Here is a 57,671-nt window from a genome sequence, read left to right as displayed (position 1 = left end):
TCGCCCAGCGGCTCCCATGTACCCTTGTCCCAGATGATGACCTTGCCGGCGCCGTATTGCTTCTCGGGGATCGTGCCTTCGAAGTCGGCGTACGAGATCGGATGGTCCTCGACATGGACCGCCATCCGCTTGTCCTTGGTGTCGTAGCTCGGCCCCTTTGGCACCGCCCAGCTTTTCATCGTGCCGTCGAGTTCCAGGCGGAAATCGTAGTGCAGCCGGCTGGCCCAGTGCTTCTGGATCACAAAGCTCAGTTCGCCAACGCCCGCAGCGCCGCCCTCGGCCGGTTCGGAGGTGATCGCAAAGTTACGCTTTGCCTTGTACACCTTGAGCGGATCGGTCGTCGCCATGGCCTGCCTTATGATTGGGGTAATGCCGAGTCTACGAGGCGCCCGCGTGGAAAACTGTTCGTTAACTAACGGTGTGCAGATGGCGGCGCGCCAGCGCCGCCGAGTTGGTCTACAATCGACTGCGCGCATCGATAACCCAACTGGCAGAGGCCACATGCAAAAAATCGTCTTTCTCGACCGTGACAGCCTTGACGCCACAGTGCGCCGCCCGTCCTTTGAGCACGATTGGACTGACCATCCCGGCACCACCCCGGCCGATGTGGTGGCAAGGCTGAAGGATGCGACCATCGCCATCACCAACAAGGTGCCGTTGCGGGCCGCCGATATCGAACAGCTCCCCGCCCTGAAGATGGTCGCCGCCGCGGCGACCGGTACCGACAACATCGACCTGGCGGCCTGCCGCGCGCGCGGCATCGTCGTCTCGAACATACGGAACTACTCGCTGGTATCGGTCCCCGAGCATGTGTTCACGCTGATCCTCGCGCTGCGCCGCAACCTGCTGGCCTACAGCGCCGATGTGGCGGCCGGGCGCTGGCAGGCGCAAGAGCGCTTCTGCCTGCTCGACCATCCGATCGGCGACCTGGCCGGCAGCCGGATCGGCATCGTCGGTTTCGGCGCGCTGGGACACAAGGTGGCGCTCCTCGCGCGCGCCTTCGGCATGGAGGTCTGCGTGACCTCGCGCTCGCCGGTCGAGGACCCTGGCGTGACGGTGCTGCCGCTGGCCGAGCTGCTGAGCAGCTGCGATGTGGTCAGCCTGCACCTGCCGCTGAACGACCAGACCCGCAACATGATCGGCGCGGCGGAGCTGGCGACGATGAAGCCAACGGCCCTGCTGATCAACACCGCCCGCGGTGGCCTGGTCAACGAGGCGGCGCTGGCCGAGGCGCTGCGCGGCGGCGTGATCGGCGGCGCCGGCTTCGATGTGCTGAGCAAGGAGCCGCCGAGTGCGGACAACCCGCTGCTGGGCATCGACCAGCCCAACTTCATCCTCACGCCGCACGTGGCGTGGGCCAGCGCGGGCGCCATGCAAACGCTGGCCGATATGCTGGTCGATAACCTGGAAGCCTTCGTCCAGGGCCAGCCCACCAACGTGGTCTAGGCCGGCGCCTTAGCCGCGCCCCGGCGGGCAGCTGGATGGCAGCAGGATCTTCTTGTCGACCTGGCGGACGTCGCGCAGCCCGCAGAAGGCCATTGTCAGGTCGAGTTCATTGCGGATGATCTCCAGGCATCTGGTCACGCCCTGCTCGCCCATCGCCCCCAGCCCGTACAGGAACGGGCGGCCGATGTAGACGCCTTTGGCGCCCAGCGCCAGCGCGCGGATCACGTCCTGTCCCGAGCGGATGCCGCCGTCCATGTGTACCTCGATGCGCTGGCCGACTTCATCGACAATCGCCGGCAAGGCCTCGATGCTGGACTGCGCGCCATCGAGCTGGCGTCCGCCGTGGTTCGACACGATCAGCGCGTCGGCGCCCGAATCGGCGGCCAGGCGCGCGTCTTCCGGGTCCATGATGCCCTTGATGATCAGTTTTCCGCCCCAGCGCCGCTTGATCCACTCGACATCGTCCCAGGACAGCGCCGGATCGAACTGCTGCGAGGTCCAGGACGACAGCGACGACATGTCCGACACGTCGCTGGCATGGCCGACGATATTGCCGAATCCGCGGCGCTGGGTACCCAGGATGCCCATCACCCAGCGCGGCTTGGTCATCAGGTTGAGGATATTCGCCACCGTCATTTTCGGCGGCGCGGTCATGCCGTTGCGGATGTCCTTGTGGCGCTGGCCGAGCACCTGCAAGTCGAGCGTCAGCACCAGCGCCGAGCAGCGCGCCGCGCGCGCGCGCTCGATCAGGCGTTCGATGAAGGCGCGGTCGCGCATGACATACAGCTGGAACCAGAATGGCCGGGTGGTATTGGCAGCCACGTCTTCGATCGAGCAGATGCTCATCGTCGACAAGGTAAACGGAACGCCGAACTTCTCGGCCGCGCGTGCCGCCAGGATCTCGCCGTCGGCATGCTGCATGCCGGTCAGGCCTGTGGGCGCCAGTGCGACCGGCATCGACACGCTCTCGCCGATCATCTCGCTGACGGTGCTGCGGTTGGCCAGGTTGACGGCGACGCGCTGGCGGAACTTGATCTTCGCGAAGTCCTCGGTATTGGCGCGGTAGGTCGATTCGGTCCACGAGCCCGCGTCTGCGTAATCGTAGAACATGCGCGGCACACGTTTTTTGGCAAGTACACGCAAGTCTTCAATGGTAGTAATGATGGTCATGCGGGGTCCCCGAAGCTGGTTGTTGAGCGGCTTGCCTGTAATCTAACAGATGAGCGGACAATATTATCAATAATCAAAAGCAGTCTTTTGGCGCCGCCTCTGGACAAACCGCCCAGCGCCCCCTACAATGCTGCTTCTTCGGACGCGCAAGCCCGAAGGGCAACCAAGTTTAAGTGTTGAAGTAGAAATTAAAACTTCCGCAAATAAAACGAAGCTGCTACAATGCTTGCCTTCGCGGCTGTAGCTCAGCTGGATAGAGTACTTGGCTACGAACCAAGGGGTCGTGGGTTCAATTCCTGCCAGCCGCACCAGAATCAGGTTAAAAGGCCTGGAGAGAAATCTCCAGGCCTTTTTTCTTTTCCAGATCCGATTCGCATGAAGTCAGCGCCTGCTCGTTTCGGGTCAGGTGCGGCATGCGGACACGGACTCGTCGATACCTCCTGCCACCGCCCTCCCCGCCACCGATCGGATGCCTCATTGCGCTAGGGCCGGTATCCCAATGCCGCACCTGAGCCCCAACGAAACGCAAAAACAAACCGCCAAAAAGCGCCTGCCGACTTGCCCTTTGATATTTTCGAAACTGCTGCTATAATCTTGTCTTCGGCGGCTGTAGCTCAGCTGGATAGAGTACTTGGCTACGAACCAAGGGGTCGTGGGTTCAATTCCTGCCAGCCGCACCAAGAATCAGGACGAAAGGCCTGGAGAGAAATCTCCAGGCCTTTTTTCTTTTCTGCTTTTCCTCCCGCATTTAAATGCGCACCCGACACCCGTCTTGTCGGCAATTGCGCTCATTCAACTCCCATCTGCCGCATTCAGCCGATATGTTCGGTTAGCTCAACCGTTCGTTTGCGCGCCGTCAGTACATGGCGGAACTTAAAGCCACCTTAAAGTGCAGCCGGAATTACGGCAAAGAATCAAAGTCCGCGCCAGAACGCCCCCCGTCTCGACGTAGGACCGGGCCTACGCATCAATGGCAATCCGCTCGATCTGTTCATCGCGGAAATCGAATACGGGGCAGCCCTCCTATGAAGCGATAGCCTGTTCAATTGTGAAATATAAATCAATTTACAAATGAAAAATGTAACAATTGTTACGAATTAAACGGCTACGCAAGCGGATTGGCAACCGAGCTTTGATAGATTGAAGGTCCCCGATTCTTGATTAACCAAGCTGCAGGACGCGGCTGTATCTCAATGAGGTATCACATGAAAAAGACTAAGACACTGGTAGCTGCACTCGTGTTTGCCACCGCATCGTTCGGCTCAAGCGCCGTACTGGCCGAGGACATCAGCCAGGCGCCGGAAGCGCTGACCCTGCTCGACGGTAGCGGGTTCTTCGGCGACTCCTTCGCCATGGACAACATGGGTGACACCTTCTCGGACCGCTTCACCTTCGCGGTGACCAGCGTGCCGCACGACCTCGACGCGATCATCTCGTCGATCAGCGGTTCGGCAAGCACCGGCCTCGACATCACCGGCCTGGGCGTGTATAGCGAAGCCGGTACGCTGATCGCCAACGGCACCTCGCTGATGAGCGGCATGAACGACGTCTGGACCATCTCGACCGACGGCCTGGCGCTGGGTAACTACTATCTGCAGGTAAGCGGCTCGTTGGTGTCGGACACGTCGGGTAGCTTCGGCGGCGCAGTGATGCTGCAGCCTGTCCCAGAGCCAGAAACCTACGGCATGATGCTGGCAGGCCTGGGTGTGGTCGGCTGGATGGCCCGCCGCCGCAAGGTCAAGCCAGAGGCCTGAGCTGCGCGCTCACCTTCAAACGGAAGCTTCGCGCTTCCGTTTCTTTTTTTACGGGAAGCATTGCGCTTCCCGTTGTCGCATGTCAGCCGCGGACTTTCTTGATCAGGCTGCGGTTGCTGAGGATCTCCTCGATCTGCTCGAAGCGCACCGGCTTGACCATGTGGTGGTCGAATCCGGCCTCGAAGGCCAGCTGGCGGTCCTTCTCCTGGCCCCAGCCGGTCACGGCAACGAGCAGGGTGATCGAGCCGCACGGCAGCTTGCGGATGCCGCGCGCCAGGTCGTAGCCCGACATCTTGGGCAGGCCGATGTCGAGGAAGGCGTAATCCGGGCAAAAGCGCGCCGCCGCCGTCAGGGCGTCCGGGCCATTGTGCGTGATCACCACGCTGTGCCCCATCGCCGACAGCAACGCGCCGATGCTGTTGACGAAGTCGACGTTGTCGTCGGCCAGCAGGATACGGTAGCTTTCCGCGCTGATATAAGCCGCCGGCGTGCTCTTGGTCGGCATCTCCGGCTCCACCACGATCGGCAGGCGCACCGAGAATTCGCTGCCACGGCCGACGCCGCCGCTGCTTGCCTCGATCGAGCCGCCGTGCAGCTCGACCAGGCGGCGCGCCAGCGACAGCCCGACGCCCAGGCCGGCATTGGTGCGTTCCAAGGTCGAATCGACCTGGACGAACATCTCGAACACGTTGTCGAGCATCTCCGGCGCGATGCCGATGCCATTATCGGACACGCACACCGTCAGGATCTTGTCCTCGACCCGCGCAGTCAGGCTGACCCGCCCGCCCCGGTTGGTATATTTGGCCGCGTTGTTGAGCAGGTTCGACAGGATCTGCGCCAGCCGCGTCGCATCGCCATGCAAGAACACCGGCCGGTCCGGCAGGTCGATCACCAGTTCATGGCCGTGCAGCTCGATGTACGAGCGCACCACTTCGAGCGCGTCGTTGACGACCGCCTTCAGCTCGACCCGGCCCATCTTGATGGCGAACTTGCCGGTATTGATGCGCGACACGTCAAGCAAGTCGTCGACCAGCCTGACCATCTGGCGCAACTGGCGTTCCATGATGTCGGTGGCGCGCTGGGTGGCCTGGGCATCGCCGCTGCGGATCCGCAGGATGTCGAGGCCGGTGCGGATCGGCGCCAGCGGATTGCGCAGCTCGTGCGCCAGGGTTGCCAGGAACTCGTCCTTGCGGCGGTCGGCCTGCAGCAGCGCCTCTTCGGCGCGGTGGCGCACCTGCATCTCGTGTTCGAGCGTCAGGTTGGCTTCCTGCAGCGCATGCGAGCGGCGGCCGATCTCGGCCAGCATGTCGTTGAAGGCGGCCACCAGCACGCCGATCTCGCCGCTCTGGTGATCCGGCACGCGCAGGCTGAAGTCGCGCTTTTGCATCACTTCACGCGCGACATCGGTGACCGATTGCAGCGGCGTCGTGATGCTCTTTTGCAGGCGCGAGGCGACCAGCGCGGCAATGGCCAGCGCCGCCAGCATCACGGCGCCGAGGATCATGCCGTAATCGACCATGCGGTCGACCAGCGCATAGCGGGCGCGCAGGTACACAGTGCCGAGCAGCTCGCCGTTTTCAATCACATTGTGATACACGACCAGCTCGTCGCGCTCGATGGTGTAGCCGGGCTTGCCTGGAGTGGCCGGATAATCGGGCGCGCGCGACGCCTTGGTGTAGGCCGCGAAGCGGGTCCCTGCGGCGGTGTAGATGGCGCCCGACAAGATCTGCGGGCGCACCTTCAGCACCGCCAGGTTGTTCCGCGCGGTACTACTGTCGTTGAACGCCAGCGCCGGTGCGCTGACGCTGGCCATGATTTCGGCCTGGGTCATCAGGTCATCGACCCAGTATTGCTGGAACGTCCGCAGGTCGTAGAGCAGCATCGCGATCGATGCCGACAGCAGCGCCACCAGCGTGGTCGACACTGCCATGATAATGAGCTTGCTACGGACGGAGCCGGTATCGTGTTGCATCACGGTGCTCCCTTGTGCACGAGGTTCGCCACCGTCAGCAGGCGCGAACTGAGTTTGATTTTATTTTTGTCGGCCGCCTCCAGCGACACGTCGAAGCGCACACGCTCCGCGACAATCCGGAAATTGATCACACTGCCGTGCTGCAAGCCGTTGGCGGCCTCGGTCACGATCAGCAATGGCGCCGCGGGACGCGCGATGCGCGCCAGCCGCGCGGCGTCGCTGCCGCCGACGAACAGCAGATGCAGGCCGTCGGCCGCTTCATCCTCACGCAAGGCGCGCACCACCACCGGGCGCCGGTTGACGGTGCGCCCAGCAACGAGTTGGGCCAGGTCGCGCGCCATCGCGTCGTCGGCCGCCACCCCGATCACCATCGGCGCCGCCGGGTCGGCAAACGCGGTCGGTGGAAACTCGGCAAACATCAAGAACTTGTACAAGAATGCCGCCTTGACCTTGCGTTCCATATCCTGCGCGGCGCTGTCGGCGCGCACCGGCACGACAACAAATGTACAGGCGGCAAGCGCCATCGCGCCCGCCAGCAGGCTGCGGCGCGACGGCAATACGGCCGGTCGGCGCGACACCGGCATTCAGGCGTGCACCGGCGGCGCGGCGGACACCCGGGCCAGCCCGCCAGGCAGGCCCGTCGCCCTAAGCGGATTTGGCAGTGTGATCGGTTGATTATTGCTCATGCTTGCTATCGTAGAACATTTTCAGGCCAGCACAAAGCAGTGCATGAGTAAGCAAACAGCTGGGAACGTCGTATTTTGGGTGTTGACAAAGCCTGGCAACCAGCGCCAATCATGCCAAAACGTCAATCAACACCGAATTCGGCAGCGGCCTTGGCCGCCCACAGCGCTTCGTTGTAGCTGCCGTATGGCCGGTCGTAGCTGTCGACGGCGCCGTCCTTGGCAACGAAACTGGTCCACCAGCCGTCGGGCGCCGCGGTAATCGCGATGTCGCCCGGCTTGCAATGGCCGCCGATGGTCTCGCCGCTGTCGAGCACGACAATGTTAACGTTCCTGTGGCGTACAACTGTCGGCATCGCGCCTCCCGGTATCAAGCTATCAAGTATACAGATTTCAAATAACCAGTATCACCAATTATGACTAGCATTTCTTGTTGCCGTGCGGCATTATGCACATGTCTCCTCTATTCTCCTCCAAGAATAGATTCAGCCCGCTCCTTGTAGCGGGCTTTTTTTTGCGATGCACCGTTAACCGTGGAAACCGGCGCGCCCCCCCACGTCGTGCCCGCGCAGGCGGGCACCCATACCAGGGATGCTGTAAGCGCGATGCCCTGATTCGCTACCCGGCTTCCGTATGGATTCCCGCCTGCGCGGGAACGACGGAGTCGATTCCACACTTAACAGTGCCCTCGCCTTTTTTTTCGCATTTACGCAGCGCCATGTTGAAAGCGGCGCGGCCACCGCCACGTCGTGCCCGCGCAGGCGGGCACCCATACCAGGGATGCTGTAACCGCGACACCCCTGATCCGCTACCCGGCTTCTGTATGGATTCCCGCCTGCGCGGGAACGACGGAGTCGATTCCACACTTAACGGTGACATCGCCTTTTCTCGCATCTACACAGCGCCATGCTGAAAGCAGTGTAGCCACCTCCACGTCGTGCTCGCGCAGGCGGGCACCCATACCAGGCATGCTGTAAGCGCGAGACCCTGATCCGCTACCCGGCTTGGACGGAGTCGATTCCACACTTAAAGGTGGCATCGCCTTTTCTCGCATTACTCAGTGCCATGTTGAAAGCGGCGCAGCCACCGCCACGTCGTGTCCGCGCAGGCGGGCACCCATACCAGGATGCTGTAACCGCGATGCCCTGATTCGCTACCCGGCTTCCGTATGGATTCCCGCCTGCGCGGGAAGGACGGAGTCGATTCCACAATTAAAACGGTGCCCGCGCAGGCGGGCACCCATACCAGGGATGAGGAACGGAGTGAATTCCACAACGTAACGGTGACATCGCCTTTTTTCGCCATTCATACCGCGCTGCCGCGCACGAAAATGGCGAATCGACAAGATGCCGGGTGTTTGGTGTACGATTCGGACCTTGATCCTCTCACTATAATCACACCAACATGAGACAGGCTTCACCTGCCGAACTGGCGACGCTTACGCCCGCTTCGTATGACTGGCAAGCGAGCGCGCTTGGCGCGCGGGCCGGCTGGCCCCATTCGCTCAAGCTGAGCGTCGATTTCCTGATGAACACGCCGCTGCCGATGCTGCTGGCCTGGGGCGCAACCCCGGTGGTGATCATCAACGAGGCCTATGCCGCCCTCGCCGGGCAAGCCGCTCCGCTAGCGACCGGCAACACGCCGCTGCTGGCCGCCTGCGCCGACGCCATGGCGCGCGCGCGCCGGGGCGAAACCATCCGGCTTGCCGGGCAAGTCATCAGTTTCACGTCGGCACCAGGGTCGCAGCAGCTGGCCTGCGATATCCACCTGACCCCGGTCCACGACGAGCAAGACCAGGTTGCCGGGGTGCTGGCCGCGGTGGCCGGCTGCGGCGTGCCGGAAGCGGCGGCGCCTGGCGCGCCGGGCGGCCTGCGCGTCCTGGTGGTCGAAGACAACCTCGACTCGCAATACCTGGTGTGCGAAATGCTCAAGGCCTTCGGCCACCATGCCGACGGCGTCGGCGATGCGGAAGCGGCGCTCGGCATGCTGGGAGCGGCCGGCTACGACGTGCTGTTCTCCGACGTCAGCCTGCCGGGCATGTCCGGCGTCGAGCTGGCGCGCCAGGGGCTGGTGATGCAGCCCTCGATGCAGGTGATCTTCGCCTCGGGCTACGGCGACAGCTTGCTGCGCCACCTGCCCTTCCCCTTTATGTCGCTACAGAAACCTTACGAGATGGAGCAACTGCAGGGAACGCTCGACGCGCTGGCGCGCCAACTGGGCCGATAAGTGCGGCCGGCCAAGTGTGTGGGGCAAACAGCCTGCGCTGCGCTAGAATCGGTGTCGGTCCTGCCCCATGTACAGAGCCGGTTCATCCACGTGCATGCCACACGGCGTGACAGCCAGACCTCAGACAAATGATCATTCCGACCGAGCCTATCGGCAGCATCCCACGCCCGCCCGAGCTGGTGGCAGCGCTTGGCGCCGACCACCCGGACGACGCCCAGCTCGAACGCCTGTTCGACGCCGCGGTGCAAGATACCGTGCGGCGCTTCGAGGCCACCGGCTCGCCGGTGATCACCGACGGCGAACAGCGCAAGGTCCACAATTTCTGGACCTATTCCGTGCATGGCGCCGACAACATTTCGCCCGACGGCTTCCAGATCCCGTTCGCCGGCGGCCACACGCGCCGCATGCCGCGCCTGGCCAGGGCGCCGTTCCGCTACCAGCGCCATGCCGACGGCTACCTGGCGCAGGCGCAGCGCTACGCCAGCGTGCCGCTCAAGCAAGCCATCATCTCGCCGTCGGCGCTGTCGCTGATGTATCCATCCGAAGGCTTGCCGGGCTACTCGCGCGACCAGTTCCTGGCCGACCTGCTCGATGAACACGAAACAGAAATTCGCCGCTGCCTCGCGGCCGGCGCCTACAAGGTGCAGGTCGATTTCACCGAAGGGCGGCTGGCGGTCAAGCTCGATCCGAGCGGCGGCCTGCTGACCAGCTTTATTGAGCTCAACAATATGGCGCTGGGCCGCTTCAGCGATGCCGAGCGCGCGCGCATCGGCGTGCACACCTGCCCCGGCGCCGACCACGATTCGACCCACAGCGAGGAAATCGATTACGCCGACCTGCTGCCAAGCCTGTTCCAGCTGAAAGCCGGCAGCTTCTATGTGGCGCTGGCACGCGAGCCCGACCCGGTACGCGTGCTCAAGGTCATCCGCCAGAACATCAAGCCGGGCCAGCGGGTCTTTGTCGGCGTTACCTCGCCGATCGACCCGGCCATTGAAACGTCCGAGCTGGTGCGCGACCGCGTGCTGCTGGCGGCCGAATACATTCCGCTCGACCAGCTCGGCACCACCGACGACTGCGGTTTCGCGCCGTTCTGCGACGACCTGTCGACCTCGCGCGACACTGCCTTCGCCAAGATCCGCGCGCGCGTCGAGGGCACCGCGCTGGCCGCGGCCATTCTGGGAGGATCGCGGTGAGCGCAAGCGGCGACGACGAACTTGAACAAATGCGTTCGGTTGCGATGCAGAACGCCAGCCGCGTGCTGCACGCGCGCCAGCGCGCCGAGCAAGAGCTGATCGAAGCCAAGGGCGCGCTGCGCGCCGCCAATGAGCGCATGGAGCGCATGCTCGAAAGCCTCACCGACGGCTTTTGCGCGGTCGGGCGCGACTGGCGCATCAACTACATCAACGCGCGCGCGCTGCAACTGCTGGCGCCGCTCGACAAGACCCGCGAAAACCTGGTCGGCCGCATCATCTGGGAAGCGCTGCCGGACCTGCAAGGGACCGCACTCGACAAGCAATGCCGGCGCGCCATGGCCACCCACCGCACCCAGGCGTTCGAATACTATTACCCGCAATTGCGCACCTGGTTCGACCTGCGCGCCTATCCGTCGCCGGACGGCTTGACCGTCTACTTCCAGGACATCACCCGCCGCAAGGCCGATGAACAGGCGCTCAAGGACGGCAACAGCCGCCTGCAGGTGGCGCTGGCGGCCGGACGCCTGGGCGACTGGCGCTGGAATCCCGGCGCCAACACCGTCACCTTCGGCCAGCGCGCCGCCGACATCTTTTCGCTGCCGGCCGAAATCCCGCTGTACCTGCGCCAGGTGCTCGAGCGCGTGCACGAAGACGACCGGCGCCGCACCAGCACCGCGCTGTTCGCCGCGTTCTCGCACAAGCGCGACCTCGACATCGAGTTCCGCATCGGCAGCGGGCCGGACCAGCGCTGGATCGCCGCCGTCGGCCGGGTCGACCACGACAAGGTCAATGGCGTGCTCGACATGGTCGGGGTGGTGCACGACATCAGCACCCGCAAGAGCGCCGAGGACGCGCTGCGCCAGAGCGAGGAAATGATGCGCGCGCTGGCCAATTCGATTCCGCAGCTGGCGTGGATGGCCGAGCCGGCCGGCAACCTGGTGTGGTTCAACGAGCGCTGGTACCAGTACACCGGCACCAGCCCCGAGCAGATGGTCGGCTGGGGCTGGAAATCGGTGCACGACCCGGAAGTGCTGCCGCAGGTGCTGCAGCGCTGGAACGAATCGATCAGCACCGGCAAGCCGTTCGACATGGAATTCCCGATCCGCGGCGCCGATGGCGAGTACCGCTGGTTCCTGACCCGCGTCAACGCGGTGCGCGATCGCAACGGCAAGATCGTCAGCTGGTTCGGCACCAATACCGATGTCGACCAGGTAAAGCGGGTCGAACAAGCGCTGCGCGAGGAATCGAACGTGCTTGAACTGCTCAACAGCACTGGCGCGGCGCTGGCCACGCAGCGCGACCTGCGTTCGCTGCTGCAGACTGTCACCGACGCCGCCACCGGCGTGAGCGGCGCGCGCTTCGGCGCCTTCTTCTATCACGGCAAGGATGCCGAAGGCGACCTGTTCACCCTGTACACGCTGTCCGGCGCCGCGCCCGACGAGTTCGAACGGGTCGGCTATCCGCGCGCCACGCCGCTGTTCGGGCCCAGCCTGCGCGGCGACGGCGTGGTGCGCTCCGACGACATCACGCGCGACCCGCTGTACGGCGCCAACAGCCCGCACTTCGGCGTGCCCGACGGCCACCCGCCGGTGCGCAGCTACCTGGCCGTGCCGGTCATCTCGCGCAGCGGCGAAGTGCTGGGCAGCCTGTTCTTCGGCCACCCGGAAGCGGGCATCTTCACCGAACGCACCGAGCGCATCGTCGGCGGCATCGCGGCCCAGGCCGCGGTGGCGATCGACAACACCCGCCTATACGAGGCGGCCCACCACGCCGCCGAAGAGCGCAAGGTGCTGCTCGAGAGCGAACGCTCGGCGCGCGCCGAGGCCGAACGCACCAGCCAGATGAAGGATGAATTCCTGGCCACCCTGTCGCACGAACTGCGCACGCCGCTGTCGGCGATCCTGGGCTGGGCCCAGGTGCTGCGGCGCGGCTCGCGCGATCCGGCCGACCTGCAGCGCGGCTTGCAGACCATCGAACGCAACGCGCGCGCCCAGGCCCAGCTGATCGAAGACCTGCTCGACATGAGCCGCATCACCTCCGGCAAGGTGCTGCTCGACATGCAGGCGGTGCATCCGGCGCTGTTCATCGACGCCGCCATCGAGACGGTGCGCCCGGCCGCCGACGCCAAGAACATCCGCCTGGAAAAACACTACCGGCCCGACGCCGGCATCATCGCCGGCGACCCGGGCCGGCTGCAGCAGGTGATCTGGAACCTGCTGTCGAACGCCATCAAGTTCACCCCGCGCGACGGCCTGGTGCGCATCGAAGTGGCGCCGTCCGATGGCCATACCGAGATCAGCGTGGCCGACACCGGCGCCGGCATCAAGCCGGAATTCATCAGCCATGTGTTCGAGCGCTTCCGCCAGGCCGACGCCTCGACCACGCGCCGCCACGGCGGCCTCGGGCTCGGCCTGGCGATCGTCAAGCACCTGATCGAGCAGCATGGCGGCACCGTCAGCGTCGACAGCGAAGGCGAAGACCTGGGCGCCCGCTTCACCATCCGCCTGCCGACCGCCGCGGTGCAGCCGGCCCAGGCCCGCGCCGACCGCGTCGCGTTCACCCCGCTGCCGCCGCACACCCCCGAGATCCTGCTGCGCGACTTGTCCGGGGTCCATGTACTGGTGGTGGACGACGAACCTGACGCACGCGACCTGATCAAGCGTATATTGACGGATTGCAATGCAACCGTGGCGACCGCCGGCAGCGCCAGCGCCGCGCTGGCGGCCTTCCGCGAGACCCGGCCCGACGTGCTGGTGTCGGACCTCGGGATGCCGGACGTCGATGGCTTTGAATTGCTGGCCCGGGTGCGCGCGCTGGGGCCGGCCGCGGGCGGCAACCTGCCGGCGGTGGCGCTGACCGCGTTCGCCCGCTCCGAAGACCGGTTGCTGGCGCTGGACGCCGGGTTCAGGGCCCATGTCGCCAAGCCGGTCGAGCCAAGCGAGCTGATCGCCATCGTCGCGTCGATCGTGGCGCCCCGGGCTAGCTGACCCGGACGGAATACTATTCAGGCTCCTACCGCTACACGCGGCGCTGTCCTACAAGAAAGTTTATAGTGTTTGTTACACTACGTGGGCTGTGGAACATTCTGTTCCCGTAGTGCCACCGCCGCCTGTTTGGGGCCATTACCGAGATAACGCATGCCTAGCCGCGAAGACATTCTGAACGCCAAGATTCTGGTAGTTGACGATTCCCCAGACAATATCGAATTGATGGAAGAGATATTGCGCGAGGAGGGTTATACCTGCGTCAGCTCGACCATGCTTCCGGAACAGGTGTGCCCGCTGCATCGCCAGCACAATTACGACATCATCCTGCTCGACCTGCAGATGCCCGGGCTCAATGGCTTCCAGGTCATGAAGGGCTTGAAGGAGATCGAAAAAGGCGGTTACCTGCCGGTGCTCGCCCTGACCGCCCAGCCGAGTTTCAAGATCGCCGCCCTCGAAGCGGGCGCGCGCGACTTCATCAGCAAGCCGTTCGACCTGCTCGAAGTTCACAAGCGCATCCACAACATGCTGGAAGTGCGCCTGCTATATAAAGAGCTGGCCCAATACAGCAAGACCCAGCAGGAATTGGCGCTGCACGACGCGCTGACCGGGCTGCCCAACCGCCGCCTGCTTGAAGACCGCATCGAAACCACCCTCCAGCATGCCAGCCGCAACCATCACAAGGCGGCCATCATGTACCTGGACCTGGATGGCTTCAAGGCCATCAACGATACCTACGGCCATGCCTATGGCGACGAAGTGCTCAAGATCGTGGCCCAGCGCCTGCTTGCCACCTCGCGCAAGGAAGACACCGTTGCCCGCCTCGGCGGCGATGAATTCATGGTGGTGCTCGGCGAAGTCAACAGCCTGGCCGACGCCCAGGGGCCGGCCGCCAAGCTGGTCGAAGCGGTCTCCGAGCCATTCTTCATCAACGACCTGACCCTGCGCCTGTCGACCAGTATCGGCATCAGCATCTATCCGGACGACGCCGAATCGGTCGAGTCCCTGATCAGCATCGCAGATTACGCGCTGTACGAAGCCAAGCGCGGCGGCAAGAACCGCTTCTGCGCCACCTCCGCCTCCCCTGCCCAGATGGTGCCGCCCCCAAAGCTTGAGCTGGTTCCGCGCAGCCGCTGAGGCCGGAACGTCAGGCACGCCGCCACAGCGCGGCGCAAGCCCTTCAGCACATGTGGCGCAATGGCGAATGCAGCGCCGGCACGTGCGCGCCGCCAGGCGCCAACTCCACTAAGAAATCCTTTTGCTGATGTCCGGCCCGCGGCGCCCGCGCTTTGCGCCTTGCCGCGGACGTAAAAAAGGCTGCCTCTGGCAGCCTTTCCGCCGTTTCGGCGCGGCTTAACGGCCCTTGCTGGCCGCTGCCTTGCGTGTATGTTCTTCTACCTCGCCGGCGGCCTGGTGGTCGATGTGGGCATCGACTTTCTCGGGCGCGACTTCAATGCGCGTGATGCCGGCGTCGACCGAGATTGGATCGCTGGCCGGGAAGGTCATTTCGACGGCGTCGTCGAGCAGGCTTTCCTTGGCGAGCTGTTCTTCGGTATCGCACTCCTCGTCGGCGAGCGTGCGGATCGCGCTGGCCCACTTGACGAATTTGAGGTCAGCCAGCTGGCCGATGGTGGTGATGCCAAAGGCCTGGTTCAGGGCTTTGGCGTCCTTGACCGAGACGCCGGCGAGCGCTTCGACCGGTGCATTGCACAGGTCGCGGAAATTGAGGCTGCAGAATTTTTTGTCAATCAGCTTATCGATGTTCATGTCTGTCCTTTCGAGGTTAGTTCCGTTATTTCATCTGCACTGCTAGCCCGCAGGCCCTCGACAACGGTCCATCCCAATATCGCATAATGCTCCACGAAAGTATGTGCGGCAGCGTACCGTAGACCAGTGCCCCACCCCGCGCACGGATGCTTTTGACACATGGTTGCACCATTGTTATGATGTTTCCCCACAACACCAACCGTGCTGGCGGATAAGGCCTGGCGTGATGTGTGAAGAACGGCTGGCACTGTCTGCTATCCTGATGTACGGATATATTGATTAACCGTAACCCAACCAATCGCAGCAGGAATGACGTGCCCAAAATAGAAAAATCCAAGATTCTGGTCGTCAACGACGATGCGGCCAGTCTTCTTGCACTGACAAGCTTGCTTGATCAATGGGCGGAAGAATCGAATTATGAAGTGCTAGGCGCCCGCTCCGGGCAGGACGCCTTGCGCCAGGTGCTGCTGCATGACTTCGCGGTGATCCTGCTAGATGTCAACATGCCCGGCATGGACGGCTTCGAGACGGCCGAGGCGATCCACCAGCGCGCGCGCTCGGCCGACATCCCGATCATCTTCGTCACGGCGTTCCTGGCCGACGAAATCGACCGCCTGAAGGCCTACCAGCGCGGCGCGGCCGACTTCATGTTCACCCCGGTGATCCCGCAGATCCTGCGCGCCAAGGTACAGGTGTTCGTGACCCTCGCCACCAAGAACGAAGAGCTGCGCCAGCAGGCCAACAAGCTGTCGCAGCGCACCACCGAACTGACCGCCACCAACAAGCGCCTGACGCGCGAGATCGAGGAACGCCAGGCGGCCGAGCGCAAGAGCCACGCCAAGGATGAATTCCTGGCGATGCTGGGCCATGAACTGCGCAACCCGCTGTCGGCCATCAGCAGCGCCGCTTCGCTGATCGGCATGGCCGGCGCCGGCGCCGACACGGTGGTGCGCGCGCGCACCATCATCCAGCGCCAGAGCCAGCATTTGTCGCGCATCGTCGACGACCTGCTCGACCTGTCGCGCGCGATGTCCGGCAAAATCCTGCTGTCGCGCCAGGCGACCGACGTGTCGGCACTGGTCGGCGCCTGCCTCGACACCTTCCGCGCCACTGGCCGCACCGGCAATTATTCGCTCAATGTCGACCTGGCGCCGGGCTGGGTCGATGGCGACCCGACCCGTCTCGAACAGATCGCCAGCAACCTGATCGACAACGCCCTCAAGTACACCCCGGCGGGCGGCACCATCGACATCAACATCGCGGAAGACGGCGATTTCGTCGTGCTTACCGTCACCGATTCGGGCGTCGGCATTGCGCCGGAACTGCTGCCGCACGTGTTCGATGTGTTCGTCCAGGGCGCCATCACGATCGACCGCGCCCAGGGCGGGCTCGGGATCGGCCTGGCGCTGGTGCGCCGCCTGGTTGAATTGCATGGCGGCAGCGTCAGCGCGCGCAGCGATGGCGCCTCGGCCGGCAGCACCTTTGAGATCCGCCTGCCGCGCGCGGTCCCGGTACAGGCGGCCCCGGACCAGTCCGACACTGGCGTGGCTGCGGGCAAGGCGAGCGTGCTGCTGATTGAAGACAATGACGATGGCCGCGAAATGATGGCCACCATGCTCGACGCCTATGGCTACGCGGTCCGCTACGCCGCCGATGGCGTCGAGGGCGTGGAAATGGCGTTCGCCAATGCCCCGGACGTTGCCTTGGTCGACATCGGCCTGCCCGGCATCGATGGTTACGAAGTGGCGCGCCGCTTGCGCAAGGATCCGGCCACGCGCAGCGTGAAACTGATCGCCCTGACCGGCTACGGCCTCGAGGAAGACCAGCGCCGCGTGCTCGAAGCCGGTTTCGACTTGCACCTGGTCAAGCCCGTGGGCATCGAGCAATTGCTGGCGGCAATCGGCAGCTGCGAGGTGCAGACGGCCAGCGCCAAATAGCCGACGACGCAGCTTGCGCCGCCCCGGTGCAAGCTGCTGTATGATTTTTGACATTATCACAGGGCGACCGATGACAGCACCGTCAAGACAACGCGCAGGCAGCCATGCCGCTCATTCGCTGGCCGAGCCGGACCTGGCCGGACGCAACGCCGACCTGGTCGAGCTGCTGGGCCACCTGACCACGTGCTGGGATGACGAACGCCGCCTGCTGGCGCGCAAGCTGCACGACAACCTTGGCTCGTCGATGACCGCGCTGACAATGCACCTGGCGCTGCTGGCCCAGCAGATGCCGGCCGAAAAGAACCTGCAAGACCGCGCCGCCCAGATGAAGCAGCTGCTGGCCAACATCATCAACACCAACCGCGACATGCAGCTGGCCCTGTGGAACGACAAGCTCGAATTCCTCGGCATCAAGGCGGCGCTGCGCGAACTGGTGACCGAATTCAATGCCGCGCACAATATCCTCGCACGCATCAGCCTGCCCGACGAAGACCCGACCTACACCCGCGAACAGGGCGTGGCCCTGCTGCGCTGTGTCGAGGAAGGCCTGCGCAATGTCGCGGCCCACGCGAACGCGACCGAAGTCGAGGTGATTCTGGACGATAACGACGAGGAAGTGATGCTGACGGTGCGCGACAACGGCATCGGTCCGGGCGCGGCCTTCATGGCAGAACCGGGCAATTGCCACGGCCTGCGCCTGCTGCGCGAGCGCGCCGCCTGGCTTGGCGGCGCGCTGCGCCTGGCGCCGGCCGAACGCAGCGGCGCCGCGCTGACGGTGATCCTGCCGAAGCAGGTCAGCGCCCTTAGTGGAGCTTGACCAGCGGCGTGGTCCGCCGTATCAGGAAGCGCGCCAGCGCCAGCACGCCAGTACGCACCGAACCGAGCACGGCCCGGTGATGCATCAGGTGCAGGCTGACATACATCGTGCGGGCGAAGAAGCCCTCGACAAACCAGCTCAAGCCCTTTAGCGATCCCATCAGGCTGCCGACCGTGGTGGTCTGGCCGAACGACACCAGCGAACCATAATCGCGGTAGCGGTAAGGCTTGCCTGCCGGCTCCTTGCCGTTGGCCGCGCGCACGAAGAGGTCGAGCAGATAATCGGCCTGCTGGTGGGCCGCCTGGGCGCGCGGCGGCACCGGCTTACCCTCGCCGTCGACGCAGGCGGCGCAATCGCCCATCGCATACACATCGGGCACGCCGCGCACGCGCAGGCAATCGTCGACCTCGATCTGGCCGCCCTTATTGACCGGCAATCCGAGGGTCGACAGGAATTCCGGCGCGCGGATGCCGGCCGCCCAGACGCACAGGTCGGCCGGGTAGGTATGGCCCTGGAGGTCGGTGACCTGGGCCGAATCGATCGCGGTGACCCGGCAGCCGGTCACGACGGTGATGCCGCGTTCGCCGAGCAGCCGCAGCGCTGCCGCCGAGACCCGCTCGGGCAGCGGCGCCAGGATCCGCGGCGCGCCTTCCAGCAAGGTGATGCGCACGTCGCGCGCCGGCTGCAGGTGCTGGAATCCGTACGACGCGTACACCCAGCTGGCCTCGCGCAATTCGGCCGCCAGTTCGACGCCGGTGGCGCCGCCGCCGATGATGACGACATCGAGCCCGCCGGGACGGTCGCCTTCGGCCTTCTGGTTTTCGGTGACGGCGAGCAGCCTGAGCAGCGTCAGTCGGAAGCGCTCGGCATCCTCGGTGGCGTTCAGGGAGATCGTATGTTCTTTGGCGCCGGGCACGCCGAAATAGTTGGAGACGCTGCCCACGGCCACCACCAGCTGGGTGTAGCCGACTTCGCGCTCTGGCAACACCAGTTCGCCGGCCTGGGTGGCGATCGGGCCGACCTTGATTGATTTGTGCGCCGTGTCAAGGCCGGTCATGGCCCCATACAGGAAGGTGAATCCATTATCGTGCGCCAACATCTGGTACGACAGGCCTTCCTGGTGCACGTCGAGCGTGCCGGCCGCCACCTCATGCAGCGATGGCTTCCAGATATGATACAGGCGGCTGTCGACCAGCATCACCTTGGCCGGGCCCAGCTTGCGCCCCAGCTTGCAGGCGAGCTCCAGCCCACCAGCCCCACCGCCGACAATCACGATTTCGCCGCGCAATCTGCTTCTCCTGGTTGTAAATTTAACACCAGTCTAGCATGCGCTGCGGTGGTCTCGCTGGACCCTTAGTGCTTGTCCTTGCCGTGGTGCTTGTCCTTGCCGTGGTGCTTGTCCTTGTGCTTGCCATTGCCACGGCCGCGGTCGTCATCGCGGTCGCGGTGGACTTCGCGGTACACGACTTTTTCACGCACGCGCGGCGCGTAGCTGTTGGTGTACCAGTCGTCGCGCACGAACAGCACTTGCTGGCCGCAGGCATCGTACTTGTGGCAATGCTTGCGCCAGTTCTTGCGGTGGCCAGGCGGCACCCGCAGGTAGACCGGCTCGGCATAGCGCACCTGGCGCTCGATGATCACCGGCTGGGTCACATAGACGCGCGGGCGCAGGTCGGGCACGCTGTTGATTCGGCCATAAAAGCCAGGGTCGCCAATGTTGATGTTGACGTCGATCTGGGCCAGCGCCGGTACGGCGGCCGCGCACAAGGTGGCGGCGATGAGCAGTTTTTTCATGATGCCTCTTCTTTCGAATTATGACCGCGCAATTGCCCGGTTCCATGCTTGAAGTTTAACAGAGGCAACATACTGTTCCGTGCGCCACCGCACCCCTGTAACAACAGTTACACCTCGGGAGATTAATCCTTGTCCCGGCCGTGGCCGCGGCCGTGGCCCTTGTCGTGGTGCTTCGGCTTGCCATGGTGCTTGGGCTTGCCATGGTGCTGGTCGTGGCGGGCATGGACGTCGCGGTAGACGACCTTCTGCACTACCACCGGCTGCGGGCGGTCGCGGTAGACCACTTTCTGGACCACGCGCTGCGGGCGGTCGCGGTAGACCACTTCGCGCACCACATGGCGCGGACGCTCGCGGTAGCCGTCGCGGTAGTCGTGGCGAACCCGCGGTGCGTAGGTGTTGCGGTACCAGTCGTCGCGCACGAACAGCACCGGCACGCCGCACGCGTCGTAGCGATGGCAGTAGCTGCCCCAGTTGTGGCGGTGGCGCGGCGGCACCCGCAGGTAGATCGGATCCTGGTAGTAGCGCACCCGCTCGATGACCACCGGGCGCCGCACATACACCGGCGGCGCCGCATAGCCGCGGTTGTCGATCATGCCGAAGAAACCGGGATCGCCGATATTGATGGAAACGTGGGTCTGCGCCACTGCCGGGACAGCCGCCGCGGCCAACAGTACAGCGCCGATGAGCATCTTTTTCATAAGTCCTCCTGGAAGGGGAAGGCGGAGTGTCCGCCAAATCGTTGAAACGATGGTAGCAGACCGATACCGCGTTTCCGCCTCGCCTTACAGGTCGGTAACAGAACTTACATATTCTTGAACAATGTCATAAACGGCTGGCTGACGGATAAAGTTTCCGGACGGGTACGCAGCTTGACGATGCCACGGCCCGACTCGTCGCGCGCCACCGATGCGATGGCTTTCAGGTTGACGATGGTCGAGCGGTGGATCTGCTTGAAAATGTTCGGGTCCAGCACGTCGAGCAATTCGCGGATCGGCTTGCGCAGCAGCGACTCGCCCTGCTGCGTCATCACCACCGTGTACTTGCTGTCCGACTGGAAATAGGCCACATCGTCGACCATGATCAGGCGCGTCTCGGCGCCCGAGCTGGCGGTCAGCCACACCAGCGGCGGCTGGCGCGACGCCGCCGGCAGCGCCTTGCCCAGCTGCTGCAGCAAGGCCGCCAGCTGGGCCGGATCGGCGCCGGCCGGGGCGCGCTGGCGCAGGCGCTCGACGGTGGCCTGCAGGCGTTCGCGCGCCACCGGCTTGAGCAGGTAATCGACGGCCCCGCGCTCGAAGGCCGAGATCGCATACTGGTCATAGGCGGTCACGAACACCACCCGGGTGTGGGGGCTGGCCTCGGCCAGCGCGCCGGCCACCTCCAGCCCGGTCAGGCCCGGCATGCGGATGTCGAGGAAGGCCAGGTCCGGCTGGTGCTCGGCGATCGCTTCGAGCGCCGCCCCGCCATCTTCGCAGGCGGCCACGATCTCCAGCTCCGGCCAGACCTCCGCCAACAAGCCGAGCAGCGATTCGCGCAGCAAGGCTTCGTCTTCGGCCACCACGCACTTAACCATGTTTCACCCCTGCGGCGGCTGGATATGGCACCGTGATGGTCGCCGCCACGCCGTGCGGGAAGTTGGCCACAATTGCAAACGAGGCGGCATTGGCATAGGCCAGGCGCAGGCGTTCGCGCACATTGCGCAAGCCGATGCCGGTGCCGCCGCCTTCGGCCGAGAAGCCGCGGCCATCGTCAGCCACCGTCACGGCCACGCCCTGCTCGGCCGCGCGCGCCAGGATCCACACGGTGCCGCCGCCCGGCTTCGGTTCGAGGCCGTGCTTGATCGCATTTTCCACCAGGGTTTGCAGCATCATGGTCGGGAACGGCACCGGCAACAGCGCATCCGGGACGTCGATCGACAGGCTCAGGCTGGGACCCATGCGGATCTTCAGGATATCGAGATAGGCACGGGCGCGGGCCAGCTCTTCGCCCAGCGTCGACGGCAGGTCCTCGGTGCGCGGCATCGACTGGCGCAGGTACATGATCAGGTTGCCCAGCATCTGGTCGGCCCGGGCCGGGTCGCTCCGCGTCAGGATCTGTGCGCTGGCCAGCGTGTTATACAGGAAGTGCGGCTCGACCTGGGCGTGCAGCAAGCTCAGCTTGGCCACCGTCAGCTCTTTCTCGGTGACGGTCTCGCGCACCGTGACCTGCTCCATGCGGCGCCGTTCGGCCACGCGGCGCGAGACGGCGCGGCTGATCGCCTCGGCGGTTTCCAGGTTGGTGCCGAAATCGACCAGGAACCAGTCGGTCCAGGCCAGGCGCTGCGGCTCGCAGATCACGGTCACGCTGCCGGCGTCGCCGTTGGGCGTGACGGTAACCAGCACCTGGTTGTTACGGGCGCGCAAGTCCCACGGATCGGTGCGTTTCAGCTTGGCGCGCACCTGGAGGCTGTCGCGCGCGCTCTCGATGTCTTCGGCGCCGGGCAGTTCGCGGATCGCCGCCTCCACCATATCGAACACCATGCCGGCCTCGAACGGCACCTCGATCTGGCGGCGCTGGCGGTTAGCCAGGTGCAACGCGTCGACGCTACCGGCGATCAGGCGCACGCGCCGCAGGTGCGAGAACGCGCTGTTAAAGACCACGAACAGCAACAGCAGTGCCAGCGTAAAGAAGAAGCCGCCCGAGCCATCGATTTCCGGCCCCATCACCTCGTTGATAAGAATGACAAGCGTGATATACGCCGCCATCCACACCAGCGCGAGACGGAAGATAAAAAGGGTACTAGTGATCATGATGGTTTCCAGGTTGTTTTAGCCTGAATACAGCTTAGCAAGACCGCCGGCGCGAGCGGGCGGCAATCCGACGAAACCCCGGCTGGGCCGACGAAAACCCCGAAACGTTCCAAAATCGGGGACAGACCACCATTTTGGAAGATTCCAAAATGGTGGTCTGTCCCCGATTTTGGAACGGTTGGGTTTTAGCGCAGGCTTATTTTTGCGAGGCGATCCATTCGTCGATCAGCTTGCCGAGCACGTCCATCGGCACCGAGCCGGAACGCAGGACGACGTCGTGGAAGCCGGGCAGCGAGAATTTCGGTCCAAGCTCGGCCTTGGCCTTGTCGCGCAGTTCGAGAATCCTCAGCATGCCGAGCATGTAGGCGTTGGCCTGGCCCGGCCAGACGATGTAGCGTTCCACTTCCGATGGCTTGAGGCCGTAGTCGATCGCTTGCTGGCGCGTCCAGCCCTTGCTGTGCAGGCCGGTGTCGACCACCAGACGGCGGGCGCGGAACAGTTCCGAGCCGAGCGCGCCGAGCAGGCCCGGCACGTCGCCTTCATACCAGCCCTCTTCCACCGCAAGGCGCTCGGTGTACAGCGCCCAGCCTTCCGCGTGGGCGCTGCCGCCGCCGAAAATGCGCATCGTGCGGAACTTCGGCAGGCCTTGCAGTTCCTGCTGGATCGCCAGCTGGAAGTGGTGGCCCGGCACGGCTTCGTGGTAGGCCAGGCTGCGCATGCGGATCATGTCGAACACCGGACCGCGCAGCGGCACCCAGAAGATGCCGGGACGGCTGCCATCCGGCGCCGGCAGGCTGTAGTGCGCCGAGGCGCTGCCTTCGGTCAGCGGCGGTTCGCGCCGGACGTCGACGGGGGCCTTCGGCATCAGGTTGAACAGCTTGGTCGAGCGCTGCTCGGCGTCGCGCACCATGGCGTTGTAGCGCTTGATGATCTCCGGCCGCGGGTCGGGTTCGAGCGGCAGCTGGAAGGTCTTGTCGAGGGCGCGCATGCGTTCTTCGATGCTGCCTTCGGTAAAGCCGAGCGCGCGCAGGTGCTGGTCCATCTGCGCTTCGAGGCGCGCCACTTCGCGCAGCCCGATCTGGTGGATCTCGGCGGCCTGCAGCTTGGTGCCGGTGAAGTTGGCCAGCGCCTGGCTGTAGGCGGCGGCGCCGTTCGGCAGCCGGTCGATGCCGGCCGCGTCGGTCGTCTTTGGATGGATCGCGGCGAGGAAGCCGCGCGTGCGCTGGTACGCCGGGAGGATCTGGCCGGCCACGATCGCGGTGGCGCGGGCGATGGCCGCGTCGCGCGCCTGCGGGGTCAGGTCGGCCAGCCTGGCGCTGCGCTCGGCCAGCGAGGTGACCAGCACGTTCTGCTCGGGCGCCGGCTTCAGGAAGGCGTCGACCTGCCCTTGCGCGCGTTCCAGGATGAAGCGCGGCGGGATCAGCTTGCGCTCGCTGGCGCTGCGCGCGCGCGCGGTCGCTTCGTCGAGCCGGGTGCCCACTTGCGCGAGGCGCGCGAGATAGCTGTCGACGTCGGCCGCGTTGCGGATCGGATGGGTCTCGGTCATGAAGGTGACCAGCGAGATATGCGCGCCGCTGAACTGCGAGAATACGAACGCGTGGTCTTCGAATGGCTCGTTGGCGATGCTGTTGGCCAGCGACCAGCGCATGGTTTGCGCGGAAATGCGCTGGGTGTCCTCGAGTTTGCCCGCCAGGAAGCGGTCGAGGCGGGTGATGCCGTTGCGCGCCATCGCCACGTATTTCAGGCGCTGCGCCTTGGTCTGGGGCGACAACTGGCGGTCGAGCGCCTGCTGCTCGGCGCCGCTGAAGTATTGCGACGACGTCGCGCGCTCGGGCGACAGGCGTACCCAGCCGGCGGCGAATTTGTCAGCCCAGGCATCGAAGGCCGGGTTGCGTTGCTGGGCGGCGGCTTCAACGGCCGCCGGGGCTGCCGACGGCGCTCCCTGGGCAAGCGCGCTGGAGGCAAGAAGGAATGAGGTGACAAGCGCGAGGGTAATCTTCGCGGCGCGACGGGTGCTAACTGGCATGCATGGTCTCCGTGTTCGTGAAAGGCAGGCGCTGTGCGCTCTTGCTGCGGGAGAATTTATCACGGATCAATGGTGCCAACCAGATCGAAGTGCCCGATTTTCATAGCGTAAAGACGCGCGTAGCGCAGCGTATTTACCCAAAACGCATTATGATGAAATGGTAAAGGAGAGTCCCATGATCCGTTGCCTCAAGGCTATCGGCGCCCTCGCCTGCCTGCTGTCGCTTGCCGCGTGCAAGGACAGGCACGAACCGCTTAAGCCGACCGTTATCACGCCGCACTTCGCCACTGTCGACCGGGCTTGACCGGTCGCGGCCGATACCTCCGCTGCCCCGCAGCAGGTCTGCGCTTGCGCGCTTGCCATCGTCTCCATCGAACTTTAGCCCTGCCTGTCGTTTACCTGATCTAGCGCAAGCGGAACTGGCGGGTGCTGCCGTCAACAGTCCATGCGCCGCCTTTCTTACCCGCCGATAACCATTGGCGCGGGGGCGGCGACAGCGTTTACGCAACAAAATGTCATTTTTTGTTAAATACCATAAATATAAGTAATGCGTAGGAGAAAGCTTGTTATGATGCCATCGCAAAATAGCAAGTTGAAGGATGGCAACACCTGTAAGGATTGCCAACCGGATTCAAAGGAGCTTGCGCCATACCGGCGCCGGCGAAAATAAACGCCTGAAGGAAGACACATCATGACCAAGCAATTCCGCACTACACTCAAACTCGCCATCGCCGTCGCAGCTGTGGCGATCACCCCGTCGGCACTGGCAGCTGATGCCACGGCAAACACCTCTGCCACAATCATGCAGCCAATCACGATTACCAAGGTGGAAGACTTGGCTTTCGGCAAGTTTGGAGTCGGTGCAGGCGGTTCCGTCACCATCAGCACCAGTGGCGTCCGGTCTTCGACGGGCGTCGTCGAGATGGCAAGCACCACCACCGCGGCAAAGTTCGACGTCGCCGGTGAAACAGGCGCGACGTATTCGATCGCGCTGGCTCCGACCACCTTGACGTCGGGCGCCAACAGCATGACCTTCACCACCATCAGCGACCTGACTGGCGCAAACGCAACCAGCGGCAACGCTGCGACCGGCACCCTGACCGGCGGCGCCCAGTCGGTCTATGTCGGCGGCGTGCTGACCGTCGGCGCGGCGCAGGCGGCAGGCCTGTACTCGGGCACCCTGGTCGCGACCGTCCAGTACAACTAAGCATCACCGGCGCGCGAGCATCCGTCCGATGTTGGCGCGCCGCCTCCACCTTGCCCTATGCCTGGCGCTGCTGCTTGCGGCCGGTCCGGGGCGTGCGCAATTGCTTCCCCCGATTGATGGCGGCGGCGTTTTACCGGGCATGAACCTGCCCGATGGGGGACCTGCCGATGGCTTTTCGTTAGCCAACATCAGGACGCTTAGTTTCGGCAAGTTTGTCGCCGGCAGCGGCGGCAGCGTCACCATTGCGCCGAACGGCGCGCGCTCGCGCAGCGGCGGCGTCATACTCATCAATTCAGCCGGCGCCGGCAGTGCCGGCTTCAATGTGGCGCAACTTAAGGGCGGCACCAACAAGTCGGTCGTCATGTCCCTACCGGCGAATGGCACCGTGTCCATCAGTAGCGGCGCATCAAGCATGTCCCTGGGAAACTTCATCAACGATTCCGGGACCGTGCTGCCGTTGACGGCTGCCGGCCTGATACTCAACATCGGCGCCACCCTGACGGTGGCACCGAACCAGGCGCCCGGCACCTACTCGGGCACCTTCAACCTCACTGTTAACTACCAATAATGACCGGGCTGCGCGTGCAGCGGCCCCTCGAAAGGATCGCCACATGTTTTACCACCTGGCCCGCCCTGCCCGCCTGCTGCTTCCCGTGCTGCTGGCGCTGCTGTCGCAATCGGCACATGCCGACCTGATGCTGCATCCGACCCGCATCGTATTCGAGAAGAACGCCCGCGCAGCCCAGGTTGAATTGATCAACGACAGCAAGGAACCGGCGACCTACCGTATTACGCTGGTCAATCGCCGCATGACCGACGACGGCCAGTTCGAGGCCGCCGACAGTGCGCGACCGGGCGAATTGGTCGCCGAGCCGATGCTGCGCTACTCGCCGCGCCAGATCACGCTCGAGCCGGGCACCGCCCAGACCGTGCGGCTGATGCTGCGCAAGCCTGCGCTGCTGGCCGATGGGGAATACCGCTCGCACCTGCATTTCGAGAAGCTGGCCGTGGCCGAAGGCAGCACCAGCATCGAGAGCCACGCCAAGCGCAGCGACATCGGCGTGGTGCTGCGCGCACTGGTCGGCGCTTCGATACCGGTGATCGTGCGCCACGGCGCCACCGACGCCACGGTGAGCTTGTCGCAGCTGGCCCTCCACCGGGGCGCCGCCGGTGCTGCGCCCTCGGCGTCGCTGCAGTTCGAGCGCGCCGGCAACCGCTCCGTCTATGGCGACCTGGAAGTGAGCTTCACGCCCCAGGGCGGCAAGCCGCAAGTTCTGGCCAGCGCAGGCGGCGTCGCGGTCTACAGCCCCAACCTGCTGCGCCGCGCCAGCCTGCCGCTGCAGGTGCCTGCCGGCATGGCGCTGGCGCGCGGCACCCTGACCGCCACCTTCCGCCATCGCGCCGACGCCGGCGGCGGCGTGCTGGCCCAAACCTCGCTCCCCCTGCCGTAAGGAAAGCTACCAACAGGAGCCGCAAGACAAGCTACCAAAAGGAGGGGGAAACCCATCCTGTTCCCTCGATCAGCCTCAGTACGTTTCGACAATAATTCTAGCTTCCGGAATGGCGCTCGCCGATCCGCCAATTGATAGGGTATTTGCCGATTGATGCAGTTCGCCGCGAGGTTCCTGTTGTGCGCTTTGCTGGCGATCGGGCCGGCGCTGGACGCCTGCGCCCAGGGCCAGCAGCCAGCGCCGCACACCGACGCCAGCGTGCTGCTGTTCGAGGTGCGCATGGGCCGCCACGTACTGGCCGATGCCATCACAGCCTATCAGGTCGAGCGCGAAATCCTGCTGCCGCTCGGTGAACTGTCCAGGTTGCTGACCCTGGCGATCTCCACCACCCCTGCCGAGGCCCGCGCCAGCGGCTATGTGCTGTCGGAAGAGCGCGTCTTCAGCCTCGACGTGATCGAGCGCGAAGTCATCAATGGGGGACGCCGCGAACTGCTCGACCGCGCCATGGTCAAGCTGGCCGCCGACGACATCTATGTGTCGAGCACCCTGCTCGCGCGCTGGCTGCCGGTCGACATCGGGATTGACTTGCCCAGCCTTTCGCTCACCATCACACCGCGCGAAAAGCTGCCGATGCAGGCCGGGCTGGAACGGCGCCAGCGCGGCCAGGCCAAAGGCGCGCGCGACCGCGCCAGCGACCCGGGCTTCGCGCGCCACGACGCGCCATACAATCTTGCCAGCGTCCCCTTCATCGACCAGACGATCGGGCTGTCGATGTCCGACACCGGCTCGGGGCGCCGCACCGAAAGCAATTACAGCGCCTACCTCACCTCGGACTTGCTCGGCATGCAAGCCTCGCTGTTCGCCACCCGCAACCCGGGCGATCCGCGCAACCCGTCCGGGCAGTTGCGCCTGACGCTGGGGCGCAACGACCCGGATGCGGGGCTGCTCGGGCTGCTCCATGCACGCACCGCCCTGGTCGGCAGCGTTGCGGTGCCGGGACTGCCCAATATCTCCTACAGTAGTTCGACCGGCAATGGCGCCGCGCTGTCCAACCGGCCGCTGAACCAGCCGACCCGCTTCGACAAGCACACGCTGCAGGGCGACCTGCCGCCGGGCTGGGACGTCGAGCTGTACTACAACGAAGCGCTGGTCGGCTTCCAGCAGGCCAGCCCGGACGGCAAGTACACCTTCGCCGACATGCCGCTCGCTTACGGCCCCAACGAGTTCCGGCTGGTATTCCACGGCCCGCTTGGGCAGCTGCGCGTCGAACGCCAGAGCTTCCTGCTGGAGCAGTCGGCAGTCGCGCCGGGGGCGTTGTACTACAGCGTGGCGCAGCACCGCGACCGCGACGGCCGCACGCGCAGCCTGGCACAGTTCGAGTGGGGCCTGGCCAGCCACCTGTCGGCCACTGGCGCGCTGGCACGGCTGCCGGTTGGCGCCGTCGAGCAGCGCTACAGCCATCTCGGCCTGCATGGCTACCTGAAATCGTTCATCCTCAGCGGCGAAGTGGCCAGGGCAGGCGACGGCGGCCAGATGGCCCAGGCCAGCATCAAGACGCGGATCGGCAACCTGTCCGTGTCGGCCAGCCGCGCCCAGCTCGACGGTTTCACCAGCGAAGTGTTTCAGCCCGCGCGCGATCCGGTCCGCAGCCGCGACGAGATCCGGGTCGACGGCGCGCTGTTGGCGCCCGGGGTTGCGTTTCCGGTGTCGCTCCAGGCGCGCCGCGACACGCTGGCCTCGGGCCTCGAGGCTACCCAGTTGCAGGGGCGGGTGTCTGCCTACCGTAACGGTATGGCGCTGAGCAATGCGCTGCGCTGGCAGTCAGTCGGCGGCAACAAATACGCCGACGGCGTGGTCCAGGCCAGCCGCCGGGTCGCTGGCGTCAGCATCAATGGCCAGCTCGATTACGCCATCGCTCCCGACGCCGACCTGCGCTCGCTGGCGCTGTCGGCCGACTACCACATGGCCGCCGGCGTCGTCGCCAACCTGGGACTGGTGCGCTGGTTCGCCGATCCGCACTACCGACTGACTGGGGCGCTCAACAAAAGCCTGGGCAGCTTCGGCCTCGGACTCAACGGCTTTTACACCAGCCGCCGCGAATTCGGCGCCGGCGTCCAGCTGTTCATGGCGCTTGGCCTTGAACCACGCCAGCGCCGCATCATGACCGATGCCCAGCCGATGGCCGGCACCGGCGCCGCCTCGCTCCGCGTTTTCCTCGACCGCAACCTGAACGGGGTGATGGACGAAGGCGACGAGCCGGTGCCCAATGCCGGCTTCACCCTCAATGGCGGCAGCCACCTGGCGCGCACCGATGCCAACGGGGTCGCTTACGTCAGCCGCCTGCCTGCCTACATGCATCTCGACATCGGCGTCGATTCCGACACGGTGGAAGACCCGCAGCTGCAGCCCCAGGTGAAGGGCCTGCGCGTGGTGCCGCGGCCAGGCAAGGTGAGCCAGCTCGACTTCGCGCTGTCGATGACCGGTGAAGTGGACGGCACCACTTTCGTGCTGGTCGATGGCGTGCGCCGCCCGATCGGCGACCTGGAACTGGAACTGGTCGGCCACGGCCGCAAGGTGGCCGCCACGATGAAAAGTTCGTCCGACGGCTACTACGTCATCCCGGCCGTGTTCCCCGGCCTCTACCTGCTGCGCATCGCCCCGGCCCAGCTCGCGCGGCTCGGGCTGTCCGACACCGGCATGCACCTGATAGAGATAGCACCTGACGGAACCATCCTCAACGCCCGCGATTTCATCATCGTGGCCGGGAACCAATGAGAACACGTTAAACTGGCGGCCTGTTTAAATTTGCTGCAAGGTATCCTCACATGTCGTTTGTTTCACTCGGTCTGATCGACCCACTGCTGCGCACCCTCGAAGCGCTGGACTACACCACGCCGACCCCGGTGCAGGCGCAGGCCATTCCTGCCGTGCTGGCCGGGCGCGACGTCATGGCCGCGGCCCAGACCGGCACCGGCAAGACCGCCGGCTTCGCGCTGCCGCTGCTGCAGCGCCTGACGATGGAAGGCCCGCAAGTGGGCAGCAACTGCGTGCGCGCGCTGGTGCTGGTGCCCACCCGCGAACTGGCCGAACAGGTGCACGAGAGTTTCCGCGCCTACGGGGCCAGCCTGCCGCTGCGCACCATGGTGGCCTACGGCGGCATCAGCATCAACCCGCAAATGATGAAGCTGCGCAAAGGCGTCGATGTCATGGTGGCCACGCCGGGCCGCCTGCTCGACTTGCACAGTCAGAACGCGGTCAGGTTCGACCAGCTGGTCACGCTGGTGCTCGATGAAGCCGACCGCATGCTCGATCTGGGCTTTTCGCGCGAGCTCGACGCCATCTTCATGGCCTTGCCGGCAACCCGCCAGACGCTGCTGTTTTCGGCCACCTTCTCGGACGCCATCCGCACCATGGCCGGCAAGCTGCTGAAGGACCCGGTGTCGCTGGAAGCGTCGCCGCGCAACACCACGGTCAAGAAGATTCGCCAGTGGGCGGTGCCGGTCGATAAGAAGCGCAAGCCCGAGCTGTTCTTGCACCTGCTGAAGAAACACCGCTGGGGCCAGGTGCTGGTGTTCGTCAAGACCCGCCACGGCGTCGAGGAGCTGGTGACCAGGCTGGCCGCGCACGGCGTCGCCGCCGATTCGATCCACGGCGACAAGGCGCAACCTGCGCGCCTGCGCGCGCTGGAGCGCTTCAAGGCGGGCGAGGTCAAGATCCTGGTGGCGACCGACGTGGCCGCGCGCGGCCTCGATATCGACGACCTGCCGCATGTGGTCAACTTCGACCTGCCGATCGTGGCCGAGGATTACATCCACCGCACCGGCCGCACCGGCCGCGCGGGCGCGTCCGGCGAAGCGGTGTCGCTGGTATGCGCCGACGAGGTGCGCCAGCTGGCCGCGATCGAGGTGCTGACCAGGCAGACCCTCGAACGCATCGACGAGCCCGGTTTTGAGCCGGATCACCGCGTCCCGGTCACCAACACGGCTGGAGAAGTGGTTAAAAAGCCCAAAAAACCGAAAAAGAACAAGGATGCGGCGGTTGTCGCCGAGGACGTGCGTTTTCGGCAGCGATAGCGCCTTATAATGGTGCTCTGCAAGCCCAACGGAAATTTCCATGCCCCAACCCCTGACCTACGTAGCGGAACCCATCACCGTCAGCGCGCTGAAAGCCAGTTGCGCCGGCTGCAGCATGCACCAGTTGTGCCTGCCGATGGGACTCGATGACGAGGACATCACGCGCCTCGACAAGATCATCGGCAAGCGCCGCCGGCTGGTGCGCGACGAGCGGCTCTACCAGATGGGCGAGCCGTTCCGCAACCTGTACGCGATCCGATTCGGGCATTTCAAGACCTACCAGGTCAACGCGGCCGGCGAGCAGCAGATCACCGGCTTCCAGATGGCCGGCGAACTGCTCGGCATGGATGCGATCAGCGGCGACCGCCACCAGTGCGACGCCGTGGCGCTCGAAGACAGCGAAGTGTGCGAGATCCCGTTCACGCGCCTTGAAGAATTGTTCGGCGAAGTGCCGACCTTGCTGCGCCACTTCCACCGCATCATGAGCCAGGAGATCACGCGTGAGCAAAATGTCATGCTCCTGCTGGGGAACATGCGCGCCGAGCAGCGCTTCGCGGTGTTCCTGATTAACCTGTCGGCGCGCTATGCGGCGCGCGGCTATTCGCCGCACAGCTTCCAGCTGCGCATGTCGCGTGAAGACATCGGCAACTACCTCGGGCTGACCATCGAAAGCGTCAGCCGCCTGCTGTCGCGCTTTAAGAAGCAGGGCTGGATCGCGGTCGACAAGCGCGAAGTGAGCCTGCTCAACGGCCCGCACCTGAAGGCGCTGGCGGCCGGCACCGAGGTGTGCAGCCCGATGAACTGAGCCGGGCGGCTCAGATCGGCGGGTTGTGGTCGCCCGGCACCGCGACCAGGTAATAAGTCAGCATGCTGGCCAGCGCGCCCAGCGACCAGAAACCGAAAAATCCGGCGCTGTAGATCGCCATCGGGCTCAAGCCCCCGGCAAGGGGCAGCTGGCCCGGGTCGAAGATCGAAAAGAACAAGCCCTCGGCCAGCACCGCAGCCATGAACGACGGCCACAGCACCACCATCGCCAGCTTCAGCATTCCCTTCCTCATTGCACAGCCTCCGGGTCGGCGCGCAACGCCAGCGCGCGCTGCTGCGGCCATTGCCAGGTGCCGGCCAGCCGCCAGTCGTTGTCGAGTCCTTCGACCACCACGCGCCAGCGCGCCTGTTCCAGCAGCGGCAAGGGCACGCTGAAGCGGCCGTCCGGTCCCGGCACGGCATCGAGCACCATGTCCTTGTGCGGCTGGGTCGAGTGGGCCAGGCGGATCCGGAACGGCGCTGTCAGCGGCTGGCCCCTGCCGGCCAGGGTGCCGGCCAGGGTGCCGGCCGACGGATCGTGGCGCGCCGAGAATGCCAGCTGCATGCTGCTGGCCACCTTGTCGCGCCGCAGGTCCTGGTTGATCGCCTTGCCCTTCTTGTAATAGTCGTCGACCACGACCGCGTCTTCGCGGGTGACCGCCAGGTAGCCGGTGTAGCCGCCTGCCACCAGCACCAGCGCCGGGCCGAGCATCAACAGCCATGGCCAGCGATGCGTGTACCAGGGGCGCTCGCCGGCCGCCTGCTTGTTCAGCTTGGGGTTCATCCAGTTCTCCAGTTATTTCGGCACGAGGAACACGGCCTTCTCTTCAACGCGCAGCCCGGGATCATCGAGCGCCTCGAGGGTGAACGTAATCGGGTTCGAGCCCTTGACGCCGGTCGCATGGTCGATCCGCACCATCACCGGGACCGCGCGCGTGGTGGCGCCATCGATCCTGACCTCGGCCGGGGTTTCCAGCCTGATGCTGTCGATGCCGGCCACGCCGATCCGGAAGGTATGCGCCTGTTCGGACGTATTCATCACCTGCAGGCGGTAGACGTTTTCGATCATGCCGTCGTCCACCTCGCGCCCCATCGACCCGCGGTCGCGGATCACATCCATCTTCAGGGGCGTGCGCAGCGCCAGCGACGTCAGCACGCCGGCCACGATCAGCGCCAGCAGGGCGGTGTAGATCAGCACGCGCGGCCGCAGCACGCGCGCGGTGATCTCGCGCGGCGTCCAGCCCTGCCGCATGGCATGCTCGGTCGAATAGCGGATCAGGCCGCGCGGCCGGTCGACCTTGTCCATCACCATATTGCAGGCGTCAATGCAGGCGGCGCAGCCGATGCACTCGTACTGCAAGCCGTTGCGGATGTCGATCCCGGTCGGGCACACCTGCACGCACATGCTGCAGTCGATGCAGTCGCCCTTGGCCTGGGCGCCGCGCGGTTCGCCGCGCGCCGTATCGTAGGTGACGATCAGGGTGTCCTTGTCGAACATCGCGCTCTGGAAGCGCGCATACGGGCACATGTACTTGCAGACCTGTTCGCGCAGCCACCCCGCATTGCCGTACGTGGCCAGCGAATAAAACAGCACCCAGAACGATTCCCACGGCCCCAGCGCCAGCACCGCGATCGACGCCAGCAAGGTGTCGATCGGGGTGAAGTAGCCGACAAAGGTGATGCCGGTCCACAGCGCGACCGCGCCCCAGGCCAGGTGCTTGGCGGCCTTCCGGGCGGCCTTCTGCACGGTCCACGGCTGGCGGTCGAGCCGGATGCGCGCGCTGCGGGCGCCTTCGATTCTGCGCTCGATCCACATGAACACTTCGGTGTAGACGGTCTGCGGGCAGGCGAACCCGCACCACACGCGCCCCGCCATCGCGGTCACCAGAAACAGCAGGTACGCGCTGATGATCAGCAGCGCCGCCAGGTAGATGAAGTCCTGCGGCCACAGCACCAGCCCGAAGATGTGGAACTTGCGCGCGCCGAGGTCGAACAGCACCGCCTGGCGTCCGTTCCACTGCAGCCATGGCAGGCCGTAGAACAGCACTTGCGTGAGCCAGACACAGACCCAGCGCAGGGTCGCGTAGCGTCCCTTGGCCTCGCGCGGGTAGATTTCCTCGCGCTTGGCATACATCCGGATCACATGTTCGGTTGGTGCTGCGTCTTTCATTTTTGCGCCAGTCCGGGCTTGCTCGCCTGGGTAGGATTCGACAGGCCCCACACATAGGCTGCCAGCACATGCACTTTCGGTTCGCCGAGGAAGTCGCTAAACGCCGGCATGCTGTTGCTGCGGCCCTTGCGAATGGTCTCCATGATGGTCTCGGCGCTGCCGCCATACAGCCACACCTTGTCGGCCAGGTTGGGCGCGCCCAGCGCGGTGTTGCCGGTGCCGCCGGCGGCATGGCAGGCCACGCAGGCTGCGAACTTGCTCTTGCCAAAGGCGGTCTTGATCGGGTCGGCGGTGGAACCGGACAGGCTCTTGACGTAGTGCGCCACGTTTTCGATGTCCTTCTCGGAGCCGACCGCCGCACCCATCGGCGGCATGTGGCCGGCGCGGCCCTGCATGATGGTGGCCTTGATGACCGATGGCGAGCCGCCATACAGCCAGTCGCCGTCGGTCAGGTTCGGGAAGCCCTTGGAACCGCGCGCGTCCGAGCCGTGGCACTGGGCGCAGTAAGTCAGGAACAGGCGTTCGCCGATGGCCCGGGCCTGCGGGTCGGCAGCGACTGCCTGCAGGTCCTGGCTGGCGTATTTGGCGAACAGCGGCCCGTATTCGGCCTGCGCCAGTTTCAGCTCCTGCTGGTATTCGCCGCTCGACTGCCAGCCAAGCTTTCCGGCGTAGCTGCCCAGTCCCGGGTAAAGCACCAGGTACACCAGAGCGAACACGATGGTGATGTAGAACAGCCACATCCACCAGCGCGGCATCGGCGTATTGAGCTCGGTCAGGTCGTCATCCCACACGTGGCCGGTGGTGCCGACCGCGTCGTCGGCCGATTTGACCTTGTGGACCGACTGCGACCACAGCAGGATGGCGCAGCCGGCGATCGACAGGATCGTGATGATCGAAATGTACAGGTCCCAGAACCCGTTGGTGAAATCAGCCATTGCCATTCTCCCGCGCGTGCATCGCGTCCGCTTCGGCGTCGGCGAACGGCAGCGCCGCCTGGGCGTCGAAGTCGCGGCCGCGCCGCAGGACGAAGGTCCACAGCAAGATGCCGAGGAAGGTGGTGAAGCTGATCACCGTCATCACGCTGCTTGCGCTGTCAAAAATCTGTTCGAGTGCCATGTCAGTTCCTTGTCTTGATCTGGGTTCCCAGTCCCTGCAGGTAGGCGATCAGCGCGTCCTGCTCGGTCTTGCCCTGCAGCTGGCCGGGACCAGCGGCGATGTCTTCGTCGGAGTACGGCACGCCGAGGGTCTTCATCGCGCGCATCTTGGCCGTCACCTCGGAGGGCACCAGTTCGGCCGTGGCCAGCCACGGGTACGACGGCATGTTCGATTCCGGTACCAGGTCGCGCGGATTATCGAGGTGGGCGCGGTGCCATTCATCGCTGTAGCGCCCGCCCACGCGGGCCAGGTCCGGGCCGGTGCGCTTCGAGCCCCACTGGAACGGATGGTCGTAGACGAATTCGCCGGCGACCGAATAGTGGCCATAGCGCTCGGTCTCGGCGCGGAACGGGCGGATCATCTGCGAGTGGCAGTTGTAGCAGCCTTCGCGGATGTAGACGTCGCGCCCGACCAGCCGCAGCGGCGAGTATGGCTTCAGGCCGGCCACCGGCTCCGTGGTCGACTTCTGGAAGAACAGCGGGACGATCTCGACCAGGCCGCCGATGGAAATCACCAGCACCACCAGCCCGATCAGCAGCCATGGATTCTTCTCGATCCACTCGTGGGAAAATTTCATGAAAGAGCTCCTGCAGGGTTAAGCGTGAATCGGATTGAGCGCCGGGATGCGCGCATCGACGCTGACGGTGTCGCGCATCGTCATCCAGGTGTTGTAGGCCATGATCAGCATGCCGGACAGGTACAGCAGACCGCCGCCGAACCGGATCACGTAGTACGGGAAGGTCGCCTTGACGCCTTCGACGAAGGTATAGGTCAGGGTGCCGTCCGGGTTCACCGCGCGCCACATCAGGCCCTGCATCACGCCGGCGATCCACATCGAGGCGATGTACAGCACGATGCCGATGGTCGCGACCCAGAAGTGCAGGTCGATCAGGCGGGTGCTGTGCATGCTGGTCTTGCCGGCCAGGCGCGGCACCAGGTAGTAGATCGATCCCATCGTGATGAAGCCTACCCAGCCAAGCGCGCCGGCATGGACGTGGGCGATGCCCCAGTCGGTGTAGTGCGACAGCGAGTTGATGGTCTTGATCGACATCATCGGGCCCTCGAAGGTGGCCATGCCGTAGAACGACAGCGAGACGATCAGGAATTTCAGGATCGGGTCGGAGCGCAGCTTGTGCCAGGCGCCCGACAGCGTCATGATCCCGTTGATCATCCCGCCCCATGACGGCGCCAGCAGGATCAGCGAGAACACCATGCCGATCGACTGGGTCCAGTCGGGCAGCGCGGTGTAGTGCAGGTGGTGCGGGCCGGCCCACATGTAGGTGAAGATCAGCGCCCAGAAGTGGACGATCGACAGGCGGTACGAATACACCGGGCGTTCGGCCTGTTTCGGGATGAAGTAGTAGACCATGCCGAGGTAGCCCGCGGTCAGGATGAAGCCGACCGCGTTGTGGCCGTACCACCACTGGATCATCGCGTCCTGCACGCCCGAATACACCGAGTACGACTTCATCGCCGACACCGGGATCGCCATGCCGTTGACCACGTGGAGCACCGCGACGGCCAGGATGTAGGCGCCGAAGAACCAGTTGGCCACATAGATGTGCTTGACCTTGCGCTTGAGCAGCGTGCCGAAGAACACCACGGCGTACGCCACCCACACCACGGTGATCAGGATCGCGATCGGCCATTCGAGTTCGGCGTACTCCTTGCCGCGCGTGAAGCCCATCGGCAGCGAGATGGTGGCGGCGACCAGCACCGCCTGCCAGCCCCAGAAGGTGAAGGCCGACAGCTTGTCCGAGAACAGCCGCACCTGGCAGGTGCGCTGGACCACGTAATACGAGGTGGCGAACAGGCCGCAGATGCCGAACGCGAAAATCACCGCGTTGGTGTGCAGCGGACGCAGGCGCCCGTAGGTCAGCCACGGGGTGTCGAAGTTCAGCGCCGGCCACGCCAGCTGGGCCGCGATGATCACGCCCATCAGCATGCCGATGACGCCCCAGACAACGGTGGCGATCGTAAACTGCCGGACGATCTTGTAGTTGTAATTGAGACCTGTGTCCAAAATGCTTCTCCTGGATTGCAATGAAATTGATGACAGACTCAAGGTTAGGTTTCTGAACCTCAAAAATCCTTGATGTGAATCAAAACCGGCCAGATCAGTGCATCTTTGGCGGAATCGAGTCGTCGTCCTGCAGCAGGCGCAGCGGCGGGCCATCGAGGTCGTCGAACTGGCCACTGTCGGAGGCGCCGAAGAAGATCCAGCCGGCCACCGCGACGACGATCAGGCTGAGGGGGATGAGGAGGAACAGCGCTTCCATTTATACTTTCGCGCGCCGCAGGCGCAGCGCATTGATGACCACCACGGCGGACGACAGCGACATGCCGACGCCGGCCATCCACGGATTGAGCAGGCCGAATGCGGCGGCGGGAATCGCCACCAGGTTGTAGACCGTGGCCCAGGCCAGGTTCTGGCGGATCACGGCAAGCGTGCGCGCGGCGGTGCTGGCCGCCTCGCCCAGGGCTGCCAGGCGGCCTCCGAGCAGCACGCAGTCGGCGTTCAGCTGGGCCAGCGCGGCGCCGCCGCCCATGGCGAAGGACACGTCGGCCGCCGACAGCACCGCGGCGTCGTTGATGCCGTCGCCGGCCATCGCCACCACCGCGCCGTCGGCCTGCAGCGCCTGCACAAAGGCCAGCTTGTCGGCCGGGAGCTGGCCGCCAAGGGCGCGGGCGATCCCAAGTTCGCCAGCGATGGCGTCGGTGACGCCTTGCTGGTCGCCGCTTAACAAGATGACTTCCTTGCCGGCGCGCTGGAACTGGCGCACCAGCGCCAGCGCATCGGCGCGCAGCGCGTCATCGAGCTCGAAGCGCGCCAGCACGCCGGAGCAATCGCCCAGGTAGACGGCCGTCATGCAGGCGCCGTCGGCAGGTGCGGCCAGGCCGCACGCCGCCATGACGAAGCGCGCGCTGCCAAGGCGGTAGGCGCGGCCGTCGATACGGCCTTCAAGGCCCTGCCCCATCACGCTGGTCAGTTCAAGCGCCTCCAGCGCCGGTGCGCTGCTTGCTGCGCGAATCGCCGCGCCAAGCGGATGCGCGCTGGCTTGTTCGAGCGCCGCCGCCAGCTGCAGGCAGCGTTCGCGCGACTCGGGCCCGAACACGCTGACGCGGCGCAGCATCGGCTTGCCTTCGGTGAGCGTCCCGGTTTTGTCGAATACGACATGGGTGGCGCGGTGCAGCGTTTCGAGCACGTGCGGGCGTACCACCAGCACCCCGCGCCGCACCAGCATGTCGGTCGCCGCCGCCAGCGCGCTTGGCGTGGCCAGCGACAGCGCGCACGGGCACGACACCACCAGCACCGCGATGGCCACTTCCCATGCGCGCGACGGGTCGGTCAGCTGCCAGCCGACAAACACCAGCACCGCGAGCGCCAGCAATGCCGCGACGAACCAGGCGGCGACCTTGTCGGCCCACAGCGCCAGGCGCGGCTTGGCCTGGCCGGCGCGCTCCACCAGCGCCACCAGGCGCGCCAAGGTACTGTCGCGCGCGCCGCGCACGACCTGCAGCACCACGGCCTGGCCGGCGTTGACGGCGCCGCCCGGCACGTCGTCGCCCACCTTGCGCTCCTGCGCGCGGCTCTCGCCGGTCAGCAGCGCCAGGTCAAGCTCGGTGGCGCCTTCGACGATCACGCCGTCGGCGGCGAGCGCGTCGCCCGGGCGCACCAGGATGAAGTCGCCCTCGCGCAGTTGCGCCGCGGCGGCAACTTCGGTCTCGCGCACCTGCGGATAGCCGGGCATGCGCAGCGCCGACGCCGGCAGCGCGTGCTGCAGCTTTTCGAGCGCCTGCGCCGCCTTGCGGCGCGCCACCAGTTCCAGGTAGCGGCTGCCCAGCAGCAGGAAGATAAACATCGTCACCGAGTCGAACCAGACGTCGCCGGCGCCGCGCAGCACCGACCAGACGCTGCCCGCAAACGCCGCCCCGATGCCCAGCGCCACCGGCACGTCCATGCCCGGCATGCCCTGCTTCAGGTTCAGCCACGCGCCGCGGAAGAACGGCTGCGCCGAGTACAGCACCGCAGGCAGCGTCAGCAGCAGCGAGGCCCAGTGCATCAGCGCCGTCATGTCGGCGTCCATGGTGCCGTCGGTGGCGAGGTACACCGGAACCGCGTACATCATCACCTGCATCATCGACAGGCCCGCGATGAACAGCTGGCGGAACAGCTTCTTGCGCGCCTTTTCGAGCTGCTCGCCGTGGCGCGCCGGATCGTGCGGCCACGCCGTGTAGCCGACCTGGCGCAGCGCCAGCAGGATGTCGCTGGCGCGGCAGGCGCCGGCTTGCCACTGCACCGACAGCCGCTCGGTGGCGACGTTCATCTCGGCCGACAGCACGCCCGGCAAGCGCGCCACCTTGCGCTCGATCAGCCAGACGCAGGCCGCGCAGCGGATACCCTCGACCGAAAACACGGCGTCGGCAATGCCGCCTTCGGCGGCGGGCGGCTCGTCATACAGCGCCAGCTCGGCCGGCACCAGCGCAATGTCTGCGCCACGCGCGCCAAACTCGGTGCGCGCGTTGTAATAGATGCCGCAGCCCGCATCGACGATGCCCTGGGCCACCGCGGCGCAGCCGGGGCAGCACATTGGGCGGGGCACCGCGTCGATCGCCACCTCCCAGCTGGTGCCCGGCGCGACCGGCAAACCGCAGTGGAAGCATTCGACCGGGGCCAGCACGGCATTCATGGCGCCATCCCGGGAATGCAGACCAGGTCGAGCCAATGGGCCTGGTCGCCGATGGCCGCGCGCGCCAGGCCAAGCAAGCCGAAACCGAGCACCAGCAGGCCGGCGCCGATGCGCACCGCGCGCCGCTGCATTGCCGCGCGCAGGGCCGCGCCGGCCACGCCCATCGTCACCAGCATCGGCAAGGTGCCCAGGCCAAATGCCAGCATCACGGTGGCGCCGGAAGCGGCCGAGCCGCTCAGCATCGCCGTCACCAGCACGCTGTAGACCATCCCGCACGGCAGCCAGCCCCACAGGGCGCCGAGGCCGAACAGTTTGGCCGGGCCATCAATCGGCAGCAGCCGCGCGCCCAACGGTTTCAGGCGGCGCCACAATCCGCCGCCGAGCCGCTCGACTTGCGCCAGCCCGCGCCATGCATCCATCAGGTGCAGGCCGAGCGCAACCAGCATCAGGTTGGCCAGCAGGTAGCCTGCGGTTTGCAGCGCGCCAAGGCCGCCGAGGGTGCGCGCGCCGTTTGCCAGGCCGCCCGCCAAGGCCCCCGCCAGCATGTAGGAAGCGATGCGGCCGGCGTTATACGACAGCACCCGCGCCGGCACCTGCGCGCTGGTGCGGGTGGCGACGGCGACCGGGAAGGCGCGCTGGGCCGGCGCGGCCACCGAAAACGCGCTGACGATCCCGCCGCACATGCCTGCGCAGTGGACGCTGCCGAACAAGCCGACCAGGAAGACCGGTAACAGGTTGATGCCTTGCATGCGGCGCCCGTCAGATGGTCTTCGAGTAGCGCGCCACCTGCGGCGCCGAACTCAGGTAGCGGTCGAACACCATGCAGATGTTGCGGATCAGCAGGCGGCCCTTCGGCGTGACCGTCAGCCATTCGCGGTCGACCGACAGCAAGCCGTCGCCTGCCAGCGCTGCCAGCCGCTCCAGCTCAGGCTTGAAGTAGCCGGCGAAATCGATCGGATAGGCCTGTTCGATGGCCGGCACCGACAGCTCGAAGTTGCACATCAGGGTCTGGATGATCGCGCGCCTGAGCGCGTCGTCCATCGACAGGCGCGCGCCGCGCACGATCGGCAGCTCGTTGCGGTCGAGCGCATCGTAGTAGGCGTCGAGGGTTTTCGCATTCTGGCTGTAGGTCGCGCCGACCGAGCCGATGGCCGAGACGCCGCAGGCCACCAGGTCGGTGTCCGCATGGGTCGAATAACCCTGGAAGTTGCGGTGCAGGCGGCCCTGCCGCTGCGCCACCGCGAGATCGTCGTCGGGCCGCGCGAAGTGGTCCATGCCGATGTAGGTATAGCCGGCGTCGGCCAGGCGCCGGATGCACAGCGCCAGCATGTCGAGGCGGGTGTCGGCGCTCGGCATGTCCGCGTCCAGGATGCGGCGCTGCGGTTTGAACAGGTGCGGCAGGTGCGCGTAGTTGTAGATCGCGATGCGGTCGGGATTGGCGGCGATCACCTTGGCCAGGGTCTGCGCCATGCTGATGACGTTCTGCCTGGGCAGCCCGTAAATCAGGTCGATGCTCACCGAGCGGAATCCCGCGCTGCGCGCGGCCTCGATGATGGCGCGGGTTTCCTCCTCGGGCTGGACCCGGTTGACGGCGCGCTGCACGTCGCCATCGAAGTCCTGCACGCCGAGGCTGACCCGGTTGAAGCCCTGGCGGCGCAGGCTGTGCAGGCGCTCGGGCGACACCGTGCGCGGATCGATCTCGATCGAATATTCGCCTTCCGCGTCGGGCGCCAGCTTGAACCAGTGCCGGATATGCGTCATCAGGTCGCCCATCTGCTCGTCCGAAAGGTAGGTCGGCGTGCCGCCGCCCAGGTGCAGCTGCTCGACCTGGTTCATGCCGGCGAACAGCCGGCCCTGCATCTCGATTTCGCGCTTCAGGTAGCTGAGATAGGTCGTCGCCTTGTCACGGTTTTTGGTCACCACCTTGTTGCAGGCGCAGTAATAGCAGACGGTGTCGCAGAACGGGATGTGCACGTACAGCGAAAGCGGCTTGGCAACGCCGCGCGTCCGCAGCCCGGCCACCGCCTTCAGGTAGTCGCGGTAGCCGTAGCTGTCGCTGAAGCGGTCGGCGGTCGGGTACGAGGTGTAGCGCGGGCCGGACTGGTTCAGCTTGCGGATCAGGGCGCCGTCGAACTCCACGCTCGGGACCCGGTTTGCTGGTACTGCGGATATATTCATAACGTTGCTCCAATCCTGACTGTAGAGCTCAGTCTATTGATCGGCATCGAGAAAATCCTTGCGGTGCATCAAAAACGCCCGAGGCGCGGCGCGCTGCTGCGCCCGAGTTGAAAGACCGACAGCGCTTGCGCCAGTCCTGCCGCCTGCTCGGCAACATTCGACGAGGCCGCGGCCGCCTGTTCGACCAGCGCCGCGTTCTGCTGGGTGATCGCATCGAGCTCGGCGACTGCCTGGTTGACCTGGCCGATGGTCGCGCGCTGCTCCAGGCTGGCGCTTTTGATGCCCGCCATGATGGCGGTGGCGCGCTGCACCGATGCGACCACGCTGCCCATGGTGCCGCCGGCCTCGCCGACCAGCGCATTGCCGTGGCTGACCTTGTGGACCGAATCGTCGATCAGGTGCTTGATCTCCTTGGCGGCGCCGGCCGAGCGCTGCGCCAGGCTGCGCACTTCGCCCGCGACCACGGCAAAGCCGCGCCCCTGCTCGCCCGCGCGCGCCGCTTCCACGGCCGCATTCAGCGCGAGGATATTGGTCTGGAACGCGATGCCGTCGATCAGGCCGATGATGTCGACGATTTTTTTGGCCGAATCGCTGATCTGGCCCATCGTATCGCCGACCCGGTCGACCGCCTTGCCGCCCTGCCCGGCGACCGCCGCAGCGGCCACCACGCACTCGTCGGCGCGCACCGCGCTGTCGGTGTTTTCGCCCACCGTGACGGCAAACTGCAGCATGCTGGTCGCGGTTTCTTCCAGGCTGGCGGCCTGGGCGGCGGTGCGCTCGGCCAGGTCCTGGTTGCCGGTGGCGATTTCACGGGTCGCCGTTTCGATCGAATCGACATTGCTGCGCACGTCGCCGATGATGGCGCGCAGGTTCAGCCCGACCTGGCGCAGTGCCGCCTGCAGCTGGCCGATCTCGCCGCCGGCGCTCACCTCGACGGTGGCGGACAGGTCGCCGCCGGCCAGCTGGTTGGCCGCGCCGATCGCGGCGCCCAGCGGCGCGGCAACCGACACGGCCAGCATCCGCCACAGGGCGGCAGCGAACACGACGCCCGTTGCCGCCAGCCACGTGATCCAGCCGCCCTGCCCGCCGACGGCAACGGCCGCCAGCAGCGCGGCCATGGCGCCCATGGCGATGCCGATGCGGGTGCCGAGGGCGGCGTCGCGCACGGCGCGCAGGCGCGCCGCCAGACCCGCGCGCACCACCGCGCCGCGATGCACGGCCAGTCCCTCGGCCTGGCCCTGCCTGAAGCGCTGGTAGATGGCGCCGGCCGCCGCCACCTGATCGCGGCCCGGCTTGGTGCGTACCGACATGTAGCCGACCGTGCGCCCGTCTTCCATGATCGGGGTGACGTTCGCCAGCACCCAGTAGAAATCGCCATTCTTGCAGCGGTTCTTGACCATCCCGGTCCACGGGCGGCCTTGCTTGAGCGTCTCCCACAGATCGGCGAACGCTTCGGGCGGCATGTCCGGGTGGCGCACGATGTTATGCGGCTGGCCCAGCAGCTCATCGCGCGAGTAGCCGCTGATCTCGATGAACGCCGGGTTGCAGTAGGTGATCTTGCCCTTGGTGTCGGTCTTGGAAACCAGCGACTGGCCGTCGCGCAAAGAATGTTCGATGCCAGTGATGGGCAGATTGGTACGCACGTTGCTCTCCTGTTGCCGTATGGCATTAAAAGAGCCCAGTGTAGTGGTCACGGCCGCAGCAAATCCTTGATCTAGATCAAGTTTACTAGTCCAGCGGCAAGCTCAGATGGACCGAGTCTTCGGCCGGATTGGGCGTGACGGCAAAGCCAAGCTTGCGCACCAGCTTGATCACGCGGGTGTTTTGCGGCAGCGCCTCGCCGACGATTTCGCGGGTGCCGCGCGCGCGGCAATAGGCGATCAGCTTTTCCATCAGCACCCGACCCAGCCCATGGCCCTTCAGGTCGGAGCGCACGGTGACCGCGAACTCGGCCTGGATGTTGTCCGGGTCGGCGACCACGCGCGCCACGCCGATGGTCTGCTCGCCGCCGCCAGGCAGCGGGCGCGTGGCGATGAAGGCCATCTCGCGGTCGTAGTCGATCTGGGTGAAGCGCGCCAGCTGCGACGGCTGCAGCTCGCGTACCCGCACGAACATCCGGTAGCGCACGTCGTCGGGCGTCAGCGCGCCGAAGAACTCGAGGTGCGCCGGGCCGTCCTCGGGCCGGATCGGTCGCAAGGTCAGCGTTTCGCCGTTCCACGCCACCTGCTCTTCCAGTTCGGCCGGATAAGGGCGGATCGCCAGCCGGTCCAGCGAACTGGCGCTCTGGTCGGCCAGCGCGACCCGGATGCGGGCGTCCAGCGCGATGACGCCGTCGCTGTCGGCCAGCAGCGGGTTGATATCCAGCTCGGCCAGCTCCGGAATGTCCGCCGCCAGCTGCGACACCTGCATCAGCACCCGCACGATGGCATCGATGTCGGCCGGCGGGCGGTTGCGGTAGCCTGCCAGCAGCCTGGCCACCCGCGTGCGCGACACCATGTCCCTGGCCAGCACCGCGTTCAGCGGCGGCAATCCGACCGCGTGGTCGGCCGTCACTTCCACCGCCACCCCGCCCTGCCCGAACAGGATCACCGGCCCGAACACCGGATCGGTGGCGACGCCGACGATCAGCTCATGGGCTTGCGGGCGGCGCGCCATGCTTTGCACGGTCAGGCCGTCAAGCCGCGCGCCGGGCTTGAGCTCGGCAAGCCGGTGCAGCATCCGGGTGGCGGCGCTGCGCACCGCCTCGCCGCTGTCGAGATCGAGCGCGACGCCGCCGACATCGGATTTATGGGTGATATCGGGCGACAGGATCTTGACCGCGACCGGGTAGCCGATCGCCTCTGCCTCTTTGACTGCCGCCTCGACGTCGGCCGCGGTGCGGGTCTGGACCACCGGGATGCCGTAGGCGTCAAGCACCCGCTTGGCTTCCGGCTCGGTCAGGATCGTGCGCCCTTCGGCAAGCACCGCGCGCACCACGCCGGCGGCGATCGCGCGGCCGCCCTCGTCGTTCACGCGCAGCGCCGGCGGCACCTGCATCAGCAGGTCCTGGTTGCGCCGGTACTGGGCAATCTGCATGAACGCATTGACCGCTTCTTCGGGCGTGTCGTAGGACGGGATGCCTTCGGCGGAAAAGATGCGGCGCGCCTCGGCGACGGCGTCGCCCCCCAGCCAGCAGCCGAGCACATTGCGCGACGCGCCCTTGGCCATCGGCGCGACCGCGCGCGCGATCTCGGCGCTGGGCACGATGGCGGTGGGCGCATGGATGAACAGCACGGCATCGTTGTCCGGGTCGGCCAACAGCACGCGCAGCGTATCGAGGTAGCGCTGCACCGGCGCGTCGCCGATGATGTCGACCGGGTTGGCGCGCGACCATGTCGGCGGCAGCACCGCGTCCAGGCTGGCCAGCGTCGCCGCGCTCAGGGCCGGCAGCGTTCCGCCGGCCGCGCCAAGCGCGTCGGCTGCCATCACGCCGGGACCGCCGCCATTGGTCATGATGGCCAGCCGGTCGCCGCCGCGGGTGCGCGCATGCGCCAGCGTCTCGACGGCGGAAAACATGTCTTCGGTGGTCAGCACGCGCAGCATGCCGGCGCGCCGGATCGCCGCGTCGTAGACGTCGTCGGCGCCGGCCAGCGCGCCGGTGTGCGAGGCCGCCGCGCGCGCGCCTTCGGGCATGCGGCCGGCCTTGAGCACCAGCACCGGCTTGCTGCGCGCGGCCGCGCGCGCGGCCGACATGAACTTGCGCGCGTGCCGCACATCCTCCATGTACAGCAGGATGGCGCTGGTATCGGCGTCGCTGGCAAGGTAGTCGAGCAGGTCGCCAAAATCGACATCGGCGCTTTCGCCCAGTGAAATGAACTTGGAAAACCCGATCCCGCGCGAGCGCGCCCAGTCCAGCACCGCCGTCACCATGCCGCCCGACTGCGAGACGAAAGCGATCCGGCCCGGCAGCGCATCGGCGTGGGCGAAGCTGGCGTTCAGGCCGATGCCAGGCACCAGCAGGCCGACGCAGTTGGGGCCGAGCAGGCGCAGCACGTACGGGCGCGCGGCGTCGAGCGCGGCCTGCTTGAGCGTGCGGCCGTGCGCGTCGCGCTGCTTGTCGTCGTCCAGGCCGGCGCTGAGGATGATCGCCGCGCGCGTGCCGGCCTCGCCCAGCTGGCGCACGATGCGAGGCACCGTGGCGGCCGGCGTGCAGATGATGGCCAGGTCCGGCGCTTCCGGCAGCGCGGCGGCGTCGGGATAGGTGCGCAGGCCGCACAAGGTGTCGTATTTGGGATTGACCGGATACACCGGCCCCTTGAATCCGGCGGCCAGCACATTGCGCAGCACGGTCGCGCCGACGCTGCGCGGCGTCAGCGATGCGCCGATGACGGCCACCGACCGCGGGGCAAACAGGTGTTCGAGGTTTCGTACGCTCATCGGTAAGCCTTGGTCGTGTGGTGGGTGAGGAAGCTGGGCAGCTTAGAAGGGCAGCGCAGCAAGTTGATTGATGCACATCAAAAATAGTTGAATGCCTGCTTGCGTTTGACTTTTGCTGCTGGACGCGGAGGACCGTGCGGCCTAATCTGAAGATTCCGGATCCACTCTCGCCAAAAGGAACATGCCATGTCGTACAAAACGATACTCGTCCACGCCGACCAGTCGCGCCACGCCGCGGAGCGCATACGGGTCGCGGCGCGGCTCGCGCAGGCTGACGGCGCCCACCTGGTGGGCGCGGCCATGACGGGCATATCGCGGTATCTGTATCAGGACGGCAACATCGACCTGGCTCGCAGCGTCGTGGCGATGCATATGGATGCACTGTACCAGCGTGCCAGCGATTCGCTCGCACACTTCGAGGAAGTCGCCAAGGCGGCCGGGGCGCTGACCTGCGAGCGCCGCCTGGTCGATGACGACTCGGCAGGCGCGCTGGCCATGCAGTCGCGCTACGCCGACCTGGTGGTGGTCAGCCAGGACGACCGCACCGATCCGTCGGCTCACCTGTCGCTGCGGCTGCCGGAATACGTGGTGCTCAACAGTGCGCGGCCGGTCCTGGTGGTGCCCTACGCCGGCAGTTTCGAGACCGTCGGCGAGAATGTGCTGGTAGCCTGGGACGCCAGCATGGAAGCCACGCGCGCGGTGACCAACGCGATCCCCCTGCTCAAGCGCGCGCGCCACGTGACGATCGCCGTGTTCAACCCCAGCCCGTTCGACGAGCACGGCGAGCAGCCCGGCGCGGACATCGCGCTGTACCTGGCGCGCCATGGCGTCAATATCGAAGTCTCGCTGCAGCAGACCGGCATCGACGTCGGCAACGCCCTGCTGTCGATGGCGGCCGACCGCAGCTGCGACCTGATCGTCATGGGCGGATACGGCCACGCGCGCCTGCGCGAGATGCTCCTTGGCGGCGTCACCGAGACCCTGCTGCGCACCATGACGGTGCCGGTGCTGATGTCGCATTAGGAGCCGCCATGTTCAACACAATCCTGGTGCCGACCGACGGTTCGGCGATTTCGCAGCAGGCGGTCGACGCGGCCGTCGAGGTGGCGCGCTGCTGCGGCGCCAGTATCGTCGCGCTGTCGGTCGCCGAGCCCTACCCGCTGACGCCGCTGGTCGAAGGCGCGATGGTCGTCGATCCCGGGCTGGACAGCCGCGCGATGACGGCGCAGGCGCAGGCGCGGGTCGACGCGGTGGCCGCTGCCGCGCGCGCTGCCGGTGTGCCGTGCATGACCGAGGTGGCGCAGTCGTTCCACCCGCATCAGGAAATCATCGCGGCGGCGACCCGGCACCAGTGCGACGCGATCTTCATGGGTTCGCACGGACGGCGCGGGATCAGCCGGCTGATCGCCGGCAGCGAGACCCAGAAGGTGCTGGCCTATGCGCCGATGCCGGTGATGGTGTTCCGCCCGCCGCTGGCCGAGCGCATTTAGGCCTGCCCTTCGGCGCGGTAGGAGGCCAGCCAGGCGCGCGCCGCCTCCAGCGCCGCCTCCAGCTCCACCCCGGTGGCGCTGAAACTATGTTCCAGCTGCTCGCGCGGCCTGGCCGCCCTGATCTCCTGTTCCAGCGCCTGCGACGCCTGCGCGAAGCGCTTCGCACCTATGCTGCCGACGCCGCCGCGCAGCGCGTGCAACAGCCTGGCCGCGGTTTCCTCGTCGCCGTCGCGCCAGCTGGCGCGCGCCTGCGCGAATTCACGCCCCGCATCGTCGACGACCCGCTGCAGCAGGTGCGCAACCCCGCCCAGCCGTTCGCGGTCGCCGCGCGCCAGCGCCACCAGCGGCTCGATGCCCAGCACTGGCAGCGTGGCCGGCTCCTGCGGCGGCGCCGGCACGGCGCGTGGCGCCGCCGGGCCAAAGCGCTGGCGCCGGTTCAGGTAGCGCGCAATCGTGGCCACCATCTGGTCGGCGTCGACCGGCTTGCAGATCAGGTCATCCATGCCGGCCGCCAGGTAGCTGGCCCGTTCGGGCTCGGTCACGCCGGCGGTAACGGCCAGGATCGGCAGGGTCAGCCCGAGCTGGCCGCGGATCTGCCGCGTGGCCTGGTAGCCGTCCATGACCGGCATCTGGATATCCATCAGCACCAGGTCCCAGGCCGCCGGCGAGGCCTGCAGTTTTGCCACCGCCTGGGCGCCGTCGCCGACGATGTCGAGGCGCGCGCCGGCCGGCTCGAGGATGCCGCGCGCGACCGCCTGGTTCAGCTCGTTGTCTTCGGCCATCAGCACGCGCGCGCCGTCAAGCAGCGTCAGCGCCTTGGCCGCCGCAACCGGGCGCTCGCTGCCGGCGCCGCGCGCGCGCTCGACCAGCACCTCGTGCAGCGTGTCGTACAGGCTGGTGCCAGTCACTGGCTTGCTCAGGATGGCGTCGGCGCGCGCGGCCGGCGCCGCCTCATCGAGCTTGCCGCGGCTGTAGGCGTTGGCCATCAGCAGCACCGGCAAGCGCCCGCGCCCGGCGATGTTGCGGATCGACTCCATCGTGCGCACGCCGTCCATGCCGGGCATCTGCCAGTCGACCAGCACCGCGTCGTAGGCGGGGCTGGCCTGGCGTACCAGCGCGATCGCCTGCGCCCCGGAGGCGGCGCAGTGCGCTTCCCAGCCCCAGCCGCGGATGGTGCGGGCGATGTAGTCGCGGCTGGTCGGGTGGTCGTCCACCACCAGCAGCCGCAGCGATGCCATGGCGCCGGTCAGGGCACGGGTGTCGTCGCGCGCCGCCGCGACGCGCAGCGGCAGCGCAACCCGGAACTCGCTGCCTTGCCCTACCTCGCTGTCGAAGCTGATCGAGCCTTTCATCAGGTCGACAAGGTGGCGCGAAATGGCCAGCCCCAGGCCGGTGCCGCCGAAGCGCCGCGTGGTCGACGAATCGGCCTGGGTAAACGGCGAGAACAGCTGGTCGCGGTGGGCTTCGGCGATGCCGATGCCGGTGTCGCGTACCCGCACCTGCAAAATCGCCTGGTCGTCGTCGCGCGCCAGCAGCTCGACCAGCAGGCTCACTTCGCCGTGCTCGGTAAACTTGATGGCGTTGCCGGCCAGGTTGACCAGCACCTGCTGCAGGCGCATCGCGTCGCCCCACAGGACGTGCGGCACATCCGGGTCGATGCCGATGGCCAGTTCGATGTCCTTCTCTCCCGCGTTGACGCTCATGATGGTGGCCACGGCCCCCAGCACGTCGCACAGCAGGAAGCGGCTTTGCTCCAGCTCGACGCGCCCCGCCTCGACCTTGGAAAAATCGAGGATGTCGTTCATGATGCCGAGCAGCGAGCGGCCCGATTCGCGGATCATCTCGAGATAGCGTTTTTGCTCGTCCTTGAGGTCGGTCAGCGACAGCAGGTGGGCCATGCCGAGCACCGCGTTCATCGGGGTGCGCAGTTCGTGGCTCATGTTGGCCACGAACTCGCCCTTGGCGCGGCTGCCCGCTTCGGCGCGGTCGCGCTCATGTTCGAGGTCGGCGGCGCGCGCGGCGCCTTCGGCGGCCAGCCGGCGCCGCTCGGTGATGTCGCGCATGAAGGCGTTGGCGACGTAGCCGATGCCGTTGTGGAAGCCCGCCACCGACAGCTCGACCGGAATCTCGCTGCCGTCGCGGCGCAGCGCAATGACCTCGATGCGCGAATTGATGATATTGCCGGTGCCGGTGCGGATGAAGCGGGCGAAGCCCGCCGAGTGCGCCGGGCGCTGCGCCGGCGGGATGATCAGGCTGGCCATATCGTGCCCCATCGCCTCCGCCGCGCTCCAGCCGAACAGCAGCTCGGCCTGGCTGTTCCAGTCGGTGATGCGGCCGTCGGTGCCGATCGCCACGAAGGCGTCGTTCGAATTTTCCAGGATCACCCGGGTGCGGCGCTGTTCGCGCACCAGCTGCGCCAGCAGCGGGCGCACCTGGAACAGCAGGGCCGACGCGCTCAGCGCCACCAGCAGCACCAGCGCCAGCACCAGCAGGTTGGTGCGCTGGCGCAGCGGCGCGTACAGGGTATCGATATCGTTCTTGACCACCAGTCCGAGCCCGAAACCACTGACTGGCGTGTACGCCGCCAGTACCTGCACGCCGCGCAGGTCGCGCGCGTTGGTGACCCCGCTCTCGCCGGCCACCGCGCGGCCGATCGGCAGGTCGAAGCGCCGGTCAATCCGCGAGATCGGCACGTGAAACGCCTGCTGGCGGCGGCGCGTGGATGCGCAGACTGCCTCGCCGCCGGCGCGGTGGCACAACAGGATCTCGGAAGCGCCGGGGGCGCCGATCGACGCCAGCAGCCGGTCGAGCAGCATCAGGCGGCGCTCTCCCGCCACCCTGCCAACGGCCACTGCGCCGTCGCGCAGCTGGTGCTCGGTGCGCAGCACGTAGCCACGGTCCCACACCAGCGAGGCCGGCAGCCCTTGCACCGTCAATGGGTGGCGCACGCTGCCGTCGAACGGCGCCAGCCGCCCCGCGCTGGCCAGCAGCGCGCCGTCGGCGCCATACACTTCGAGCCCGGCGACGTCGGCGCCCAGCATGCGCTGGGCCAGCGCCTGCACCTGCGCCTGCCGCTCTGGTCCGGCGGGCTGGGACAGCAGCGCCGCCAGCCCGCTCGCCTGCGTGATGTCTTCCATCATGCGGCGCCTGACCTCGAGGGTGTTGCCGATGGCATCGGCGCTGGTGCGCGCGGCCACCATCATGTTCGACGACAGCGATTCTTCATAGCTGTCGCGCATGGCGACGAAGCCAGCGGCGCCGGCGCTGAGCGCGACTACCGCGATGATTCCGAGCGCGTGCCAGGTGATGCGCGACTCGCTGCTGGCCGGGCCGTGCCTGGCCGCGGCGTGGGCCGAGCGCATCGACCACAGGCCGATGCCCAGCATGACGATGCCGACCGCGGTGGGCGGCTGCATGACGTTGGCCGCGGCGATCCGGTACATCAGTTCAAGCTTGAGGATGTAGCCGACCAGGGCGCTGGCGCCAATCACGATCAGCGCCAGCGCGCAGGCCCCCAGCGCGGCCACGCGCGATGGCGAAGGCAGCGCCGCGCGCGCCAGCAGCAAGCCTGTGCCGGCCAGCAGGAACGCGATACAGGTATTCGGCGCCATCCGGCCGGGATACGGCGTATCGGCGGTCGGCGCGGTCGGCACGCGCACGAAGTCGATGCCGAGGCTGATGCCGAACAGGTGCTGGGCCAGCACCAGGGTGGGCACCACCATCAGCAGCACGGCGAGGATGCGCCAGGCCGTGCCCAGCGCCGGGCCGGCGTCGCGGCGCAGCGCGAAGTAACAGCAAAAGCCCGCTGCCATGAACAGCACGGGCGACACAATGCCCATCTTTGCTGACCCGGGTACCAGCATCGCGATGGTGTCGCTGTTGAACACCCAGCGGACCGCGACAACCAGGCCAAGCAGGCCGACGAACACCCCGGCCAGTTGGTCTGCCGAGGTCACCAGTTTTTTCATGTGCGCTATCGTTAGTAGGTGTAAAAAGGTTACCACACGCATTCCGCGCACACGCCGACTGTTGTATGGACGGTACTAAACTGCTGGGTTATCGCAAGGATGCGCGCACGGCTGGCGACGGCGTGCGCGGCGGCCGCGAAGCGGGATAAACTAGTGCTCATGAACAATTCACGAAAAGTCGCCGGCATTGCCGGCATCGCCAGCGTCCTGTGGGTCGGTTTTACCGCCGCGATCGCGGCCAGCCAGCGCCGCCTGGTGTTTAATCCGACCATCAAGCGCGAAGTGCTGAATCCGCGCAGCAGCGGCCACCGCACCCGCCTGGTGACCTTGCGCGCCGCCGACGGCACTCGGCTGTCGGGCTGGCTGATGAAGCCGGCCGTGGTCGGCCCGCACCCGGCGGTGGTGTATTTCGGCGGCCGCTCGGAAGAAGTGTCGTGGGTGGCGCGCGACGCCGGCAAGCTGTTTCCCGGCATGACGGTGTTGGCGGTCAATTACCGCGGCTACGGCGACTCGCACGGCGATCCGGCCGAGAACCACATGGTCGACGACGGCTGCATGCTGTTCGACTGGCTGGCCGCGCGCAGCCACGTCGACCCGGGCCGCGTGGCGGTGGTCGGGCGCAGCCTCGGTTCCGGGGTGGCGGTGCAGGTCGCGATGCAGCGGCCGGTGCATTCGGTGGTGCTGATCACGCCCTACGATTCGATCCTGGCGATCGCCCAGCGCCGCTTCCGCGCGGTGCCGGTCAGCTTCGTGCTGCGCCACCGCTTCGAGTCGGTCAAGTATGCGTCCGAGCTGAAGGCGCCGACCTACGTGGTGCGCGCCGCCAGCGACGACGTGGTGCCCCACTCGCACACCGACCTGCTGGTGTCGAAGCTGGGCCGGCTGCACCTGGACGAAATCATTCCCGATTCCGACCACCTGAACATCCCCTATCTGCCGGCCACGCAGGACAAGATCGCCGGTTTCCTTGCGACCCAGTTCGCGCAGGCACGGCCAACGACTGCCGGCTGAGGCAAAGCGCCGCGGCACACTCCAGGCCGGATCCCCGGCATTGGCCTGGCTGGCGTGTCAACCACGCATGCTGTGCGCCTCGGCGTGCCGGCGAATCGATGCTGCCGGCCGGGCGTCCAACCGGGCGCCGGCAGTGGCGTTGGCAGCAGGCACATGGCGCGGCAACGTCACCGAGAAGGTGCTGCCGGCGTCGCTGCCATCGCTGGTCGCGGTGACTTGGCCGCCATGCAGCGCGACCAGGCTGCGCACCAGCGCCAATCCCAGCCCCAGTCCGCCCTGGCTGCGGTCAGGGGTGCGCTTGTGCTGGGTAAACAGTTCGAACACATGCGGCAGCAGGTCGGCGCCGATGCCGATGCCGTTGTCGCGCACGTGCAGGTCGACCGAGCAGGGGTGCACCACCACGTCGAGCGACAGGCGCCCGCACGCCGGCGTGTACTTGGCGGCGTTGTGCAGCAGGTTGCTGAGCACCTGCACCAGGCGTTTGCGGTCGCCCCAGACGATCACGTCGCCCGCGCCGGGCCCCCTGACCGCTATCGTGTGGCCGCGTTCGTCGATCAGCGGCTGCGTCTGCTCCAGCGATTCCAGTACCACCTGGTGCAGGTCGACGGCGTCCTTTTCCAGCACCACCAGGCCGGTATTGACGCGCGATACATCCAGCAAGTCATTGATCAGGCTAGTCATGTGATTGACCTGGCGCTCGATGATGACGCTCGATTGCCTGACCCGCGCGACATTGTCCGGGTCCATCCCGAGCAGGTGGGCCGCCGACCGGATCGGCGCCAGCGGGTTGCGCAGCTCGTGCGACAGCATCGCCAGGAACTCGTCCTTGTGGCGGCCCGCTTCGCGCAGCGATTCCTCGGCGCGCTTGCGCGCGGTGATGTCGATCGACACCCCGCGCACCCAGCGCGGCACCCCGCCGGCGTCGGCCACCACGGTGGCGTACACCTGAAGCCAGACCAGCTCGCCGTTGTCGGGGCGCACCACCCGGATGATGTCGCCGTAGGTGCCGTCCTGGGCCAGCGCGGTGCGGCGCGCCTGGTCGATGCGCTGCATGTCCTCGGGGACGATGGCGCCCCACACCTGTTCGATGCTGGTCCAGTTGGCGCCAAACAGTTCAGGCGCATTGTCGGAAAAGATGACCTCATTGGTCGACAGTATCCAGTCCCATACCGCCATCCGCGCCACTTTCATGCCCTCGCGCAGGCGCAGCTCGCTGCGTTCCAGCGCTTGCTTGGACATTACCCGTTCGGTGGCATCGAAACCTTCGACAAAAATGCCGCTCACCTCACCGGCGGTAAAGATCGGCTGGTAGACAAAGTCGCAATAGACCTGGGTGACCGGCGCACCCGGCGCTTTGCGCAGCAGCAGGGTGACGTCGCTAGCGGCGAACGGCTTGCCCGTCTCGTATACGCGTTCGAGCAATGCGAAGAAGCCCTGCCCTTCGGCTTCTGGAATCGCTTCGCGCATCGTCTTGCCAATCAGATCGCGATCGCCGATGAAGCGGGTGTACGCCGCGTTGGCGAATTCATACACCATGTCCGGACCGCGCAGGATGCACACAAAGCCGGGCGCCTGCTGGAACAGGGCGCACAGGCGTTCGGCCTCGGCCTCATGCTGGTGGTGCAGCGCCTGTTCGGCCCGGAGCAATTGGGCCGCCTGTTGCGCTTCTAGCTGCTGCGCCTGCTCGCGCTGGCGCACCTGTTCACTGAGCGCCTGGTTGACTTGTTCAAGTTCGGCTCTGGCGAGATGCTGCGCCGTGACGTCGTTGCATACCACCAGCACGCCATGCACGCCGGCGTCGTCTTCGACCGGGCTGTAGCCGTAGGTCCACCAGACATCTTCGCGCCTGCCATGGCGGGTAATGGCGATCAGCTGGTCCTCGTGCCAGGTCGAGCCTTTGCCGTCCATGACAAATGCGATCTGCGGCCCGATGATCGGCCAGATTTCAGACCAGCACTCGCGCCCGCGTCCGCCGAGCGCGCACGGGTGGCGTTCCGGACCCATGGTGCGCGAATAGGCGTCGTTATAAAACTGGATCAGTTCCGGCCCCCACCACAGGAACATCGGATGGCTGGACGACAGCATCACCCTGACGATGCTCTTGAGCAAAGGCGGCCATCCTTCGGTCGGGCCAAGTGGCGAGCTGGTCCAGTCGGTGGTGCGCATCAGCGCGCCCATTTCGCCGCCATGGGACAGGAAATCGAAAATCGGTGGCTTTGCGTCATCCATGGCTTTTACTCACGCGGTGAATTAACCAACCGGGTCAACGCTGAGCTGGACCGGGGTATTGATAGTAACACCACTTGATATCCATTTGACACCACAATCCCACGAAATGTCCGGGTATTTACATAGTTATGTGTGGCACCTGACAGTACCACCTGAAGAAACGTGCTTTCCGCCGGCGTAGGCCTCCTCTTACGGCCATGGGGCACGCGTACTGATGTTGGGAACCCGGGCATGCCGTCACAATTGCGGCATAACTAGTTCCCGGAATTTCTTGCCCTAATGACCAACATGCCAATGCCCGTGCGTGAGCCAATGCTCGCAGCGCCCTGCCCGCCTGCCGCCCAACCAGCGGCCGCGAGCGCCAAGTCGATCTACCTGGCGATGAGCCAGGGACTGGAACGGCAGCCGGAAGCGGCGCATCACTTCCTGCGTCGCTGCCTCGCCGATGCCGAGGCACTGCCGGTCGCCCTCCCGCTGGACCCGTCTCGGCTCGACAACTGGTCGCAGCGCCACGTGCTAGATGTCGGCGCGGCTTATCAGGACTATCTCGCGCGCCGCAAAGCCGGCGCGCCACGCCAGTACTTTGCCAGCAAGGCGGCGGCGCTATATTTCCTGCGCGCCGTCGCGCCTACCAAGCTGGTCGATGGCGCCTGGCTGTACGGCGTGCTGCCGCACTGGCAGGATGTCGCGTTTCACGGCCTGATCCGCACCTACCTGGAGGAGCTTGGCGACGGCGTTGCCGACAAGAACCACGTCGCGATCTACCAGCAGCTGCTGGCCACGCACGGCTGCGACCAGTGGCACGACCTGTCGGACGAGCATTTCGAACAGGGCGCGATCCAGCTGGCCCTGGCCGCGCAGGCGGACCAGTTCCTGCCCGAACTGATCGGTTACAACCTTGGATACGAACAGCTGCCGCTGCATCTGCTGATCACCTCGTACGAGTTGAATGAGCTGGGCATCGATCCGTACTACTTCACCTTGCACGTCACAGTCGATAACGGCTCCAACGGCCACGCGCACAAGGCGATCGCCGCGCTGCAAGCGCTGATGGCGCGCGCCGACGACCCGGCCGCTTTTTACCAGCGCGTGCTGAACGGCTACCGGCTCAACGAACTTGGCGCCTGCACCACCTCGGTCATCGGCGCGTTCGACATCGACAAGGAGCTCAAGCGCCTGCTGGCCGACAAGGCCATCATCGGCAAGGACATGCACTCGGACTACTGCCGCATCGAAGGCAAGGCGGTCAGCGCCTGGCTCGAGAACCCGGCCGCGATCGGCGACTTCCTCGATGCGATGACGCGTGCCGGCTGGATCCAGCGCGGCCAGGACGCCGCTGCCAGCCGCTTCTGGGGCCTGGTGTCGGGTCCGCGCGCCGAGATGTTTGGCGTATTTAGCCCGTACGAGCTGCAGGTGCTGCGCGACTGGATCGAACAGGCGCCCGGTGGTGCTTCCGCCGCCCGGCGCGAGCCGAGCTATCGCGCGCGCCAGCGCAACCTGCGCGAGCTGGCCGGCAGCGCGGAAGCGCGTCCCGCCGCCATGCGCGGCGTGATCCGCCACTGGGGCCAGGCGGCCAACGACGGCGGCGCCGCCGGCCAGAACGCCCTGCGCGTCTTCGAGCAGCAAGTTGCCGAATGCGGCGGCAAGGATGCGGCGATGGCACTGCTTGGCGCGGCGATCGCGCCATCGACGCACCATACGCCGGTCGGGATGATGGCCACGCGGATGTTCGCCCAGCTGCTCGACGCGTAAGACCAGATACAGGAAGTGCCATTGTGAAGATTCTTCGACAACGCCTGCTGCGCGGTGCGAACCTGTATGCCCGCTTCCCGTGCATTCTCGGCCTGATCGACCTTGAAGACCTTGAGCTTGCGCCTCCCTCCGACCTGCTGTCGGTAGTCGAGCGCTTGCACGCACTGGTGCCGACCTTGCGCGAGCGCTGCCTCGCGCCGCTGCCGCCGGGCTTTGACGCTGGCACGGTGATCGCGCACCTGACACTCGAACTGCAATGCCTGGCCGGTGCGCCCGCCGAATTTTGCGACACCTCGCTGGCCGAGGGACCTTCGTCATTGCGCCGTGTGGTGTGCGCCTACCAGATCGAGCACATCGCCCAATCGGCGTTTTCGCTGGCGGTATACCTGGTCGACGCGCTGGCCCATGGCCTGCCGTTCGACTACGCCACGCCGTTCGACCAGCTGGTCCGGCAGTCGGAAAGCTACCGCATCGACCCGCTGACGGCAGCGGTGCTGGCGGCGGCGCACAAACGCGGCATT

47 protein-coding genes and 2 tRNA genes (2 of these 49 only partly in view) are annotated in these 57,671 nt (G+C 66.1%); 22 read left to right on the top strand and 27 right to left on the bottom strand.

What is annotated here, in order from left to right; genetic code table 11:
• A protein-coding gene (gene ligD, locus I4X03_RS09260; protein WP_223467926.1) for a DNA ligase D crosses the window boundary here: on the bottom strand, window positions 1-347 show its 5' end (the start). Its footprint begins 2,215 nt before the window's first position; only the first 347 of its 2,562 coding nucleotides appear in the window; the start codon lies at window positions 345-347; its stop codon lies off the left edge, out of view.
• Between the two features lie 154 nt (window positions 348-501).
• On the opposite strand from ligD, the gene I4X03_RS09255 reads away from it, so the two are divergent.
• Complete coding sequence (locus I4X03_RS09255; RefSeq protein WP_223467925.1) at window positions 502-1,446, top strand: D-2-hydroxyacid dehydrogenase; 945 nt, start codon at window positions 502-504, stop codon at window positions 1,444-1,446.
• Between the two features lie 9 nt (window positions 1,447-1,455).
• Here I4X03_RS09255 and I4X03_RS09250 read toward each other — a convergent pair whose 3' ends face one another.
• Window positions 1,456-2,616 (bottom strand): alpha-hydroxy acid oxidase, encoded by a 1,161-nt coding sequence (locus I4X03_RS09250; RefSeq protein WP_223467924.1) that lies wholly within the window; start codon window positions 2,614-2,616, stop codon window positions 1,456-1,458.
• Between the two features lie 234 nt (window positions 2,617-2,850).
• Here I4X03_RS09250 and I4X03_RS09245 point away from each other — a divergent pair.
• The 3 genes from I4X03_RS09245 (at window position 2,851) to I4X03_RS09235 (ending at window position 4,370) form a co-directional block, all read left to right on the top strand.
• Window positions 2,851-2,927, top strand: a tRNA-Arg gene (locus tag I4X03_RS09245).
• Between the two features lie 292 nt (window positions 2,928-3,219).
• A tRNA-Arg gene (locus tag I4X03_RS09240) sits at window positions 3,220-3,296 on the top strand.
• A gap of 525 nt (window positions 3,297-3,821) precedes the next feature.
• Entirely contained in the window at window positions 3,822-4,370 is a 549-nt protein-coding gene (locus I4X03_RS09235; RefSeq protein WP_223467923.1) for an FxDxF family PEP-CTERM protein, read from the top strand.
• An 82-nt stretch (window positions 4,371-4,452) separates the two neighbouring features.
• Here the strand turns inward: I4X03_RS09235 and I4X03_RS09230 are convergent, their stop codons facing one another.
• The 3 genes from I4X03_RS09230 to I4X03_RS09220 form a co-directional block, all read right to left on the bottom strand.
• A complete protein-coding gene (locus tag I4X03_RS09230) occupies window positions 4,453-6,342 on the bottom strand; it encodes a sensor histidine kinase, YfiR-like protein-associated (RefSeq protein ID WP_223467922.1) in 1,890 nt (629 codons plus the stop codon).
• Window positions 6,342-6,920: a TOL_0243 family YfiR-like periplasmic protein gene (locus I4X03_RS09225; protein ID WP_223467921.1), complete on the bottom strand. Its 579-nt coding sequence runs from the start codon at window positions 6,918-6,920 to the stop codon at window positions 6,342-6,344. Before I4X03_RS09225 ends, I4X03_RS09230 begins: the two co-directional genes overlap by 1 nt.
• A gap of 230 nt (window positions 6,921-7,150) precedes the next feature.
• On the bottom strand, window positions 7,151-7,381 hold the full coding sequence (locus I4X03_RS09220) for a hypothetical protein (RefSeq protein WP_223467920.1): 231 nt from the start codon (window positions 7,379-7,381) through the stop codon (window positions 7,151-7,153).
• Between the two features lie 1,048 nt (window positions 7,382-8,429).
• On the opposite strand from I4X03_RS09220, the gene I4X03_RS09215 reads away from it, so the two are divergent.
• The 4 genes from I4X03_RS09215 (at window position 8,430) to I4X03_RS09200 (ending at window position 14,565) form a co-directional block, all read left to right on the top strand.
• Window positions 8,430-9,251 (top strand): response regulator, encoded by an 822-nt coding sequence (locus tag I4X03_RS09215; protein WP_223467919.1) that lies wholly within the window; start codon window positions 8,430-8,432, stop codon window positions 9,249-9,251.
• A 128-nt stretch (window positions 9,252-9,379) separates the two neighbouring features.
• Window positions 9,380-10,444: a cobalamin-independent methionine synthase II family protein gene (locus I4X03_RS09210; RefSeq protein WP_223467918.1), complete on the top strand. Its 1,065-nt coding sequence runs from the start codon at window positions 9,380-9,382 to the stop codon at window positions 10,442-10,444.
• Window positions 10,441-13,431 carry a hybrid sensor histidine kinase/response regulator gene (locus I4X03_RS09205; RefSeq protein WP_223467917.1) on the top strand — a complete coding sequence of 997 codons (2,991 nt, stop codon included), beginning with the start codon at window positions 10,441-10,443 and terminating at the stop codon, window positions 13,429-13,431. Before I4X03_RS09210 ends, I4X03_RS09205 begins: the two co-directional genes overlap by 4 nt.
• A 150-nt stretch (window positions 13,432-13,581) precedes the next feature.
• Window positions 13,582-14,565: a GGDEF domain-containing response regulator gene (locus I4X03_RS09200; protein ID WP_223467916.1), complete on the top strand. Its 984-nt coding sequence runs from the start codon at window positions 13,582-13,584 to the stop codon at window positions 14,563-14,565.
• A 216-nt stretch (window positions 14,566-14,781) separates the two neighbouring features.
• Here the strand turns inward: I4X03_RS09200 and I4X03_RS09195 are convergent, their stop codons facing one another.
• On the bottom strand, window positions 14,782-15,195 hold the full coding sequence (locus tag I4X03_RS09195) for a hypothetical protein (protein ID WP_223467915.1): 414 nt from the start codon (window positions 15,193-15,195) through the stop codon (window positions 14,782-14,784).
• 314 nt (window positions 15,196-15,509) lie between these two features.
• Here I4X03_RS09195 and I4X03_RS09190 point away from each other — a divergent pair, with 314 nt between their 5' ends.
• Window positions 15,510-17,132 (top strand): response regulator, encoded by a 1,623-nt coding sequence (locus I4X03_RS09190; RefSeq protein WP_223467914.1) that lies wholly within the window; start codon window positions 15,510-15,512, stop codon window positions 17,130-17,132.
• Window positions 17,133-17,202: 70 nt separating this feature from the next.
• The gene (locus tag I4X03_RS09185; protein WP_223467913.1) at window positions 17,203-17,949 is read left to right on the top strand and encodes a sensor histidine kinase; all 747 of its coding nucleotides are present in this window, start codon (window positions 17,203-17,205) and stop codon (window positions 17,947-17,949) included.
• Here the strand turns inward: I4X03_RS09185 and I4X03_RS09180 are convergent.
• From I4X03_RS09180 to I4X03_RS09155, 6 genes are all read right to left on the bottom strand, one after another.
• On the bottom strand, window positions 17,936-19,237 hold the full coding sequence (locus tag I4X03_RS09180) for an NAD(P)/FAD-dependent oxidoreductase (protein WP_223467912.1): 1,302 nt from the start codon (window positions 19,235-19,237) through the stop codon (window positions 17,936-17,938). The two genes, I4X03_RS09185 and I4X03_RS09180, sit on opposite strands and share 14 nt — an antisense overlap.
• A gap of 65 nt (window positions 19,238-19,302) precedes the next feature.
• Window positions 19,303-19,743, bottom strand: a complete 441-nt coding sequence (locus I4X03_RS09175; RefSeq protein WP_223467911.1) for a hypothetical protein — start codon at window positions 19,741-19,743, stop codon at window positions 19,303-19,305.
• Window positions 19,744-19,865: 122 nt separating this feature from the next.
• Window positions 19,866-20,441: a hypothetical protein gene (locus I4X03_RS09170; protein WP_223467910.1), complete on the bottom strand. Its 576-nt coding sequence runs from the start codon at window positions 20,439-20,441 to the stop codon at window positions 19,866-19,868.
• 104 nt (window positions 20,442-20,545) lie between these two features.
• Complete coding sequence (locus I4X03_RS09165) at window positions 20,546-21,313, bottom strand: LytR/AlgR family response regulator transcription factor (protein ID WP_223467909.1); 768 nt, start codon at window positions 21,311-21,313, stop codon at window positions 20,546-20,548.
• The gene (locus tag I4X03_RS09160; RefSeq protein WP_223467908.1) at window positions 21,306-22,529 is read right to left on the bottom strand and encodes a sensor histidine kinase; all 1,224 of its coding nucleotides are present in this window, start codon (window positions 22,527-22,529) and stop codon (window positions 21,306-21,308) included. The genes I4X03_RS09165 and I4X03_RS09160 overlap by 8 nt, the downstream gene beginning before the upstream one ends.
• Window positions 22,530-22,725: 196 nt before the next feature.
• A complete protein-coding gene (locus tag I4X03_RS09155; RefSeq protein WP_223467907.1) occupies window positions 22,726-24,555 on the bottom strand; it encodes a DUF885 domain-containing protein in 1,830 nt (609 codons plus the stop codon).
• A 175-nt stretch (window positions 24,556-24,730) separates the two neighbouring features.
• Here I4X03_RS09155 and I4X03_RS23085 point away from each other — a divergent pair, with 175 nt between their 5' ends.
• The 7 genes from I4X03_RS23085 to fnr all read left to right on the top strand — a co-directional run bounded on the left by I4X03_RS23085 (window position 24,731) and on the right by fnr (window position 32,091).
• Window positions 24,731-24,859 (top strand): hypothetical protein, encoded by a 129-nt coding sequence (locus I4X03_RS23085; protein ID WP_267874038.1) that lies wholly within the window; start codon window positions 24,731-24,733, stop codon window positions 24,857-24,859.
• Between the two features lie 387 nt (window positions 24,860-25,246).
• On the top strand, window positions 25,247-25,762 hold the full coding sequence (locus I4X03_RS09150; protein WP_223467906.1) for a DUF4402 domain-containing protein: 516 nt from the start codon (window positions 25,247-25,249) through the stop codon (window positions 25,760-25,762).
• Between the two features lie 139 nt (window positions 25,763-25,901).
• Window positions 25,902-26,330 carry a DUF4402 domain-containing protein gene (locus I4X03_RS09145; RefSeq protein WP_223467905.1) on the top strand — a complete coding sequence of 143 codons (429 nt, stop codon included), beginning with the start codon at window positions 25,902-25,904 and terminating at the stop codon, window positions 26,328-26,330.
• Window positions 26,331-26,373: 43 nt separating this feature from the next.
• Complete coding sequence (locus I4X03_RS09140; RefSeq protein ID WP_223467904.1) at window positions 26,374-27,213, top strand: fimbrial biogenesis chaperone; 840 nt, start codon at window positions 26,374-26,376, stop codon at window positions 27,211-27,213.
• A 150-nt stretch (window positions 27,214-27,363) separates the two neighbouring features.
• Complete coding sequence (locus tag I4X03_RS09135; RefSeq protein ID WP_223467903.1) at window positions 27,364-29,988, top strand: Ig-like domain-containing protein; 2,625 nt, start codon at window positions 27,364-27,366, stop codon at window positions 29,986-29,988.
• A gap of 50 nt (window positions 29,989-30,038) precedes the next feature.
• Complete coding sequence (gene rhlE1, locus I4X03_RS09130; RefSeq protein ID WP_223467902.1) at window positions 30,039-31,286, top strand: RNA helicase RhlE1; 1,248 nt, start codon at window positions 30,039-30,041, stop codon at window positions 31,284-31,286.
• Between the two features lie 40 nt (window positions 31,287-31,326).
• Complete coding sequence (fnr, locus tag I4X03_RS09125) at window positions 31,327-32,091, top strand: fumarate/nitrate reduction transcriptional regulator Fnr (protein WP_223467901.1); 765 nt, start codon at window positions 31,327-31,329, stop codon at window positions 32,089-32,091.
• A 10-nt stretch (window positions 32,092-32,101) separates the two neighbouring features.
• Here fnr and I4X03_RS09120 read toward each other — a convergent pair whose 3' ends face one another.
• From I4X03_RS09120 to I4X03_RS09060, 13 genes are all read right to left on the bottom strand, one after another.
• A complete protein-coding gene (locus I4X03_RS09120; protein ID WP_223467900.1) occupies window positions 32,102-32,344 on the bottom strand; it encodes a hypothetical protein in 243 nt (80 codons plus the stop codon).
• Complete coding sequence (locus I4X03_RS09115; protein ID WP_223467899.1) at window positions 32,341-32,874, bottom strand: FixH family protein; 534 nt, start codon at window positions 32,872-32,874, stop codon at window positions 32,341-32,343. The genes I4X03_RS09120 and I4X03_RS09115 overlap by 4 nt, the downstream gene beginning before the upstream one ends.
• Before the next feature lie 12 nt (window positions 32,875-32,886).
• On the bottom strand, window positions 32,887-34,260 hold the full coding sequence (ccoG, locus tag I4X03_RS09110; protein WP_223467898.1) for a cytochrome c oxidase accessory protein CcoG: 1,374 nt from the start codon (window positions 34,258-34,260) through the stop codon (window positions 32,887-32,889).
• Complete coding sequence (ccoP, locus tag I4X03_RS09105; RefSeq protein WP_223467897.1) at window positions 34,257-35,195, bottom strand: cytochrome-c oxidase, cbb3-type subunit III; 939 nt, start codon at window positions 35,193-35,195, stop codon at window positions 34,257-34,259. The genes ccoG and ccoP overlap by 4 nt, the downstream gene beginning before the upstream one ends.
• Window positions 35,188-35,376 carry a cbb3-type cytochrome oxidase subunit 3 gene (locus I4X03_RS09100; protein WP_223467896.1) on the bottom strand — a complete coding sequence of 63 codons (189 nt, stop codon included), beginning with the start codon at window positions 35,374-35,376 and terminating at the stop codon, window positions 35,188-35,190. Before I4X03_RS09100 ends, ccoP begins: the two co-directional genes overlap by 8 nt.
• A gap of 1 nt (window position 35,377) precedes the next feature.
• A complete protein-coding gene (ccoO, locus tag I4X03_RS09095) occupies window positions 35,378-35,992 on the bottom strand; it encodes a cytochrome-c oxidase, cbb3-type subunit II (protein WP_223467895.1) in 615 nt (204 codons plus the stop codon).
• Window positions 35,993-36,010: 18 nt separating this feature from the next.
• Window positions 36,011-37,438, bottom strand: coding sequence for a cytochrome-c oxidase, cbb3-type subunit I (gene ccoN / locus I4X03_RS09090; RefSeq protein WP_223467894.1), 1,428 nt, complete (start codon window positions 37,436-37,438; stop codon window positions 36,011-36,013).
• Window positions 37,439-37,532: 94 nt separating this feature from the next.
• The gene (ccoS, locus tag I4X03_RS09085; RefSeq protein WP_223467893.1) at window positions 37,533-37,694 is read right to left on the bottom strand and encodes a cbb3-type cytochrome oxidase assembly protein CcoS; all 162 of its coding nucleotides are present in this window, start codon (window positions 37,692-37,694) and stop codon (window positions 37,533-37,535) included.
• The gene (locus I4X03_RS09080; protein WP_223467892.1) at window positions 37,695-40,106 is read right to left on the bottom strand and encodes a heavy metal translocating P-type ATPase; all 2,412 of its coding nucleotides are present in this window, start codon (window positions 40,104-40,106) and stop codon (window positions 37,695-37,697) included.
• On the bottom strand, window positions 40,103-40,855 hold the full coding sequence (locus I4X03_RS09075) for a sulfite exporter TauE/SafE family protein (protein ID WP_223467891.1): 753 nt from the start codon (window positions 40,853-40,855) through the stop codon (window positions 40,103-40,105). The genes I4X03_RS09080 and I4X03_RS09075 overlap by 4 nt, the downstream gene beginning before the upstream one ends.
• Window positions 40,856-40,865: 10 nt before the next feature.
• On the bottom strand, window positions 40,866-42,284 hold the full coding sequence (gene hemN, locus I4X03_RS09070; RefSeq protein WP_223467890.1) for an oxygen-independent coproporphyrinogen III oxidase: 1,419 nt from the start codon (window positions 42,282-42,284) through the stop codon (window positions 40,866-40,868).
• 68 nt (window positions 42,285-42,352) lie between these two features.
• The gene (locus I4X03_RS09065; RefSeq protein WP_223467889.1) at window positions 42,353-43,927 is read right to left on the bottom strand and encodes a methyl-accepting chemotaxis protein; all 1,575 of its coding nucleotides are present in this window, start codon (window positions 43,925-43,927) and stop codon (window positions 42,353-42,355) included.
• Window positions 43,928-44,012: 85 nt separating this feature from the next.
• Window positions 44,013-46,700 (bottom strand): bifunctional acetate--CoA ligase family protein/GNAT family N-acetyltransferase, encoded by a 2,688-nt coding sequence (locus tag I4X03_RS09060; protein WP_223467888.1) that lies wholly within the window; start codon window positions 46,698-46,700, stop codon window positions 44,013-44,015.
• Window positions 46,701-46,886: 186 nt separating this feature from the next.
• Between I4X03_RS09060 and I4X03_RS09055 the strand changes: the two genes are divergently transcribed.
• Both I4X03_RS09055 and I4X03_RS09050 read left to right on the top strand, forming a co-directional pair.
• A complete protein-coding gene (locus tag I4X03_RS09055) occupies window positions 46,887-47,723 on the top strand; it encodes a universal stress protein (protein ID WP_223467887.1) in 837 nt (278 codons plus the stop codon).
• Between the two features lie 8 nt (window positions 47,724-47,731).
• Window positions 47,732-48,190, top strand: coding sequence for a universal stress protein (locus tag I4X03_RS09050; protein WP_223467886.1), 459 nt, complete (start codon window positions 47,732-47,734; stop codon window positions 48,188-48,190).
• On the opposite strand, the gene I4X03_RS09045 is transcribed toward I4X03_RS09050, so the two are convergent.
• The gene (locus tag I4X03_RS09045) at window positions 48,187-52,158 is read right to left on the bottom strand and encodes a hybrid sensor histidine kinase/response regulator (protein ID WP_223467885.1); all 3,972 of its coding nucleotides are present in this window, start codon (window positions 52,156-52,158) and stop codon (window positions 48,187-48,189) included. The genes I4X03_RS09050 and I4X03_RS09045 overlap by 4 nt on opposite strands.
• A 159-nt stretch (window positions 52,159-52,317) precedes the next feature.
• On the opposite strand from I4X03_RS09045, the gene I4X03_RS09040 reads away from it, so the two are divergent.
• Window positions 52,318-53,169, top strand: a complete 852-nt coding sequence (locus tag I4X03_RS09040; RefSeq protein WP_223467884.1) for an alpha/beta hydrolase — start codon at window positions 52,318-52,320, stop codon at window positions 53,167-53,169.
• Between the two features lie 57 nt (window positions 53,170-53,226).
• On the opposite strand, the gene I4X03_RS09035 is transcribed toward I4X03_RS09040, so the two are convergent.
• Entirely contained in the window at window positions 53,227-55,398 is a 2,172-nt protein-coding gene (locus tag I4X03_RS09035; RefSeq protein WP_223467883.1) for a sensor histidine kinase, read from the bottom strand.
• Window positions 55,399-55,677: 279 nt separating this feature from the next.
• Between I4X03_RS09035 and I4X03_RS09030 the strand changes: the two genes are divergently transcribed.
• Entirely contained in the window at window positions 55,678-57,150 is a 1,473-nt protein-coding gene (locus I4X03_RS09030; protein WP_223467882.1) for an iron-containing redox enzyme family protein, read from the top strand.
• Between the two features lie 23 nt (window positions 57,151-57,173).
• Window positions 57,174-57,671, top strand: partial view of a Mur ligase family protein gene (locus I4X03_RS09025; protein WP_223467881.1) — the beginning only. 1,803 nt of this gene lie beyond the right edge of the window; the window shows 498 of its 2,301 coding nt (coding positions 1-498); its start codon is at window positions 57,174-57,176; its stop codon lies beyond the right edge, outside the window.

The sequence above is a fragment of the Massilia soli genome (assembly GCF_016809835.1).
In the GTDB taxonomy this organism is placed as follows: Bacteria; Pseudomonadota; Gammaproteobacteria; order Burkholderiales; family Burkholderiaceae_D; genus Telluria_A; species Telluria_A soli.
Note: the sequence above shows the minus strand (reverse complement) of the source record. Positions and strands in the feature narration are given on the sequence as shown.

Excerpts from the sequence above, each read along its gene's own strand:
- I4X03_RS09115 (WP_223467899.1), bottom strand. The coding sequence starts at position 32,874 with ATGAACCCCAAGCTGAACAAGCAGGCGGCCGGCGAGCGCCCCTGGTAC.
- I4X03_RS09140 (WP_223467904.1), top strand. The coding sequence starts at position 26,374 with ATGTTTTACCACCTGGCCCGCCCTGCCCGCCTGCTGCTTCCCGTGCTG.
- I4X03_RS09185 (WP_223467913.1), top strand. The coding sequence starts at position 17,203 with ATGACAGCACCGTCAAGACAACGCGCAGGCAGCCATGCCGCTCATTCG.
- I4X03_RS09145 (WP_223467905.1), top strand. The coding sequence starts at position 25,902 with ATGAACCTGCCCGATGGGGGACCTGCCGATGGCTTTTCGTTAGCCAAC.
- I4X03_RS09055 (WP_223467887.1), top strand. The coding sequence starts at position 46,887 with ATGTCGTACAAAACGATACTCGTCCACGCCGACCAGTCGCGCCACGCC.
- I4X03_RS09150 (WP_223467906.1), top strand. The coding sequence starts at position 25,247 with ATGACCAAGCAATTCCGCACTACACTCAAACTCGCCATCGCCGTCGCA.
- ccoP (WP_223467897.1), bottom strand. The coding sequence starts at position 35,195 with ATGGCTGATTTCACCAACGGGTTCTGGGACCTGTACATTTCGATCATC.
- rhlE1 (WP_223467902.1), top strand. The coding sequence starts at position 30,039 with ATGTCGTTTGTTTCACTCGGTCTGATCGACCCACTGCTGCGCACCCTC.
- I4X03_RS09100 (WP_223467896.1), bottom strand. The coding sequence starts at position 35,376 with ATGGCACTCGAACAGATTTTTGACAGCGCAAGCAGCGTGATGACGGTG.
- I4X03_RS09120 (WP_223467900.1), bottom strand. The coding sequence starts at position 32,344 with ATGAGGAAGGGAATGCTGAAGCTGGCGATGGTGGTGCTGTGGCCGTCG.
- I4X03_RS09170 (WP_223467910.1), bottom strand. The coding sequence starts at position 20,441 with ATGAAAAAGATGCTCATCGGCGCTGTACTGTTGGCCGCGGCGGCTGTC.
- I4X03_RS09255 (WP_223467925.1), top strand. The coding sequence starts at position 502 with ATGCAAAAAATCGTCTTTCTCGACCGTGACAGCCTTGACGCCACAGTG.
- I4X03_RS09230 (WP_223467922.1), bottom strand. The coding sequence starts at position 6,342 with ATGCAACACGATACCGGCTCCGTCCGTAGCAAGCTCATTATCATGGCA.
- I4X03_RS09080 (WP_223467892.1), bottom strand. The coding sequence starts at position 40,106 with ATGAATGCCGTGCTGGCCCCGGTCGAATGCTTCCACTGCGGTTTGCCG.
- I4X03_RS09210 (WP_223467918.1), top strand. The coding sequence starts at position 9,380 with ATGATCATTCCGACCGAGCCTATCGGCAGCATCCCACGCCCGCCCGAG.
- I4X03_RS23085 (WP_267874038.1), top strand. The coding sequence starts at position 24,731 with ATGATCCGTTGCCTCAAGGCTATCGGCGCCCTCGCCTGCCTGCTGTCG.
- I4X03_RS09200 (WP_223467916.1), top strand. The coding sequence starts at position 13,582 with ATGCCTAGCCGCGAAGACATTCTGAACGCCAAGATTCTGGTAGTTGAC.
- I4X03_RS09220 (WP_223467920.1), bottom strand. The coding sequence starts at position 7,381 with ATGCCGACAGTTGTACGCCACAGGAACGTTAACATTGTCGTGCTCGAC.
- I4X03_RS09175 (WP_223467911.1), bottom strand. The coding sequence starts at position 19,743 with ATGAAAAAACTGCTCATCGCCGCCACCTTGTGCGCGGCCGCCGTACCG.
- I4X03_RS09235 (WP_223467923.1), top strand. The coding sequence starts at position 3,822 with ATGAAAAAGACTAAGACACTGGTAGCTGCACTCGTGTTTGCCACCGCA.
- I4X03_RS09215 (WP_223467919.1), top strand. The coding sequence starts at position 8,430 with ATGAGACAGGCTTCACCTGCCGAACTGGCGACGCTTACGCCCGCTTCG.
- fnr (WP_223467901.1), top strand. The coding sequence starts at position 31,327 with ATGCCCCAACCCCTGACCTACGTAGCGGAACCCATCACCGTCAGCGCG.
- I4X03_RS09050 (WP_223467886.1), top strand. The coding sequence starts at position 47,732 with ATGTTCAACACAATCCTGGTGCCGACCGACGGTTCGGCGATTTCGCAG.
- I4X03_RS09040 (WP_223467884.1), top strand. The coding sequence starts at position 52,318 with ATGAACAATTCACGAAAAGTCGCCGGCATTGCCGGCATCGCCAGCGTC.
- I4X03_RS09250 (WP_223467924.1), bottom strand. The coding sequence starts at position 2,616 with ATGACCATCATTACTACCATTGAAGACTTGCGTGTACTTGCCAAAAAA.
- I4X03_RS09075 (WP_223467891.1), bottom strand. The coding sequence starts at position 40,855 with ATGCAAGGCATCAACCTGTTACCGGTCTTCCTGGTCGGCTTGTTCGGC.
- I4X03_RS09030 (WP_223467882.1), top strand. The coding sequence starts at position 55,678 with ATGACCAACATGCCAATGCCCGTGCGTGAGCCAATGCTCGCAGCGCCC.
- I4X03_RS09160 (WP_223467908.1), bottom strand. The coding sequence starts at position 22,529 with ATGATCACTAGTACCCTTTTTATCTTCCGTCTCGCGCTGGTGTGGATG.
- ccoS (WP_223467893.1), bottom strand. The coding sequence starts at position 37,694 with ATGGAAGCGCTGTTCCTCCTCATCCCCCTCAGCCTGATCGTCGTCGCG.
- ccoG (WP_223467898.1), bottom strand. The coding sequence starts at position 34,260 with ATGAAAGACGCAGCACCAACCGAACATGTGATCCGGATGTATGCCAAG.
- I4X03_RS09195 (WP_223467915.1), bottom strand. The coding sequence starts at position 15,195 with ATGAACATCGATAAGCTGATTGACAAAAAATTCTGCAGCCTCAATTTC.
- ccoO (WP_223467895.1), bottom strand. The coding sequence starts at position 35,992 with ATGAAATTTTCCCACGAGTGGATCGAGAAGAATCCATGGCTGCTGATC.
- hemN (WP_223467890.1), bottom strand. The coding sequence starts at position 42,284 with ATGAATATATCCGCAGTACCAGCAAACCGGGTCCCGAGCGTGGAGTTC.
- I4X03_RS09045 (WP_223467885.1), bottom strand. The coding sequence starts at position 52,158 with ATGAAAAAACTGGTGACCTCGGCAGACCAACTGGCCGGGGTGTTCGTC.
- I4X03_RS09060 (WP_223467888.1), bottom strand. The coding sequence starts at position 46,700 with ATGAGCGTACGAAACCTCGAACACCTGTTTGCCCCGCGGTCGGTGGCC.
- I4X03_RS09165 (WP_223467909.1), bottom strand. The coding sequence starts at position 21,313 with ATGGTTAAGTGCGTGGTGGCCGAAGACGAAGCCTTGCTGCGCGAATCG.
- I4X03_RS09035 (WP_223467883.1), bottom strand. The coding sequence starts at position 55,398 with ATGGATGACGCAAAGCCACCGATTTTCGATTTCCTGTCCCATGGCGGC.
- I4X03_RS09155 (WP_223467907.1), bottom strand. The coding sequence starts at position 24,555 with ATGCCAGTTAGCACCCGTCGCGCCGCGAAGATTACCCTCGCGCTTGTC.